49 protein-coding genes and 1 pseudogene (1 of these 50 only partly in view) are annotated in these 57024 nt (G+C 74.4%); 15 read left to right on the top strand and 35 right to left on the bottom strand.

Translation table 11 applies throughout. The features are described from left to right. Positions 1-200: 200 nt before the first annotated feature. The 9 genes from AB0F62_RS22765 to infC all read right to left on the bottom strand — a co-directional run bounded on the left by AB0F62_RS22765 (position 201) and on the right by infC (position 9343). Positions 201-494: a hypothetical protein gene (locus tag AB0F62_RS22765; protein WP_361801906.1), complete on the bottom strand. Its 294-nt coding sequence runs from the start codon at positions 492-494 to the stop codon at positions 201-203. Between the two features lie 88 nt (positions 495-582). Further along, positions 583-1758: a PP2C family protein-serine/threonine phosphatase gene (locus tag AB0F62_RS22770; protein ID WP_361801909.1), complete on the bottom strand. Its 1176-nt coding sequence runs from the start codon at positions 1756-1758 to the stop codon at positions 583-585. A gap of 217 nt (positions 1759-1975) precedes the next feature. After that, complete coding sequence (gene pheT / locus AB0F62_RS22775) at positions 1976-4480, bottom strand: phenylalanine--tRNA ligase subunit beta (protein ID WP_361801911.1); 2505 nt, start codon at positions 4478-4480, stop codon at positions 1976-1978. Next, positions 4480-5613 carry a phenylalanine--tRNA ligase subunit alpha gene (gene pheS / locus AB0F62_RS22780; protein ID WP_361801914.1) on the bottom strand — a complete coding sequence of 378 codons (1134 nt, stop codon included), beginning with the start codon at positions 5611-5613 and terminating at the stop codon, positions 4480-4482. Before pheS ends, pheT begins: the two co-directional genes overlap by 1 nt. Positions 5614-5748: 135 nt before the next feature. Continuing rightward, entirely contained in the window at positions 5749-6885 is a 1137-nt protein-coding gene (locus AB0F62_RS22785) for an ATP-binding protein (RefSeq protein ID WP_361801917.1), read from the bottom strand. 44 nt (positions 6886-6929) lie between these two features. Then, positions 6930-7763: an RNA methyltransferase gene (locus tag AB0F62_RS22790; RefSeq protein ID WP_361801920.1), complete on the bottom strand. Its 834-nt coding sequence runs from the start codon at positions 7761-7763 to the stop codon at positions 6930-6932. A 107-nt stretch (positions 7764-7870) separates the two neighbouring features. Beyond that, positions 7871-8254 carry a 50S ribosomal protein L20 gene (gene rplT / locus AB0F62_RS22795; protein ID WP_018564305.1) on the bottom strand — a complete coding sequence of 128 codons (384 nt, stop codon included), beginning with the start codon at positions 8252-8254 and terminating at the stop codon, positions 7871-7873. 100 nt (positions 8255-8354) lie between these two features. After that, positions 8355-8549 (bottom strand): 50S ribosomal protein L35, encoded by a 195-nt coding sequence (gene rpmI, locus AB0F62_RS22800; protein ID WP_018564306.1) that lies wholly within the window; start codon positions 8547-8549, stop codon positions 8355-8357. Positions 8550-8668: 119 nt separating this feature from the next. After that, entirely contained in the window at positions 8669-9343 is a 675-nt protein-coding gene (gene infC, locus AB0F62_RS22805; protein ID WP_361802123.1) for a translation initiation factor IF-3, read from the bottom strand. 333 nt (positions 9344-9676) lie between these two features. Between infC and AB0F62_RS22810 the strand changes: the two genes are divergently transcribed. Next, positions 9677-10054: a DUF1844 domain-containing protein gene (locus tag AB0F62_RS22810; RefSeq protein ID WP_361801925.1), complete on the top strand. Its 378-nt coding sequence runs from the start codon at positions 9677-9679 to the stop codon at positions 10052-10054. Between the two features lie 71 nt (positions 10055-10125). On the opposite strand, the gene AB0F62_RS22815 is transcribed toward AB0F62_RS22810, so the two are convergent. Further along, complete coding sequence (locus AB0F62_RS22815; protein ID WP_361801928.1) at positions 10126-10860, bottom strand: SseB family protein; 735 nt, start codon at positions 10858-10860, stop codon at positions 10126-10128. 97 nt (positions 10861-10957) lie between these two features. On the opposite strand from AB0F62_RS22815, the gene AB0F62_RS22820 reads away from it, so the two are divergent. After that, positions 10958-11974: a serine hydrolase gene (locus tag AB0F62_RS22820; protein WP_361801931.1), complete on the top strand. Its 1017-nt coding sequence runs from the start codon at positions 10958-10960 to the stop codon at positions 11972-11974. Here AB0F62_RS22820 and mycP read toward each other — a convergent pair. Together mycP and AB0F62_RS22830 are read right to left on the bottom strand one after the other, a co-directional pair. Next, positions 11940-13133, bottom strand: a complete 1194-nt coding sequence (gene mycP, locus AB0F62_RS22825) for a type VII secretion-associated serine protease mycosin (RefSeq protein WP_361801934.1) — start codon at positions 13131-13133, stop codon at positions 11940-11942. The genes AB0F62_RS22820 and mycP overlap by 35 nt on opposite strands. Then, entirely contained in the window at positions 13130-14362 is a 1233-nt protein-coding gene (locus AB0F62_RS22830; protein WP_361801937.1) for a hypothetical protein, read from the bottom strand. Before AB0F62_RS22830 ends, mycP begins: the two co-directional genes overlap by 4 nt. 147 nt (positions 14363-14509) lie before the next feature. Between AB0F62_RS22830 and AB0F62_RS22835 the strand changes: the two genes are divergently transcribed. Next, positions 14510-15712 carry an amino acid deaminase/aldolase gene (locus AB0F62_RS22835; protein WP_361801940.1) on the top strand — a complete coding sequence of 401 codons (1203 nt, stop codon included), beginning with the start codon at positions 14510-14512 and terminating at the stop codon, positions 15710-15712. 87 nt (positions 15713-15799) lie between these two features. On the opposite strand, the gene AB0F62_RS22840 is transcribed toward AB0F62_RS22835, so the two are convergent. Genes AB0F62_RS22840 through AB0F62_RS22855 form a run of 4 tightly spaced genes read right to left on the bottom strand, consistent with a single transcriptional unit; the run spans position 15800 to position 20356 of the window. Next, positions 15800-16735: a DUF2510 domain-containing protein gene (locus AB0F62_RS22840; RefSeq protein ID WP_361802126.1), complete on the bottom strand. Its 936-nt coding sequence runs from the start codon at positions 16733-16735 to the stop codon at positions 15800-15802. 53 nt (positions 16736-16788) lie between these two features. Further along, complete coding sequence (locus tag AB0F62_RS22845; RefSeq protein ID WP_361801943.1) at positions 16789-17577, bottom strand: 3-oxoacyl-ACP reductase; 789 nt, start codon at positions 17575-17577, stop codon at positions 16789-16791. 8 nt (positions 17578-17585) lie between these two features. After that, entirely contained in the window at positions 17586-18971 is a 1386-nt protein-coding gene (locus AB0F62_RS22850; RefSeq protein ID WP_361801946.1) for an aldehyde dehydrogenase family protein, read from the bottom strand. A gap of 8 nt (positions 18972-18979) precedes the next feature. Beyond that, positions 18980-20356, bottom strand: a complete 1377-nt coding sequence (locus AB0F62_RS22855) for a glutamine synthetase family protein (RefSeq protein WP_361801949.1) — start codon at positions 20354-20356, stop codon at positions 18980-18982. A gap of 105 nt (positions 20357-20461) precedes the next feature. Between AB0F62_RS22855 and AB0F62_RS22860 the strand changes: the two genes are divergently transcribed. Then, positions 20462-21145 (top strand): gamma-glutamyl-gamma-aminobutyrate hydrolase family protein, encoded by a 684-nt coding sequence (locus AB0F62_RS22860; protein ID WP_361801952.1) that lies wholly within the window; start codon positions 20462-20464, stop codon positions 21143-21145. Here the strand turns inward: AB0F62_RS22860 and AB0F62_RS22865 are convergent. From AB0F62_RS22865 to AB0F62_RS22885, 5 genes are all read right to left on the bottom strand, one after another. Further along, positions 21129-21581, bottom strand: a complete 453-nt coding sequence (locus tag AB0F62_RS22865; protein WP_361801955.1) for a GNAT family N-acetyltransferase — start codon at positions 21579-21581, stop codon at positions 21129-21131. The genes AB0F62_RS22860 and AB0F62_RS22865 overlap by 17 nt on opposite strands. Next, positions 21578-22528 carry an aminoglycoside phosphotransferase family protein gene (locus tag AB0F62_RS22870; RefSeq protein ID WP_361801958.1) on the bottom strand — a complete coding sequence of 317 codons (951 nt, stop codon included), beginning with the start codon at positions 22526-22528 and terminating at the stop codon, positions 21578-21580. The genes AB0F62_RS22865 and AB0F62_RS22870 overlap by 4 nt, the downstream gene beginning before the upstream one ends. Before the next feature lie 941 nt (positions 22529-23469). Then, positions 23470-24228, bottom strand: a complete 759-nt coding sequence (locus AB0F62_RS22875; RefSeq protein ID WP_361801961.1) for a helical backbone metal receptor — start codon at positions 24226-24228, stop codon at positions 23470-23472. Between the two features lie 121 nt (positions 24229-24349). Then, positions 24350-26155, bottom strand: a complete 1806-nt coding sequence (locus AB0F62_RS22880; RefSeq protein WP_361801964.1) for an ABC transporter permease/substrate binding protein — start codon at positions 26153-26155, stop codon at positions 24350-24352. Continuing rightward, positions 26148-27281: a glycine betaine/L-proline ABC transporter ATP-binding protein gene (locus AB0F62_RS22885; protein WP_361802129.1), complete on the bottom strand. Its 1134-nt coding sequence runs from the start codon at positions 27279-27281 to the stop codon at positions 26148-26150. Before AB0F62_RS22885 ends, AB0F62_RS22880 begins: the two co-directional genes overlap by 8 nt. Before the next feature lie 175 nt (positions 27282-27456). Between AB0F62_RS22885 and AB0F62_RS22890 the strand changes: the two genes are divergently transcribed. Then, complete coding sequence (locus tag AB0F62_RS22890) at positions 27457-28374, top strand: 5'-3' exonuclease (protein ID WP_361802132.1); 918 nt, start codon at positions 27457-27459, stop codon at positions 28372-28374. Here AB0F62_RS22890 and AB0F62_RS22895 read toward each other — a convergent pair. Next, entirely contained in the window at positions 28343-29701 is a 1359-nt protein-coding gene (locus AB0F62_RS22895) for a cytochrome P450 (protein WP_361801967.1), read from the bottom strand. The two genes, AB0F62_RS22890 and AB0F62_RS22895, sit on opposite strands and share 32 nt — an antisense overlap. Positions 29702-29866: 165 nt before the next feature. Between AB0F62_RS22895 and AB0F62_RS22900 the strand changes: the two genes are divergently transcribed. Beyond that, positions 29867-30721: a siderophore-interacting protein gene (locus AB0F62_RS22900; protein ID WP_361801970.1), complete on the top strand. Its 855-nt coding sequence runs from the start codon at positions 29867-29869 to the stop codon at positions 30719-30721. Positions 30722-30907: 186 nt separating this feature from the next. Here the strand turns inward: AB0F62_RS22900 and AB0F62_RS22905 are convergent. Further along, positions 30908-31111, bottom strand: a pseudogene (locus AB0F62_RS22905) (ABC transporter); the annotation flags it as partial. 108 nt (positions 31112-31219) lie between these two features. Here AB0F62_RS22905 and AB0F62_RS22910 point away from each other — a divergent pair. From AB0F62_RS22910 to AB0F62_RS22920, 3 genes are all read left to right on the top strand, one after another. Beyond that, a complete protein-coding gene (locus AB0F62_RS22910; protein WP_361801973.1) occupies positions 31220-32788 on the top strand; it encodes an amino acid permease in 1569 nt (522 codons plus the stop codon). Between the two features lie 150 nt (positions 32789-32938). Continuing rightward, the gene (locus AB0F62_RS22915) at positions 32939-33172 is read left to right on the top strand and encodes a DUF6011 domain-containing protein (RefSeq protein ID WP_361801976.1); all 234 of its coding nucleotides are present in this window, start codon (positions 32939-32941) and stop codon (positions 33170-33172) included. A gap of 254 nt (positions 33173-33426) precedes the next feature. After that, on the top strand, positions 33427-34368 hold the full coding sequence (locus tag AB0F62_RS22920; RefSeq protein ID WP_361801979.1) for an ADP-ribosylglycohydrolase family protein: 942 nt from the start codon (positions 33427-33429) through the stop codon (positions 34366-34368). A 12-nt stretch (positions 34369-34380) separates the two neighbouring features. Here AB0F62_RS22920 and AB0F62_RS22925 read toward each other — a convergent pair whose 3' ends face one another. Further along, complete coding sequence (locus AB0F62_RS22925; protein WP_361801982.1) at positions 34381-35058, bottom strand: helix-turn-helix domain-containing protein; 678 nt, start codon at positions 35056-35058, stop codon at positions 34381-34383. A 425-nt stretch (positions 35059-35483) separates the two neighbouring features. Here AB0F62_RS22925 and AB0F62_RS22930 point away from each other — a divergent pair, with 425 nt between their 5' ends. The 4 genes from AB0F62_RS22930 to atzF all read left to right on the top strand — a co-directional run bounded on the left by AB0F62_RS22930 (position 35484) and on the right by atzF (position 42306). Further along, positions 35484-36317, top strand: coding sequence for an urea amidolyase associated protein UAAP1 (locus AB0F62_RS22930; protein ID WP_361801985.1), 834 nt, complete (start codon positions 35484-35486; stop codon positions 36315-36317). After that, positions 36314-36922, top strand: coding sequence for an urea amidolyase associated protein UAAP2 (locus AB0F62_RS22935; RefSeq protein ID WP_361801988.1), 609 nt, complete (start codon positions 36314-36316; stop codon positions 36920-36922). Before AB0F62_RS22930 ends, AB0F62_RS22935 begins: the two co-directional genes overlap by 4 nt. Next, a complete protein-coding gene (gene uca, locus AB0F62_RS22940) occupies positions 36919-40488 on the top strand; it encodes an urea carboxylase (RefSeq protein ID WP_361801991.1) in 3570 nt (1189 codons plus the stop codon). Before AB0F62_RS22935 ends, uca begins: the two co-directional genes overlap by 4 nt. Positions 40489-40653: 165 nt before the next feature. Continuing rightward, entirely contained in the window at positions 40654-42306 is a 1653-nt protein-coding gene (gene atzF / locus AB0F62_RS22945; protein ID WP_361801994.1) for an allophanate hydrolase, read from the top strand. Positions 42307-42327: 21 nt separating this feature from the next. Here atzF and AB0F62_RS22950 read toward each other — a convergent pair whose 3' ends face one another. From AB0F62_RS22950 to AB0F62_RS22965, 4 genes are all read right to left on the bottom strand, one after another. Beyond that, positions 42328-43305, bottom strand: a complete 978-nt coding sequence (locus tag AB0F62_RS22950; RefSeq protein ID WP_361801997.1) for a hypothetical protein — start codon at positions 43303-43305, stop codon at positions 42328-42330. Next, positions 43302-44768 carry a M48 family metalloprotease gene (locus AB0F62_RS22955; RefSeq protein ID WP_361802000.1) on the bottom strand — a complete coding sequence of 489 codons (1467 nt, stop codon included), beginning with the start codon at positions 44766-44768 and terminating at the stop codon, positions 43302-43304. Before AB0F62_RS22955 ends, AB0F62_RS22950 begins: the two co-directional genes overlap by 4 nt. Positions 44769-44930: 162 nt before the next feature. Then, positions 44931-47759, bottom strand: a complete 2829-nt coding sequence (locus AB0F62_RS22960; protein ID WP_361802003.1) for a DEAD/DEAH box helicase — start codon at positions 47757-47759, stop codon at positions 44931-44933. Between the two features lie 135 nt (positions 47760-47894). Next, positions 47895-49163, bottom strand: coding sequence for an ABC transporter substrate-binding protein (locus tag AB0F62_RS22965; protein WP_361802006.1), 1269 nt, complete (start codon positions 49161-49163; stop codon positions 47895-47897). Positions 49164-49572: 409 nt separating this feature from the next. Here AB0F62_RS22965 and AB0F62_RS22970 point away from each other — a divergent pair, with 409 nt between their 5' ends. Both AB0F62_RS22970 and AB0F62_RS22975 read left to right on the top strand, forming a co-directional pair. After that, complete coding sequence (locus AB0F62_RS22970) at positions 49573-50832, top strand: helix-turn-helix domain-containing protein (protein ID WP_361802009.1); 1260 nt, start codon at positions 49573-49575, stop codon at positions 50830-50832. Then, on the top strand, positions 50829-52055 hold the full coding sequence (locus AB0F62_RS22975; protein ID WP_361802012.1) for a helix-turn-helix domain-containing protein: 1227 nt from the start codon (positions 50829-50831) through the stop codon (positions 52053-52055). The genes AB0F62_RS22970 and AB0F62_RS22975 overlap by 4 nt, the downstream gene beginning before the upstream one ends. Before the next feature lie 325 nt (positions 52056-52380). Here the strand turns inward: AB0F62_RS22975 and AB0F62_RS22980 are convergent, their stop codons facing one another. From AB0F62_RS22980 to AB0F62_RS23010, 7 genes are all read right to left on the bottom strand, one after another. Beyond that, on the bottom strand, positions 52381-53274 hold the full coding sequence (locus AB0F62_RS22980; protein ID WP_361802015.1) for a diacylglycerol kinase: 894 nt from the start codon (positions 53272-53274) through the stop codon (positions 52381-52383). Positions 53275-53466: 192 nt separating this feature from the next. Next, on the bottom strand, positions 53467-54354 hold the full coding sequence (gene tatC / locus AB0F62_RS22985; RefSeq protein ID WP_361802018.1) for a twin-arginine translocase subunit TatC: 888 nt from the start codon (positions 54352-54354) through the stop codon (positions 53467-53469). 112 nt (positions 54355-54466) lie between these two features. Continuing rightward, the gene (gene tatA / locus AB0F62_RS22990; protein ID WP_361802021.1) at positions 54467-54751 is read right to left on the bottom strand and encodes a Sec-independent protein translocase subunit TatA; all 285 of its coding nucleotides are present in this window, start codon (positions 54749-54751) and stop codon (positions 54467-54469) included. 241 nt (positions 54752-54992) lie between these two features. Continuing rightward, a complete protein-coding gene (locus AB0F62_RS22995) occupies positions 54993-55193 on the bottom strand; it encodes a hypothetical protein (protein WP_361802023.1) in 201 nt (66 codons plus the stop codon). Positions 55194-55212: 19 nt separating this feature from the next. Next, on the bottom strand, positions 55213-55482 hold the full coding sequence (locus AB0F62_RS23000; RefSeq protein WP_361802026.1) for a hypothetical protein: 270 nt from the start codon (positions 55480-55482) through the stop codon (positions 55213-55215). Positions 55483-55495: 13 nt separating this feature from the next. Beyond that, on the bottom strand, positions 55496-56443 hold the full coding sequence (locus tag AB0F62_RS23005; RefSeq protein ID WP_361802029.1) for a WYL domain-containing protein: 948 nt from the start codon (positions 56441-56443) through the stop codon (positions 55496-55498). 18 nt (positions 56444-56461) lie between these two features. Next, positions 56462-57024: the 3' portion of a WYL domain-containing protein gene (locus AB0F62_RS23010; RefSeq protein ID WP_361802032.1), read on the bottom strand. 412 nt of this gene lie beyond the right edge of the window; only the last 563 of its 975 coding nucleotides appear in the window; its start codon lies beyond the right edge, outside the window; its stop codon occupies positions 56462-56464.

Here is a 57024-nt window from a genome sequence, read left to right on the forward strand (position 1 = left end):
GACCAGAATGCCCAGCCCCGGAGGCCCCGCACCCGGCCCACCCCCACACGCGCGAGGCGGCACCTGACCGCGCCGGATGGGGGCACCCCCGGCCGAAGGCTGGGGGAGGGCGGGCGGGCGGGGAAACCCCCAACCGCAACCACAACGCACCCGCACACAAACGCCCGGGCGGCCCGGCGCAGCCGGACGGCGGCACGGGGTCAGGCCACCCCGTCGGGATGAGGCAACAACACCACCCGGTGCGCCTCCGCCCCCGCCGCCATCGAACTGTCGCACGCCGCGACGACCGTGATCCCCGCCGCCGCGACACGGCGCAGTTCGCTCCACGCACCGCGGCTGATGACGGTCGTGGTGACGGAGGGACCACGGCTCCAGGGCGCGCTGTTGAGGGCGAGCTGCAGTGCCGAGCGCTGCGGGCCGGGCGGGCCGACCACGGCGATCAGCTCTCCCGTCGGCGTGGACAGATGGGCTCCGGTGACGGTCGGGGTCGCCATGCCTGCCCCTCTCCTCGTTCTGGCCGGTATACGAGCAATGGGTCTTTTGCTCGGGGATCGACCCAGGTTTACCAAGGATCGGGCCGGATCAAGGGCGCGGCACTCCGGGAACTCCCTTTGCGGTACGGGCTCCGGCCGCCTGGGCGGGCACCCGGGGCGCGTCCCGGTGGAGCACCAGCAGCGCCATGTCGTCGGTCAGCCGCCCCCGCGTGTGGCGGAGGAAGGCGGCGCACACCGCGTCGACCAGGGCCCGCGCGGACAACGCGCCGCCGTGGCACGCCGACTGGGCGGCCCCCTCCAGCACCGGCAGCAGGGGGAAGAACTCCCCCGCCGCGTCGCGGGCGTCCACCGCGCCGTCGGTGTGCAGGAACAGCGCCTGGCCGGGGAGGAGTTCGCCGCAGGGCACGGCCTTCGCCACCGGCCCGGGGTCGAACAGTCCGAGCGGCGGGAACGGTTCGCCCGCCTCCAGCGCCCGGGCGCGGAAGCGTCCGGGGCGGTCGGGGCTCAGCCGGTACGGCTGCGGGTGGCCGCAGTTGATCACGTGGACGCCGCAGTCCTCGCCCAGTTCCAGCAGCATCAGGGTCACGAACTCCTCGGCGGCGTGCGTGCGCCCCCGCAGGTGGCGGTGGAGCGCCTTGTCCAGTCGGCGGAGCACGCCCCCGAGTTCCGGCTCGTCGTGCGCGGCCTCGCGGAAGCTGCCGAGCAGCGCGGCGACCGTGCCGATGGCCTCGAGGCCGTGGCCGCGTACGTCGCCGATGACCGCACGCACCCCGTAGGGCGTGGCGAGCACCTCGTACAGGTCGCCGCCGACCCGGGCGCCGCGGCTGGCCGAGAGGTAGTCGCCCGCCACCGCGAGGGCGTTCACCCGGTGCGGCAGCGGGGGCAGCAGCACCTGCTGGGCGGCGACGGCGATCTCCCGGGTACGGTCGAGCTCGGCGGCGAGCCGGGCCCTGCGGTCCACGAGCCAGAAGCAGACGGCCAGTACGGCCAGCACCGCGACCTCCGTGCCGAGCCGCTGTCCGCTGTCCGGCACCGCCACGGCCGCCACGGCGAGTCCTCCGCTGACCAGGACGCAGCGGCGCCGCCCCGTCCCCGCGCACGCGATCACGGGCGCGGCCGCCACCGCGGGCACCCACTGGACTCCCCCGGGGACGGCGTAGACCAGGCCCAGCACGGCGGCCACCCACAGCCCGGGCAACGACAGGACGGCCAGGCCCCGCGCTCCGCGCCTGGGTCCGCGGCTGACTGCCCTGGGTCGGATCATGCCTCGGGGCTCCCCCTGAAGCCGTTGACGCGGACGGCGACGACACAGCCCCCGCGTCGAGTGGGCCCTGGTTCCGATCGATTGTGGCGACTCGGTGCGACGAACCGGGTACCCAGGGGAACCATTTCACCCGATCGGACTACGTGTCCGGGGAGAACGCCGGTGGGGCGCCCCCGGCGGACCGGGGACGCCCCACAGAAACCCGAACGCGCGGGCGTCAGGCGCCGCGCAGGGTCGCTCCCGTGCGCTCCGCCGCCGCGGCGACCGCCGCGTCGCGGGCCGCGGAGGCCTCGTCGGCCGTGAGCGTACGGTCCGCGGCGCGGAAGCGCAGGCTGTACGCCAGCGACTTCTTGCCCCCGCCGATCTGCTCACCGGTGAAGATGTCGAACAGCCGCAGCGATTCGAGCAGTTCCCCGGCGCCGGAGCGCAGGGCGGTCTCCACCTCGGCGGCCGGGACGGAGGCGTCCACGACCAGGGCGACGTCCTGGGTGGCCACCGGGAAGGTGGACACGCGGGGCGCGACGACCGGGCCGCCCGAGGCACGCTCCAGGCGGTCGAGGTCGATCTCCATGGCGGAGGTGCGCTCCGGCAGGTGCAGGGCCTTGATCACCCGGGGGTGCAGCTCGCCGGCGTTGCCGACCAGCACCTCCTCGCCGTCGACGACCGCGAGGAGCGCGGCGCAGCGGCCCGGGTGGAAGGGCGCCTGCCGGTCCTGGCGGACGATCAGCTCGACCCCGGCCTCGCGGGCGACGACCCGCCCGGCCTCGATCGCGTCGGCCGCACCCGAGGGACGGCCCTGGCCCCACCAGCCGGCCTGCTCACGGGCACCGGTCAGGACGACAGCGACGCGCCGCGGCTGCCGCGGGAGGGCGGCGTCGAGCGCGGCGATCTCGGCGTCGGTCGGGCGCCGGTCGACCGGCAGCCGCGGCGGCGCGGGCTCCTCGCCGCTGGGGCGGAAGACCAGTCCGGTCTCGAAGAGCGCGAGGTCGTGCGCGCCGCGCCCGACATTGCGGCGCAGGGCGCCGAGCAGGCCGGGGAGCATGGTCGTGCGGAGCGCGGGCTCCTCGTCCGACAGCGGGTTGGCCAGCTTGACGGTGATGCGGCGCGGGTCGTCCGCGTCGAGGCCGAGCTGGTCGAAGACGGCCTCGCCGAGGAACGGGTAGTTCTGCACCTCGGTGTAGCCCGCCCCGGCCAGCGCCCGGCCGACCCGGCGGCGCAGCTTCTGCGACTCGGTCAGACCGCGGCCCGAGGGCAGGTTCGGCAGGGTGGAGGGCAGGTTCTCGTAGCCCTCCAGCCGGATGACCTCCTCGGCGAGGTCGTTGGGGTCGCGCAGGTCGGGCCGCCAGGACGGCACGGTGACGATCAGCTCGTCGGCGCCGTAGACGTCGCAGCCGACCTGCTGGAGGCGGCGCACCACGGTCTCGCGGCCGTACGCCATGCCCGCCACCCGGTCCGGGTGGTCGGCGGGGATGGTGATGGTGTGGGGCGCCGAGGGCGCGGTGATCTCGGTGACGCCCGACTCTGCGGTGCCACCCGCGAGCAGCACCAGCAGGTCGACGGTGCGCTGCGCGGCGGCGGCCGCGGCCTGCGGGTCCACGCCGCGCTCGAAGCGCTTGGAGGCCTCGGAGGACAGCTTGTGCCGGCGTGCGGTGCGGGCGATGGCGACCGGGTCGAAGTGGGCCGCCTCGATGACGACGTCGGTCGTCGAGGCCCCGGTCTCGTCGATCTCGGTGTTGGCGCCGCCCATGACGCCGGCCAGGCCGATCGGGCCGCGGTTGTCGGTGATCACGAGGTCCTCGGGGTCGAGGACGCGGACCTGGCCGTCGAGGGTCGTCAGCTTCTCGCCCGGCTGCGCCCGGCGCACGCCGATGGCGCCCTCGACGCGGTGCCGGTCGTACGCGTGCAGGGGCTGGCCCAGCTCCAGCATCACGTAGTTGGTGACGTCCACGGCGAGCGAGATCGGCCGCATGCCGGCCTTCTGCAGCCTGCGCTGCAGCCAGATCGGCGAGCCCGCCTCCGGGTCGAGCCCGGTGACGGTGCGCGCGGTGAAGCGGTCGCAGCCGACCGGGTCGGCGACCCGCACCTCGTAGCCGTAGGAGTTCGGGCCGGGCACGTCCAGCAGCGCCGGGTCGCGCAGCGGCAGCCCGTAGGCGATGGCGGCCTCGCGGGCGACGCCGCGCATCGACAGGCAGTAGCCGCGGTCCGGGGTGACCGCGATGTCCAGCACCTCGTCGACGAGCTCCAGCAGCTCGATGGCGTCGGTACCGGCCTCGTGCTCCGGCGGCAGCACGATGATGCCGTGCGAGCCGTCGTCGCCCATGCCCAGCTCGGCGCCCGAGCAGATCATGCCGTGCGAGGTGCGGCCGTAGGTCTTGCGCGCGGAGATCTCGAAGTTCCCGGGCAGCACGCCGCCGGGGAGGATGACGACGACCTTGTCGCCGACGGCGAAGTTGCTCGCGCCGCAGACGATCTCCTGCGGCTCGCCGGTGCCGTTCGCGGTGCCGACGTCGACCGTGCAGAAGCGGATCGGCTTCTTGAAGCCGGACAGCTCCTCGATGGTGAGCACCTTGCCGACGACCAGCGGGCCCTTGAGCCCGGCGCCGAGCTGCTCGACGGTCTCGACCTCGAGGCCGGCGGAAATGAGCTTGGCCTGGACGTCGCGACCGGACTCGCCGGCGGGCAGGTCGACGTACTCCCGCAGCCAAGAAAGCGGGACCCGCATCAGATCTCCATCCCGAACGGAAGGGTGAAGCGCACGTCACCCTCGACGATGTCTCGCATGTCCTCGACGTTGTGACGGAACATCAGCATGCGCTCGATGCCGAAGCCGAAGGCGAAACCGCTGTACTTCTCCGGGTCGACGCCGCAGGCCGTGAGCACCCGGGGGTTGACCATGCCGCAGCCGCCGAGCTCGATCCAGCCCTCGCTGCCGCAGGTCCGGCAGGGGCGGTCCGGGTTGCCGACGGACTCGCCGCGGCAGACGTAGCAGACCATGTCCATCTCGGCGGACGGCTCGGTGAACGGGAAGTAGTTCGGGCGGAGCCGGGTCGTGATGTCCTCACCGAAGAGCGACTGCACCATGTGGTCCAGGGTGCCCTTGAGGTCGGCCATGGTCAGGCCCTCGTCGACGGCGAGCAGCTCGACCTGGTTGAAGACCGGGGTGTGGGTGGCGTCCAGCTCGTCCGAGCGGTAGACCCGGCCGGGGCAGATCACGTAGACCGGCGGCTCGCGGTCGAGCAGGGAGCGGATCTGCACCGGGGAGGTGTGCGTGCGCAGCACGACGCCGCTCTCCTCGGGACCCGTGCCGGCGGGCTTGTCGCCCTCCACGAAGAACGTGTCCTGCATGGTGCGCGCCGGGTGGTCCGCCCAGATGTTCAGGGCGTCGAAGTTGAACCACTCGGCCTCGACCTCGGGGCCCTCGGCCACCTCGTAGCCCATGGCCACGAAGATGTCCTCGATGCGCTCGGAGAGCGTGGTCAGCGGGTGGCGGGCGCCGCGCGGGGCGCGGTCGTACGGCAGGGTGACGTCCACCGCCTCCTCGACCAGCACGCGCTCGTCGCGCTCGTTCTCCAGCACCTCCTGCCGGGCCTTGAGCGCCTGGTTGACCGTGCCGCGGGCCTGGCCGACGCGCTTGCCGGCGTCCGCCTTGGCGTGCGGCGGCAGCGCGCCGATCTCGCGGTTTGCCAGGGCCAGCGGAGAGCGGTCGCCGGTGTGCGCCACCTTGACCTCGCGCAGCGCGTCGAGGTCGGCGGCTTCGGCGATCGCGGCGAGCGCCTCGTCGCGCCGGCGCTCGATCTCTTCCGGTTTCAGTGCCTCGACCTCGACAGGGTCGTACGACTTGTTCGGTGCCGACATTTCTTCCCGTTCCGATGTGGGTGATGGCGTGGCCGACCTGCCTGCCCGACCGCTGAATGCCAAGGGTCGAGTCTATCGGGGCCACGGGGAAAGGCTGGTCACGCCCGTCGGGGGCGGTGGAGGACCACGCTTCGCTCAGGCCGTGAAGGCCGGCGCCCCGACGGGCAGGGTAAATCGGAACTGGGCGCCCTTTCCGGGCGCGCGACCCACGGTGATCGTACCGCCGTGGGCCTCGACGATGCCCTTGACGATGTACAGACCCAGGCCCGTGCCACCGCGTTTGCTGCCCCGCCAGAAGCGGGTGAAGACGCGGTTCATGGACTCCTCCGGGATGCCGGGGCCCTCGTCGCTCACGGTCACCGCCGTCCCGGACCATTCCGGCTCGCGGGGGGCGACCGCCGACGAGGGCGCAGCGCTTACGTCAATGGTGACAGTTCCCTCACCGTGGCGCACGGCGTTTTCCAGCAGGTTCCCCAGGATCTGGTCGACCTTGTCGGGGTCGGCCCACAGCGAGGGCAGCGCCTCGGCCACCCTTACGGTGAAGCGGTCCGCGGGCTGGCCGGCCGCGACGAGCGCGTCCACGTGCCGCCGCACCGCGGCGCCGATGTCGACCGGCTGGCGGCGGACCTCCAGGCGGCCGGAGTCGATGCGGGAGATGTCGAGGAGTTCGGCGATCAGCCGGGTGACCCGGTTGGCGTCGGCGTGCACCGTCTCCAGCATGAGCTTCTTCTGGTCCTCGGTGAAGCGTTCCCACTTCGCCAGCAGGGTGGCGGTGAAGCCCTTGACCGAGGTGAGCGGGGAGCGCAGCTCGTGCGCGACGGTGGCGATCAGCTCGGCGTGGCTGCGCTCGGTGCGCCGCCGCGCCTCGGTGCCGCGCACCGCGACGACCAGCCGGCGCACGGGCCCGGTGGGGTGGTCGCGGACGTACTTGGCGGAGACCAGCACCTCGCGGCCGCCAGGGAGCAGCAGATTGCGCTCGGGCTGCCCGGTGCGGGTGGCCAGGCCCGCGTAGGGGTCGGTGAGCTGCCACCAGCGGCGCCCGTCCAGGTCCTCCAGGGGCAGCGCCTGCTCGATGGGGCGGCCGATGACGTCGGCGGGGTCGAGCGCGGTGATCCGGGCGGCGGCGGCGTTGAAGCAGAGCACGAGGCCGTGCTCGTCGGCGACGACGAGACCGTCCGGGAGCTCGTCGGTCGTGACGCCGAGTTCGGTCAGGACGATCGGCCAGCCCTGCGGCGCGCTCGGCGGCGTGCCGTCGGTCGTCCTGACGTCCATCCCCGCAACCCCCTCTCCAGGGCGGCCCCCGGGGCGTCACACTACTAGCTCATTGTTACGGAGCGGCACCCTCCGGGAGCACGCTGCGCGCGGGCGGAGGCGTAAAGGCACACGGCGGCGGCCGTGGCGAGGTTGAGGCTCTCGGCGCGACCGTGGATGGGGACGCGCACCACCTCGTCCGCGAGTGCGCGGGTCTCCTCCGGCAGGCCCCAGGCCTCGTTGCCGAAGATCCAGGCCGTGGGGCCGCCCATGGTGCCCTCGTCGAGCTCGGCGTCCAGGTCGCGCTCCCCCGCGCCGTCGGCGGCGAGCAGCCGGACGCCGGCGCCGCGCAGCCCGTCGACCACGGTCCCCATGGGGACGCCGACGGCCACCGGCAGGTGGAAGAGGCTGCCGACGGAGGCGCGTACGGCCTTGGGGTTGTACAGGTCGACGGAGGCGTCCGTGAGGACGACCGCCTCGGCCCCGGCGGCGTCCGCGCAGCGCAGCACGGTGCCGGCGTTGCCGGGGTCGCGCACGTTCGCCAGGACGGCGACCAGCTTCGGGCGGGCGCGCAGGATCTCCTCGAACGGGGTGTCCAGGAAGCGGCACAGGCCGATGATCCCCTGCGGGGTGACGGTGTCCGACATCTCGGCGACGACCTCGTCGGTCGCGGTGAGCACCGGCACCCGTGCGGCGCGGGCCGCGGCGACGATGGCGGCGTGCCGTTCGGCGGCCTCGGGGGTGACGTACACCTCGACCAGATGCTCCATGGCCTCGCGCACGGCCTGCGGGCCCTCGGCGAGGAAGCGCCGCTCCTTGCCGCGGAAGCTGCGCTTGGCCAGCCGCCGCGCGGCGACGACGCGGGGGGATCGCAGGGAGGTCAGCTCGGGGCCGGGCATGGGGGTGCACTCACTTCGGTCGGGTCCGGCCGGACGCGCGGCACGGCGCTCCGGAACACAGCACGGACCCGCAGGCACACGGCCTGCGGGTCCGGAAGAGCAGTGGGTCAGGCCGCCTTGGGGGCGTTGACGTCGCTCGGCAGGGCCTTCTGGGCCACCTCGACCAGCGCGGCGAACGCGTTGGCGTCGTTGACGGCCAGCTCGGCGAGGATCTTGCGGTCCACCTCGACGTTGGCGGCCTTCAGACCCTGGATGAAGCGGTTGTAGGTGATGCCGTTGGCGCGGGCAGCGGCGTTGATGCGCTGGATCCACAGCTGACGGAAGTCGCCCTTGCGCTTCTTGCGGTCGTTGTAGTTGTAGACGAGGGAGTGGGTGACCTGCTCCTTCGCCTTGCGGTACAGGCGGGAACGCTGGCCGCGGTAACCGCTGGCCTGCTCGAGGATCGCCCGGCGCTTCTTCTGGGCGTTGACTGCCCGCTTGACGCGTGCCACTAGATAACTCCTTCAAAGGGACCGCGGGGGTGCTCACACGGCCCGAAAACGAATGGGTCCCGGTCCAACATCGCGCCCCCTGGTCGAAGGGGGCGTGCCGTCACTTGCCGAGAAGCTTCTTGATCTTCTTGGCGTCGGGCTTGGCCAGGACGACAGTGCCGGTGAGGGCACGGGTCTTCGTCGACGGCTTGTGCTCAAGCAGGTGGCGCTTGCCGGCGCGCTCGCGGATCACCTTGCCGGAGCCGGTGATCTTGAATCGCTTGCTCGCACCGCTGTGGGTCTTGTTCTTCGGCATGCGCCGTAGTCTCCTCGTCGCTGGCCCTCCCGTCCGCCCTGGAGCGGACGGAGAGCGTCAGTCCTTCATTGCGTTACCCGGAGCGGAACTCCGGGTCCTGGCAACGCCGTCAGACGGCGTCAGCTGGCGTCGGCGGGAGCGTCCTGCTCGTGCTCCTGCTCCTGCTCGTCGGGGTCCTTCGGCAGGCGACCGGCCTTGCGGGCGGCCTGCGCCTCGCGGGCCTCGGCCATCGCCTCGGTCTTCTTCTTGTGCGGACCGAGGACCATGATCATGTTGCGGCCGTCCTGCTTCGGCGAGGACTCCACGAAGCCCAGGTCCTGGACGTCGTCGGCGAGCCGCTGCAGCAGTCGGAAGCCCAGTTCCGGGCGCGACTGCTCACGACCGCGGAACATGATCGTGATCTTGACCTTGTCGCCCTGCTTGAGGAACCGGACGACATGACCCTTCTTGGTGTCATAGTCGTGCGGATCGATCTTCGGCCGGAGCTTCATCTCCTTGATGACCGTGTGCGCCTGGTTCTTGCGCGCCTCACGGGCCTTCATGGCCGACTCGTACTTGAACTTGCCGTAGTCCATGAGCTTGCAGACCGGCGGACGTGCGGTCGCCGCCACCTCGACCAGGTCGAGGTCGTACTCCTGCGCAAGCTCCAGTGCCTTGGCAAGCGGCACGATGCCGACCTGCTCGCCACTGGGACCGACGAGTCGCACCTCGGGGACGCGAATCCGGTCGTTGATGCGGGGCTCGGCGCTGATGGGGCCTCCTCGGTAGCACCACGCGTCTGACTGGATTGACAGCCGCGTAACGTCTGAAACTGGGTCCGGCCCGTGAGGAGACGTCAAAAAACGCCCCATACGGGTCACAGGCGGATGCTCCTCAACAACCGGGAGCACCGCCGCGGAATTCCCCGCGGGGCGCATCGGGCGCCTTGTCCTCGTCCGGGGACACGGCACCTGACCGGTGACCCGCCGCCCTCGAAGAGCCGGCAAGGTGGGAGATCGGAGCCTCCACTTGTGGGCTGGAGCGCTCCGCTTCCGTGAGTCCGCGGGGTGTCCAGCCGGTCGATCGTCAAGCATACCAGTGTCCGACCGCAGACCGTAATCGGCCGGTGTGGCCCTATCGTGTGAGGCATGAGTGACGCCAGCCCCCAGCACCAGTCCCCCTCCGCCGACCGTCCCGACTTCGACACGCTGACCCGCGACATCGCGGATGTCCCGGCGGTCGAGGTGATCACCACGGTCGCGGTGCACCTGATGAGCGCGGCGGCGGTGAACCTGGGCCTCGCGGAGGACGGCGAACAGCACAAGGACCTCGACGAGGCGCGCAAGCTGATCACCGCGCTGGCCGGCCTGGTCACCGCCGGCGCGACCGAGATCGGCTCCTACCACGCCGCGCCGCTGCGCGACGGCCTGAAGTCGCTGCAGCTCGCCTTCCGCGAGGAGTCCGTCGTCCCGGACGCGCCGGGCGAGGGCCCGGGCGAGAAGTTCACCGGCCCCGTCCACGGCTAGGCCCTGGGCCGGGCCCGGGCCCGGCCCGCCCGAGCGCTCGAGACGGCGTCGCCCCCGGTGGGGCGGCGCCGTCAGCGCGTGAAGAGGGGTTCGCCGGGCAGCTTCGTGTCCGCCGGGAGCAGCGCCAGCTCGATGCCGCGCACCAGCGCGCCGCGCAGCACCTCGTCGGCGGCCAGCGTCCGCGAGACGCGCTGCGCGACCTGACGCACGTCGGCGCCCGGGTCCAGGACCAGCCCCACCGTGCCGTCGGAGCCGGCGGACGGGACGAGGTGGGCGCGGACCACCTCCGGCGCCGCCGCCACCGCCGCCCGCAGGGCCTCGCGGACCACGGGGTCGGCCAGCGGGTCCGCCGTGGCCCGGCCCGAGGCGACGGCGCGCAGCGCGGCACCGGTCAGGGCGTACGGCACGGGCCCGGCCATGTCGATCAGCAGGGTGTCGGCCTTCTCGTGCGCCAGCGCCTGGAGCGCCTGGCCCAGCGGCACGGCCACCGGCCGCGCGTCCGGCCGCCAGCGCGCGAGGGCCTCGGTGGAGGTGAAGGCCGGCAGCGCCCGGCGGCCGTCGGCGGCCTGGATGGTGGGCACCGCCATGTCGCTGGTCTTCTCGCGGCGCAGCCCGTCGGGCCCCTCCTCGACCTCTCCCAGCAGCGCCACCACGGGCACCAGGACGCGTGCGCCCGGGAGAGCCGCGAGCACCTCGGGTTCGGCGGACCGGTCGGCGTCGTAGGCGGCGAGCGCCGCCACGAGCCGGGGGTCGCCGGAGCCGTCGTCGTCGGAGAAACCGGGGTCGGGGATGTTCTTGAGAGCCACGCACCGAGGGTAGCCGGGGTGCCCGGCGGCGATTTCTTACGGCCCCTTCATACGCCTCTCACGGACCGCGCAGTTTCCGTCCCTAGGTTCCCTGGGCATGGCTTCCGAGAACACCTCCGCACGGCCCCGCCGCCGCGTCCGTCTCCCCCGCGTCCCCTCCGGTGGGCGCCACGCGCCCCGCGGCACCGTGCGCGCCGTGGTGGCCGTCGCCGCGCTGGCGTGCGCGACGCTCGGCACGGTGACGTATGGGTCGGCTGTGTCGGCGTCGCCGCCGCGCACCGCGGCGGCGGCAGCGGCTCCGTCCGGCGGGGCGGCGGCGAACGTGGCGATCGTGAAGGCGAGCGGGGCGATCGTGAAGGCGAGCGGGGAGTCCCGGGTGATGTGGAGCGAGGTGCTGGAGGCGGCGCTGCGGGACGTGTCCGGGGACCCGGAGGCGCGCTACTCCGTGGCGGTCCTGGACACCGCCTCGGGCGCGCGGGCGGTGTACGGGGACGGCCTGTACGACACGGCGAGCATCGTCAAGGTCGACATCCTGGCGGCCCTGCTGCTCCAGGCCCAGGACGCGGGACGGGATCTGACGGCGCAGGAGAAGGCCTGGGCCGAGGTGATGATCGAGTACAGCGACAACGCGGCGGCCACCGCGCTGTGGCGGGCGATAGGCCGGGGTGCCGGGCTGGACGCCGCCAACCGCCGCCTCGGGCTCACCTCGACCACGCCGGGCAGCGGACTGCTGTGGGGGCTGACCCGGACCACGGCGGCCGACCAGCTCACCCTGCTGCAGCGGGTGTTCGGCACCGACGGCGCCCTCGACGCGGCGTCCCGCGGGTACGTGCGACGGCTGATGGGCCGGGTGTCGGCCGCGCAGGCCTGGGGCGTGCCGACCGCGGCGGACGGCTCCTACGAGGTCAAGAACGGCTGGCTGCAACGGAGTACGACCGGGCTGTGGGACATCAACAGCATCGGCCGGATCCGGGCCGGCGGCCGGACCTACCTGGTCGCCGTGGTGTCGCGCGGCAGCACGACCCAGGCCGCGGGCATCACGCTGGTGGAACGGGCCGCACGGGCGGCGGTGCGGGCCTTCAGCCGTGCCGCCGGCCGTTCCGGCGCGCCGTGAGCCGGGGCCGCAGCCACAACAGGGCGGCGGCGGCGACCAGTCCGGTGCCGGCGACCGCGAACGCCACGGCGATCCCGTCGCCCAGGGTGTCCCCGTCGGTGGCCGCGGCCGCCTTGGCGGCGGCGGGACCGGAGCCGAAGTACTTGCGTGTGTGGGGGACGGCGCTCGGCACGGTGCCCTCCGGCCTGAGCCCGGCCCCGGCCTTCAGCGCGGCCGCCGGGTCCACCAGCCCGTACCCGACGGCGTCGTTGCGGCCCCCGGGCGGGGTGTCGCGGGCGGTGTCCTCCAGCAGCCGCTTGACCTGGGCGGGGCTCAGCCGGGGGTAGGCGGAGCGGACCAGCGCGGCCGTGCCCGAGACATAGGCGGAGGCGGTGCTGGTGCCCCAGCCCTCGTAGTAGCGGCGGTTGGGGTCGGCGATCACGACGTCGACGCCGGGCGCGGCGACCGTCGCGTACCAGCGGCGGGTGGAGAACGACGCGCGGGAGCCGTAGCGGTCGACGGCGGCCACCGCGATGACCCCCGGGTACGCGGCCGGGTAGGAGGCGCGGTTGCCCTGTTCACCGCCGTTGCCCGCGGACGCGACGACGACCACGCCCTTGCGGAGCGCGTACTGGATCGCGTCGTCCTCCTGCGCCTCGGGGTGGGCAGTGCGGCTGTCGTCGCCGAGGGAGAGGTTGATGACGTCGGCGCCGTGGTCGGCGGCCCAGCGGATGCCGTCGGCGAGGGCGCTGCCGCGGGTGGTGCGGGCCTTCTTCCGCTGCGGGTCCTTGTCCTCCAGGATCACCCGCACCGGCAGGATCCTCGCCTCCGGCGCGATGCCCAGCACGCCGTCCGACCCGCCGGGGCCGTGGCCGTGACCGGCGATGATCCCGGCCATGCCGGTGCCGTGCCGGGCCCACGCGGTGTCCCCGCGGTTCGCGCCGAAGCCGACCATGTCCTTGCCTTCGAGGACCCGCCCGGACAGGTCCGGGTGGGTGCCGTCCACCCCCGTGTCGAGGACGGCGACGGTGACGCCGTCGCCCTTGGTGGTCCGCCACGCGTCCTGCGCGTGCAGCGCGTCCAGCGCCCAGTCGGCGTCCCGTACGGCGTCGGCGTGGGCCGGGACGATGGGCAGCAGGACGAGGGCCGCGGCGGCCAGACCGCCGGCCAGGCGCCTCATCCGGAGCCTCCCGTCGGAGCGGCGGTCAGCGAGCGCGCGGCGCGGCGGGCCCGGCTGTCGACGGCGTCGGCCAGGGCGTCCGCCTCGTGGCCCAGGCCGGCCTGGGCGGGCGCGGCCGTCGCGCCCGCGGTGACGGCCGAGGCGGCGGGCTGCGGGACGCCGATCTCGCGGCCGTCGGCGAAGCCGCTGACCGCGTACACCACGACGGGGAGGTCGGCGGCCACCGTGACCGTCCAGCTGGCGCGCTGCCGGTCGCCGAAACCGGCGGCGGCCGTATGCGGGAAGGCGACCGTACGGGGCATCAGATCGGCGCGGGAGCCGAGGCGTTCGGCGGTCCAGCGGTCGCGCAGCTTGCGCATCGTGGGGGCGTCGGCCTTGGTGACGAGCAGTCCGACCGTGGTGACGGCACTCGACGTGGCGTCGCTGTAGGTGGCGCGCAGCAGTTTGACGCAGCCCGCGGGGCGCAGCACCTTCGCGAGCAGCGGGTCGAACGCCTCCCGGCAGTCCCCGGCGGGCGCCACTCCGATCCGCGTCCAGGTGCGTTCGGCGCCGCCGGGGCCGAGGCCCTTGCCGTGCAGGGTGGGCGGGAAGAGCGTGTCGACGGGTGTGCTGTGCCACAGGCCGCGGGCGAGGGCGAAGTCGCGCCTGCTCGCCTCGGCCGCCGTGGGCGTGGGGGCGGCCGGGTCGTGGTTGATCCACACCCCGGCGCCCGCCCCGCCGAGCAGCCCGAGGCCCAGCACCAGGCAGAGGGCCGCCGCGGCCGTCCGGGGACGCGTCCGGGCGGCGTGCGCGGGGGCGTGCGGCGGCCGGGGCGGCGGCGCCGAGGGCGGTACGGGCGACGACCAGGCCGCGGCCGGCGGGTACGCGGGCGCGGGCGGCACCGGGGGCGGTGCCGAAGGGGCCGGTGGCACAGGGGCCGGTGCCGGTGCCGGTCCGGCCGGGTAGGCGACGCCGACGGGGCCGCGTCCGCCTGCGGGCCGATGGTGCGGGGGTGGTGGGGCGGGGGCCGTTCCGTACAGCTCCTGGGGCAGTACGCCCTCCGGTTCGCCGCCCGCGGCGGTGCCGGCGGCCGCCCAGGGCGCGGAGGGGGCCCGGCCGGGGGCCGAGGCGGCGGCCCAGTGGGCCGGGGCGGCGGTGTGCGGGGCGGTGCCGGGGGGCGGCGGTATCGGGCGCGGAGGGGACCAGCTCGGCCGGGGGGTCGCTCCCCCGCTGTCGAAACCGGCGCTCACCCGGTGCCCCCTCACGGCCGCACGGCGGACGGCCCGTTCACGCGATGGACTGCGGCGTCACTCTACTGGTCGCGGCGACGTCACGACGCGTCAGTACGGATCACTTGCCCCTACCGCTCGGTAGGGGCATTCTGGCAAGCTTCGCGCATGTCTGATCGCGGAGCAGCTCGCGCCCGGTACGACCGGGCCACCGCCCATCTCGACGCGCCGGTGGCGATCGTGGACCTGGAGGCGTTCGACGCCAACGCGGACGACCTGGTCCGCAGGGCGGGCGGCAAGCCGATCCGGGTGGCGTCCAAGTCGGTTCGCTGCCGCGCGCTCCTGGAGCGGGTCCTGGCCCGCGAGGGCTTCGCGGGGATCATGTCGTTCACCCTCGCCGAGTCGCTGTGGCTGGCGCGTTCGGGCTTCGACGACGTCCTGCTGGCCTACCCGTCGGCCGACCGGTCGGGGTACGCGGAGCTGGCCGCCGATCCGAAGCTGGCCGCCGCGGTGACCGTCATGGTCGACGACGTGGCGCAGCTCGACCTGATCGACTCCTCGCGCGCCGGCGGCTCCGAGATCGTCCGGGTCTGCCTGGAGCTGGACACCTCGCTGAAGATGCTCGGGGGGCGGTTGCGCATCGGGGCGCTGCGCTCCCCGCTGCACCAGCCGGAGCAGATGGCGGCGCTGGCCCGCGAGGTGTCCCGGCGCCCCGGCTTCAAGCTGGTGGGGATCATGGCGTACGAGGGCCATGTGGCCGGGGTCGGCGACTCGATCGCCGGGCGGCCGCTGCGCTCGCGCGCGGTGCGGCTGATGCAGGCGGCGGCGCGCCGGGAACTGGCGGCGCGGCGGGCGGAGGCCGTGCGGGCGGTGCGGGAGGTGGCGCCCGGGCTGGAGTTCGTGAACGGCGGCGGCACCGGCAGTGTGCAGAGCACGGCCGCCGAGGACGCGGTGACGGAGATCGCGGCCGGTTCGGGGCTGTACGTGCCCCGGCTGTTCGACAACTACACGTCCTTCCGGGGCCGTCCGGCGGCGCTGTTCGCGCAGCCCGTGGTGCGCCGCCCGGGCGTCGGCGTCGTCACCGTACTGGGCGGCGGCTACCCGGCCTCGGGGGCGGCGGGCCGGGACCGGCTGCCGGTGCCGTATCTGCCGGAGGGGCTGCGCTACGACCCCCAGGAGGGGCCGGGCGAGGTGCAGACGCCGCTGGTCGGGACGGCCGCCGACGATCTGCTGATCGGCGACAAGGTGTGGTTCCGCCACGCGAAGGCGGGTGAGCTGTGCGAGCGGTTCGACACGCTCCAGCTGGTCGAGGACGACCGGGTGGTGCGGGCGGTGCCGACGTACCGCGGCGAGGGCAGGACGTTCCTCTGACGCATCCGGCGCATCAGGCCCGGGCGTACCTGTGACGCGAGCGCCCCGGCCGGGTCCGCCCGGCGGGGCGCTGCGCGGGGACGGCGGTCAGACGCCCGTGCCGCCCGCCGCACCCGAGACCTTGATCCCCTTGGTGATCTCGTCCATCACGTCGAGGTCGGGCGCCTTGGGATTGATGTCGAAGCCGGAGCGGACCAGCACGAGCTTGTCGGGGTCCTTGGGCGACGGGAAGACCAGCGACTGCACATGGCCGTCGTCGCCGTTCTTCGTCACGACCTTCCAGCGGACGTAGTAGCCCTTCTGGCCGGCGACCGTGACCGCCCCGGAACCGGTCACCTCGTGCGAGGTGATGTCCCCGTAGATCTCGTCGCCGTAGGACTCCTCGGCGTTCTTCGCGATGTCCTCGGTCGCGGCGGCCTTCGGCGTGGTCGCCTTGACGCCCGCGGCGTAGGCGGGCTCCGAGGTGACGCCGCCGCGCACGCAGGTGCGCGAGGAGTCGCCGGGGCACGCGTAGCGGCCGACGGTCAGGGAGGCGCGGCCGTAGCGGTCCGTCGTGCCGTCCCATCCGTCCGGCACCGGGATGCTGATGCCGTCGAGCGCGTCCACGGCGAAGCCGGGCTCCCTGTCGGGGGCCGCCGAGGGCCCGTCGCCGCCGGGCCCGCCGTCCAGGCCGCCGTCGCCCGAGTCGGGGTGGGGCGCGGAGGCGGAGGGGCCGGGGGCCGCGGCCGGGGCGTCGCCGCCGCGGTTGAGCGCGACGACGCCTCCGATCACCGCGCCCACCACCACGAGGGCGGCGACGACGGCTATCGCGATCACACCGCCGCGCCTGCCGCCGCCCCCGCCCGACACGACGTCGGCGGGGTACGGCGGATGGCCCGGTACTCCGGGCGCACCGAAGGCCGGCGCGGGGGGCGGGGCGCTGCGGGTGTACTCGGTCCACTCGGTCCCGTCCCACCAGCGCTCCAGAGCGGGCCCGTTACCTGTCTGCCCGGGTTCTGGGTACCAGCCGGGCGGGGTCGTCATGGTCACGGCGTCACCCTAAGGCCCGGACCTTAAGATTCCCGTCAGTCGACCGGTTACAGAGGGGTCACGTACGCCCCCGCGATACCCCCGTCCACCAGGAACTCCGCTCCCGTGACGAAGGACGCGTCGTCGCTGGCGAGGAAGGCCACGGCGGCGGCGATCTCCTCGGCCTCCGCGAAGCGCCCCACCGGGATGTGCACCAGGCGGCGGGCGGCCCGCTCCGGGTCCTTGGCGAACAGCTCCCGCAGCAGCGGGGTGTTGACCGGGCCCGGGCACAGCGCGTTGACCCGGATGCCCTCCCGGGCGAACTGCACGCCCAGTTCGCGGGACATGGCCAGCACGCCGCCCTTGGAGGCGGTGTACGAGATCTGCGAGGTCGCCGCGCCCATCACCGCCACGAAGCTCGCGGTGTTGATGATGGATCCCTTGCCCTGGCGCTGCATGTACGGCAGCGCCGCCTTGCAGCACAGGTACACCGACGTCAGGTTGACCTCCTGGACACGGCGCCAGGCGTCGATGCCGGTGGTGAGGATCGAGTCGTCGTCGGGGGGCGAGATGCCCGCGTTGTTGAAGGCGACGTCGACCGAGCCGTAGGTGTCGTACGCGGCCTTGAACAGCGCCTCCACCTGCTCGGCGTCGGTCACGTCCACCTTGACGTACAGCCCGCCGACCTCCTCGGCGGCCGCCTTGCCCGCCGCCTCGTCGATGTCGCCGCACACGACGTGGGCGCCCTCGGAGGCGAGCCGGCGCGCCGCGGCGAGCCCGATGCCGCTGCCGGCCCCGGTGACCACCGCCGTCCGGCCCACCAGGCGGCGGCACACCACTGCTTCTGCTTGCGTCATTGCCGGGATCACTCCTCCGTGCTGATGAAGACGTTCTTGGTCTCGGTGAAGGCGGCCAGCGCGTCCGGGCCGAGCTCGCGCCCGAGCCCCGACTGCTTGAACCCGCCGAACGGTGTCCAGTAGCGCACCGAGCTGTGGGAGTTGACCGACAGATTGCCGGCGGCGGTGCCCCGGGCCAGCCGCAGGGCGCGGCCGACGTCCCGGGTCCAGATCGAGCCCGACAGGCCGTACGGGGTGGCGTTGGCCAGACGCAGCGCGTCGGCCTCGTCCTCGAAGGGCAGCACGACGGCGACCGGGCCGAAGACCTCCTCCACCGCGACGCGCTCCCCCGGGTCGGCGGGGGTCAGCACGGTCGGCGGATACCAGAAGCCCTTGCCCTCAGGGGCCGTGCCGCGGATCGCGACGGGCGCGTCGGGGGCCACGTACGAGCGGACGCGGTCGCGCTGCGCGGCGGAGATCAGCGGTCCCATGTCGGTGGCCGGATCGGCGGGGTCGCCGACGCCGACGGCCAGGACGGCGGGCTCCAGCAGCTCCATGAAGCGGTCGTACGCCTGCCGCTGGACCAGGATCCGGGTGCGGGCGCAGCAGTCCTGCCCGGCGTTGTCGAGGAAGGCCATCGGCGCCGTCGCCGCGGCCCTCTCCAGGTCCGCGTCGGCGAAGACGATGTTGGGCGACTTACCGCCGAGCTCCAGGGTGACCCGCTTGAGCGTGCCGGCGCAGGTGGCCATGATCTGCTTGCCGACGCGGGTCGACCCGGTGAAGACGATCTTCGCGACGCCCGGGTGCTCGACCAGGGCCGCCCCGGCGACCGGGCCCTCGCCGGGCAGCACCTGGAAGAGGTGCTCGGGCAGTCCCGCCTCCCGTGCCAGGTCGGCCAGGCGCAGCGCGGTCAGCGGGGTGGTCTCGGCGGGCTTGAGGATCACCGCGTTGCCCGCCGCGAGCGCCGGTGCGGTCCCCCAGGCGGCGATGGGCATGGGGAAGTTCCAGGGAGCGATGACGCCGACGACCCCGAGCGGTTCGAGGAAGGTGACGTCGATGCCGCCGGGCACCGGGATCTGCCGGCCGCTGAGCCGTTCGACGCCGCCCGCGGCGTAGTCGAGCAGGTCGCGGACGTTGCCGGCCTCCCAGCGGGCGTTGCCGGCGGTGTGGCCGGCCTCGCGTACCTCCAGGGCGGCCAGTTCCTCCACGTGCGCGTCGACCGCGGAGGCGAAGCGCCGCAGCAGCCGCGCGCGGTCGGCCGGGGCCAGCGCCGCCCAGGCGGTCTGGGCGCGGGCCGCGCGGGCGACGGCGGCGTCGACGTCCTCCCGGCCGGCCGCGGGGACGGTGGCGATCACCTCCTCGGTGGCCGGGTCGAGCACGTCCAGCGCTTGGAGCGGTTCGGGTGCTTCGGGCACTCGCTGCCTCACATGCGTTCGAAGGAGCGGTAGCGCTCCCAGTCGGTCACGGCGGTGTCGTACGCGTCCTGTTCGACGCGGGCCATGTTCAGGTAGTGCTCGACGACCTCGTCGCCGAAGGCGGCGCGGGCGATCGGGCTGGCCTCCCACAGCTCGGCGGCCTCGCGCAGCGTGGCCGGCACGTGCGCCACACCGTCGCTGACGTAGGCGTTGCCCGTGACGGGCTCGGGGAGGGTGAGCTTCTGCTCGACGCCGTACAGCCCGGCGGCGATCATCCCGGCGACGGCGAGATAGGGGTTCACGTCGCCCCCGGGCACCCGGTTCTCCAGGCGCAGCGCGGACGGGGAGTGCCCGACCACGCGCAGGGCGCAGGTGCGGTTGTCCGGGCCCCAGGCGACGGCGGTGGGGGCGAAGGAGCCGGGCCGGAAGCGCTTGTAGGAGTTGATGTTGGGCGCGTACAGCAGGGAGAAGTCGCGCAGCGCGGCGAGCTGCCCGGCCAGGAAGTGCCGCATCGTCTCCGACATGCCGCCCGGCTCGTCGCCCGCGAAGACCGGCTGCCCGTCCTCGTCGCGCAGCGAGAGGTGGATGTGGCAGGAGTTGCCCTCGCGTTCGTTGTACTTCGCCATGAAGGTCAGCGAGTAGCCCTCCTGCGCGGCGATCGACTTGGCGCCGGTCTTGTAGACGCTGTGCTGGTCGCAGGTGACCAGGGCCTCGTCGTAGCGGAAGGCGATCTCGTGCTGGCCGAGGTTGCACTCGCCCTTGGCGGACTCCACGCGCATGCCGGCGGCGCCCATCTCGTTGCGGATGCGGCGCAGCAGCGGCTCGATCCGGCCGGTGCCGAGCAGGGAGTAGTCGACGTTGTACTGGTTGGCGGGGGTCAGGCCGCGGTAGCCGTTCGTCCACGCCTGCTCGTAGGTGTCCTTGAAGACGATGAACTCCAGCTCGGTGCCCGCGTACGCCGACCAGCCGCGCTCGGCGAGCCGCTCTGTCTGGCGGCGCAGTATCTGCCGGGGCGAGGGGGCGACGGGGGCGGAACCGTGGTCCAGCAGCCGCAGGTCGGCGATGACCAGCGCGGTGGCGGCGTCCCAGGGGGTGATCCGCAGAGTGCCGAGGTCCGGGTGCATCGCGAAGTCGCCGTAACCGCGCTCCCAGGAGGACAGGGCGTAGCCGTCCACGGTGTTCATGTCGGCGTCCACGGCGAGCAGGTAGTTGCAGCCCTCGGTGCCGTGCTCCAGGACGTCGTCGAGGAAGTGCCGGGCGGCGAAGCGCTTGCCCTGGAGGCGCCCCTGCATGTCGGTGAAGGCGACGACCACGGTGTCGATCTCCCCGGAGTCGACATGTCGTCGCAGGTCGTCGGTGCTGAGCGGGGCTGTTGGGTGCACCACGGGTGATCACCTCTCCTACCGGCCGACAGGTGATCCAAAAGTACGGGCCCGGGGCCCAGTTGGGTACGGTGCAAGGAGAAATCCGCGCGTCGCAGGGAGGCTCCCGTGGCCCGTCCGCTGATCGGTGTCAGCACCTACTGGGTCGATTCGGCCCGCTGGGGCGGCTGGGACCTGCCCGCCGCCCTGCTGCCCGCCGGATATCCCCTGCTCGTACGGCGCTCCGGCGGCCTCGCGGCACTGCTGCCGCCCGACGACCCCGCACACGCCGCGGAGGCCGTGGCCCGGCTCGACGGCCTGGTGATCTCCGGCGGCCCGGATGTCGAGCCCGCCCGGTACGGCGCCGCGGCCGACCCCCGCACGGACCCGCCCGCGCGGGAGCGCGACGCCTGGGAACTCGCCCTCATCGACGCTGCCCTCACCTCCGGGGTGCCCCTGCTGGGCATCTGCCGGGGCATGCAGCTCCTCAACGTCGCCCTCGGCGGCACCCTCGCCCAGCACATCGACGGCCACCGCGGCCCCGCGACCGGGGTCTTCGGCGGCCACACCGTCAAGCCGGTCCCCGGTACGCGTTACGCCGAGGCGGTGCCGGAGGCCGTGACGGTGCCCACGTACCACCACCAGGCGGTCGACGTCCTCGGCCGCGGGCTGCTGGCGAGCGCCCACGCCGAGGACGGCACCGCCGAGGCGGTCGAACTGCCGGGCGACCGCTTCGTGCTGGGGGTGCAGTGGCACCCGGAGATGGACGAGGACGAACGGGTGATGCGGGCCCTGATCAGAGCTGCATCTTGAAGCCGACGTGCGAGGCGGTGAAGCCGAGGCGCTCGTAGAAGCGGTGCGCGTCGGTGCGCGCCCGGTCCGAGGTGAGCTGCACCAGCGTGCACCCCAGGCGGCGGGACTCCTCGACCGCCCACTCGATCAGCTGCGTCCCCAGGCCGTCGCCGCGGGCGTCGCGGTGCACCCGTACCGCCTCGATGACCGACCGCGTCGTGCCGCGCCGCGACAGCCCCGGGATCACGGACAGCTGCAGCACCCCGACGAGCGCGCCGTCCCGCTCCGCGACGACCACGTGCTGCCCCGGATCGGCGGCGACGCGCTCGTACGCCGCGTAGTAGGGCTCCAGGTCGTCCGGGGTCTCGCGGCCCCGCCCGAGGCCGTCGTCGGCGAACATCGCCACGACGCCGGGGATGTCGTCGCGGGTCACGGGCCGGAAGTGAAGATCGCTCATGCCCGCAGCCTAGAGCGCAGCCATGCCAGGGCCGCCTCCCCCTGCGCCCGCTGGAAGGCCCGCAGGGTCGGCAGCCCCGGCGGCGCCGGGTGGCGCGCCTGCGTCAGGAACATCCCGGTGAGCGCCGCCAGCGCCGCGTCCACCGCGGCCGGATCCGCGTCACGCGCCACGGGGTGGCCGGCGAAGAGCCCCTCCGGCTCGGGCCCGCCCTGCATCGTGACGCTGGGCAGCATGCACAGCAGGTCGAACCACGGGGTGGACGTACAGGCCCACGGCCAGTCCACGAAGACGACCCCGCCGTCGCCGGTGAGCAGGACGTTGTCGGCGCGCAGATCGCAGTGGGCCAGCGTGCCGCCGGTCAGCGCCTCGGGCCAGCGCGACTCCAGGGCGGCGAGTTCGTCCAGATGCTCCGCCGCCCACGGGTCGAGGCCGCGCAGGTCGTCCGTCCCGGCGTCCCGGTCGGCGGCCAGCCGCGCCCAGCAGCCGAAGCTCTCCGCGAGGCGCTCCGCCGCGGAGGGCGCCCGCACCGGACTCGGGGTCAGGCGGGCGGCGAGGCCGGTCATCGCGTCCAGCACCCGGCGCAGCTCTTCCGGGTCCCAGGGCTGCGCCGGGGTCCGGCCGGGCACGTCCTCGAAGGCCAGCACGACCCAGCCGTCCCGCTCGAAGGAGTGCAGGAGACGCGGCGCCGGAACGTCCTCGGGCAGCCCGGCGGCGATCCGGACCTCGGCCCGGTGGATGTGCGGGGAATCCGGGTTCTGCGCCGGGCTCACGGCCTTCACGAAGGCGCGGCGGCCGTCGGTGAGGGTGAGGCGGGCCGCCACGCCGGGGGAGAAGCCGCCCGACTGGTCGTCGGCGGCGGCCACGGGGGCGCCCAGGCGTGCCTCCACGGCGGCGGTGAGATCGCGGGGCAGCGCGGTCCAGGGCATCCGGGTGAGGGGCTCTGTCATCCCCCGATCGTTGCGGGCGGGGCCCGCGGGGGCCAAGCATTTTATGCGGGCGCGTCGTCGTGTGTGGCGCGTTTGTGGTGTGCGGGGTGCGTTGTCGTGTGCGGGTGCGTCGTGGTTGATGTGGGGGGTATCCCCGCCCGCCCGCCCTCCCCCAGCCTTCGGCCGGGGGGACCCCCATCCGGCGCGGTCGGTGCGGGCCTGCGCTGTGTTCGTCTGGGGTCGGTGCCGCGCCGGGGTACGCCCCCAGCCTCCGGCCGGGGGTACCCCCACCTCGGCGCTCGCGGCGCTGCCCCACATCATTCGGCACCGCGCGCACCGCTCGTCTCCCCCAGCCTTCGGCCGGGGGGACCCCCATGGGGGCACCCCGCCACACCCCCTCCGGTCGTATGGGCGCACGACGGCCGGAGGGGGTTCGGTTGGGCACTTGCGGCGACCCGGAACCGCTTCCTCACCCCCTGCATCCCCGAGCTACCGCTGGGGGTGCCCCCATGGGGCGCCCGACCCGGTGGGGTTCAGGAAGCATGCGCGGTGACCCCGGACCGCCTCCTCAGCCCCCTCCAGCCCGAGCTGCCACTGGGCGGTGCCCTCATGGGGCGCCTGACCCGGTCGGGGTGAGTAAGGCAACCGGCGCACCCCCGGACCGCCCAGTTACCCCCCTCCGGGGATCAGGCGCGCTACGAGAGGGAGGGGGCGGGGTCGGAGGGGTGGGCGTTCTGGACACTGGGCGTATTTGTGTGCGGCACCCGGGACGACAAAAGAAGGTGCCCGCCACGCACGTAAATATGCGTCCAGAATGGCCAGCCCCGGAGGCCCCGCACCCGGCCCACCCACACACGCGCGAGGCGGTACCTGACCGCGCCGGGCAATCGGGCGGGAGGGCGGGGAAAAACCCCACCGCAACCACAACGGCGCCGCAGACAAACACCGGGCCACACACCACCTCAGGGGGCCCTCCGAACCGGAACCGGCGCCAGCGCAGCGCCAAGCACGGCCGCCGCCTCCGCCAACGAGGGCCCGTACCAGGTGAGATGACGCCCGCTCACCAGGGCCGCGGGTATGCCCGGGAACGCCTCGGGGCCGTCGCCCGCCGCGAAGGCGTACGGCTCGTCGGGCAGCACGACAAGCTCGGCCCCGCTCGCGTTGAGCTCGTCGATCGGCACCCGCGGATACCGCTCCTCGTGGTCTCCGTAAACGTTCTCGACGCCGAGCCGCGCCAGCAGGTCCCCCGCGAAGGTGTCGCGGCCGAGCACCATCCAGGGGCGGCGCCAGACGGGCACGACGGCCTTGCGGGGGCGGGGGACGGGCCGCAGTGAGCCCCAGGTCTTCTCCGCGGCGTCGAGCCAGGCGGGTCGGGGCAGGCCGCAGGCCTCGACGACCACGCGGTGCAGCTCCCGGAAGGCCTGCGGGAGGCTGCGCACTTCCGTGACCAGGACCGTCAGCCCCGCGGCGCGCAGCGCCGCGAGGTCCGGCTCGCGGTTCTCCTCCTCGTTGGCGATCACCAGGTCCGGCGCGAGCCGGACGATCTCCGCGATGTCGGGGTTCTTCGTGCCCCGCACGCGCGTGACGCGCAGGTCGGCCGGCTGATTGCACCAGTCGGTCGCGCCCACGAGCAGGGCGGGCGCCGTGGTCGCCACCGCCTCGGTGAGCGAGGGGACGAGGGAGACCACACGCCGTGCGGGGCCGGAGTCGCGACGGGTCATCCCCCCACCGTATCCATCCCCGCGGGGCGGGGAGGGCCGGACGGCGCGGCTCCGGCTCCAGGGAGGGGGGAGAGCCGGTGCCGCGCCGTCCGGGGTCATGGGGACGGGGTGGGGGGTCAGCTCATCCGGTGCTCACCGGCGCGAGCCGGTCCGCGACGCCGGGGTGGGCGTCGAGCCAGTCGCGGACGCCGTCCTGCTCACGGCCCTGGCCGGCCTTGTGGACGGCGCCCTCCAGGCCGGTCAGCTCCTTCTCGCTCAGCCGGAAGTCCTTCAGCCACTTCGCGACCTCGGGCTCGTCGGCGGCGAAGCCGTCACGGGCGAGGGTGTGGATGCCGTCGCCCTTGCCCCAGGCGCCAAGCGGGTCCTTCAGCTTCTTCAGGCCGTGCTCGCTGTAGGCCCAGTGCGGGGACCACAGGGTGACGACGACGGGCTCCTTCGCCTTGATGGAGCGGTCGAGCTGGGCGAGCATGCTCGCGGTCGAGCCGGTGGTGACCTGGTACTCGCCCTGCAGCCCGTACTTCTTCAGGACCGTGTCGTTGAGCATCTTCATCATCCCGGCGCCGGGCTCGATGCCGATGATCCGGCCGCCGAACCGCTTGCCCTCGCCCTTGAGGTCGGCCAGGGAGTCGATGCCCTTGACGTAGGAGGGCACCGTCAGTTCGAGCGAGGTGGGGCCGTACCAGGAGCCGTAGTCGTCCAGCTCGTTCTTGTACTTCTCCCAGTACGACCGGTGGGTGACGGGCAGCCAGGAGTCGGTCTCGAAGTCGATCCGGCCGGCGGACATGCCCGTGTAGAGGGCGCCGACGTCGTACTGGGTGACCTTCGGCCGGTAGCCGCGCCGCTCGAGCAGTTCCTTCCACAGGTAGGTGGAGGCGATGCCCTCGTCCCAGGGGATGTAGCCGATGTCGACCTGGCGGCCCTTGCCGACGTTGTCGACGCCGGAGACGGCCGGTCCGTCGCCGGTGCCGCCGAGGACGTTCATCCCGCCCGCGACGAGCGCCAGGGCGGCGATGCCGACGACGGCGACGGAGGTCTGCGGACGGTACTTCCACAGCCGGAAGCCGCTCGGGGCGGCCGCCGCGGCCATCGCGCGCCGGCCGAGCGGGGAGACGCGGGTGCCGAGGGCGCCGGTGACGCGGTCGAGGTACATGGCGAGGATGACGACGGACAGGCCCGCCTCGAAGCCGAGGCCGATGTCGACCTGGCTGATGGCGGTGAAGACGGAGGCGCCGAGGCCGCCGCCGCCGACCATGCCGGAGATGACGACCATGGACAGCGCCAGCATGATGACCTGGTTGACGCCCGCCATGATCGTGGGCAGCGCGAGCGGCAGCTGCACCCGCAGCAGGGTGCTGCGCGGGGCGGTGCCGAAGGCCTCCGCGGCCTCCACCAGTTCGCCGTCGACCTGCCGGATGCCGAGCTCGGTCATGCGCACGCCCGGGGGCAGGGAGAAGACGATGGTGGCGATGATGCCGGGCACCTGGCCGACGCCGAAGAAGAAGATGCCGGGGATCAGATAGACGAAGGCGGGCATCGTCTGCATGAAGTCGAGCACCGGCCGCAGGGCGGCGGAGACGGTGCGGTTGCGCGCCGACCAGATGCCCAGCGGCACGGCGAGCACGATGGTGATCACGGTGGCGACCAGCACCAGGGACAGGGTGTCCATGGCCTCGTCCCACTGCTGGACGGAGACGACGACGGCCAGGCCCGCGAAGGCGAGCACGCCCGCGGTCAGGCCGCGCAGCCACAGTGCCAGGACCGCGAGGATGCCGGCGAGCAGCAGCGGCGCGGGGGCCCGCAGGACCGCGTCCAGGCCGTCGTACATGCCGGAGACGACGGCGCTGATGACGTCGAAGAGCGGGCCGAAGTGGTCGCGCAGGTAGGTGACGGCGCTGTCGGTCCAGTCGCCGAGGGGCAGCCTAGGCACGCGCCGCCTCCTTCCGCTGCCGGGCGGGCACCCCGGGGCGGGCCGCCTCCTCGGCCGCGGCGGTGCCCGTGCGGGCCGCCTCGTCGGTACAGGGCGCCGCCGGTCCGTCGTAGTCGCCGAGCGCGGCCAGCAGCCGCTCCCGGGCGATGACACCGACCACGTGGCCGGCCTCGTCGCGGACGGCGACGGGGTGCGGGACGCGGGCGCTGACCGGCAGGACGTCGGCGAGCGCGGTGACCGGGGTGACCGTCTCGCAGCGGCAGTCGCCCGCGTCGGGGCGCCGCGCCGGCTCCATGACGGTGCCGGCGGACAGCACGCGGGAGCGGTCGACGTCGTGGACGAAGGAGCTGACGTAGTCGTCGGCGGGACGCAGCAGGATGTCCTCGGGGGTCCCGGTCTGGACGATGCGCCCGTCGCGCATGACGGCGACGCGGTCGCCGAGGCGCATGGCCTCGTTGAGGTCGTGGGTGATGAAGACGATGGTCTTCTTCAGGGTGCGCTGGAGTTCCAGCAACTGGTCCTGCATGTCGCGGCGGATCAGCGGGTCGAGCGCGCTGAAGGACTCGTCCATGAGCAGCACGTCGGCGTCGGTGGCCAGGGCGCGGGCCAGGCCGACGCGCTGCTGCATGCCGCCGGAGAGCTCGTCGGGCCAGGAGTCGCCCCAGCCGGACAGTCCGGTGAGTTCCAGGGCCCGCGCGGCCCGTTCCTCGCGCTCCTTGCGGGCGACGCCCTGCACCTCCAGGCCGTAGGCGGCGTTCTGGAGGACGCTGCGGTGCGGGAAGAGCGCGAAGTGCTGGAAGACCATGCTGATGCCGTGCGAGCGCACCCGGCGCAGTTCGCGCGGGCTGAGTGCGGTGAGGTCGCGGCCGTCGAAGAGCACCCGCCCCGCGGTGGGGGGATTGAGCCCGTTGAGTGTGCGCAGCAGCGTGGACTTGCCCGATCCGGACAGGCCCATGACGACGAAGATCTCGCCCTCGCGGACGTCGAAACTCGCGTCGATCACCGCGGCGGTCGTACCGCTCTCGCGCAGCTCGTCGCGTCCGGCTCCGGCCTCCAGACGGCGGACGCCGTCCTCGGGGTCGGTACCGAACACCTTGTACAGATGCTCTGCCTGCAGCCTGTACACATACACCTCACGTGTCGTAGGGAGGACGACCGGCTGCCCCCGCAAGCAGGTCGTGGAGCGCTCCTGTCCCGCTCCGGGACGGCGGCTGCCCCGACCCAAGCGGAGCAAACCGTTCCGTGACGGAGGTCACGGTGTCGGCGGTGTGCGGCATCATCGGCTTGTGACTCGACGCCTGATGCTCCTGGACACCGCCAGCCTCTACTTCCGCGCGTACTTCGGGGTGCCCGACTCGGTGCGCGCTCCGGACGGCACGCCGGTCAACGCCGTACGCGGGCTGCTGGACTTCATCGCCCGGCTGGTCGCCGACCACTCCCCCGACGACCTGGTGGCCTGCATGGACGCGGACTGGCGGCCGCAGTGGCGGGTGGACCTGATCCCCTCGTACAAGGCCCACCGGGTCGCGGAGGAGGTCCCCGGCGGCTCGGACGTCGAGGAGGTCCCGGACACCCTGTCGCCGCAGGTCCCGGTGATCGAGGCGGTGCTGGACGCACTGGGCATCGCCCGGATCGGCGTCCCCGGGTACGAGGCGGACGACGTGATCGGCACCCTGACGGGCCGGGCGCCCGGTCCGGTGGACATCGTGACGGGCGACCGCGATCTGTTCCAGCTGGTGGACGACGCCCGCGGCGTGCGGGTGCTGTACCCGCTCAAGGGCGTCGGCTCGCTCGACGTGGTGGACGAGGCCTGGCTGCGCGCCAAGTACGGTGTGGACGGCCCCGGTTACGCGGATCTGGCGCTGCTGCGCGGCGATCCGAGCGACGGCCTGCCGGGCGTGCCCGGCATCGGCGAGAAGACCGCGGCCAAGCTGCTGGAGGCGTACGGCGACCTGGCCGGGATCATGGCCGCCGCCCACGACCCCGCCTCCAAGGTCACCCCGGCGCAGCGCAAGCGGCTGCAGGAGGCGGGGGACTACGTGGCGGTCGCGCCGAAGGTCGTGCGGGTGGCCTCCGACGTACCGCTGCCGGAGTTCACGCCGGAGCTGCCGGGCGAGCCGCGCCGGCCCGGGGAGCTGGCCGCGCTGGCCGAGCGCTGGGGGCTGGGCGGCTCGCTGCAGCGGCTGCTCAGCGTGCTGGGGCCGGAACGGGCCGGGTGACGGCGAGGACGTCCCGGTCGGGCTGGAGGGTGAGGCCGACGGTGGGGCGGATCTCCTCGTCGCCGGTGTCCAGGTGGAAGCGGCTGCCGAGGGTGGCCAGCACGATCACCGCCTCGACCATCGCGAAGCGCGCGCCGAGGCAGGCCCGGGTGCCCCCGCCGAAGGGGAACCAGGTGTGGTCGGTGACCGGGTCGGGCGCCCCGTCCAGCCAGCGCTCGGGCCGGAACTCCTCGGGCGAGGTCCACCAGCGCGGGTCGCGATGGGTGGCCCACGGGCTGATCCAGACCTGGGTGCCGGCCGGGACGGGCTCGCCGCCGAGCGTGGCGCCCTCCTCGGCGACGGCGAGGTTGAGCCAGACCGTGGGCCGCACGCGCAGGGTCTCCTTCACGACGGCCTCGGTCCAGCGCAGTTCCGCGTAGTCGTCGAAGCCGGGCGTGCGGCCGCCGAGCACCCGGTCCAGTTCCTCGGTGAGCGTCTCGCGCGCCTTCGGGTTGCGGGACAGCAGGTACCAGGCCCAGGTCAGGGTGGTGGCGGTGGTCTCGTGCCCGGCGTTGTAGAGGGTGACGGTCTCGTCCCGGATCTCCCTGTCGGTGAGCGCGACACCGTGCTCGTCGACGGCGGCCAGCAGCCGGCTCAGCAGGTCGTCGCGTTCGCCGCCGGCCTCGCGGCGGGCGGCGACGATCCGGGCGACCTCGGCGTCGAGGGTGTCGACGGCGGCCTTGAAGCGGATCCTCCCCGGGGTGCGCGCCCAGTCGGGCAGCATCGCGCCGAGTCCGCGGAACTCGGCGCCCATCTGCTGCTGCGCGATGTCCATGCAGCGGCCGATGACCTCCTCGCGGACGGCCGCGTCGGTGCCGAACACGGTGCGTACGGCGATGCGCTGGGTCAGGCCGGTCATCTCGCGGCGGACGTCGAGACGTTCGCCGGCCGTCCAGCGCTCGGCGAGCTCCCGAGCGCAGTCGGCCATCGTGGCCGCGTAGGCGCGGACCTGCCGGGGACGGACCGACGGCTGGACGAGCGACCTCTTGCGGCGCCAGTCGGCGCCCTTGGCCACCACGACGCCCTCGCCCATGAGGTAGCGGAAGGACCAGCCGAGATCGGGCAGCGAGAAGGTGGACTCGCGGGCGGAGAGCAGTTCCCCGATGAGGGCGGGATCATTGAGGAAGCGGGCGGGGGTGCGGCCCATGGCCCAGGTGACCTGCGCGGCCCCGCACTCGCGGAGCATGGTGAAGAAGGCGAGCGGGTCCCTGGCGAACTGCGGGAGGTTCCCCAGCAGCGGCAGCCCGCGCGGTCCTGCGGTGATCGCGGTGACGGTGTCGGAACCCATCTGCGCCGGCCTCCCGGGTAGCGTCTGATCGCATCGGTCCCATCAAAAACGGAGAACGGCGGATCGGAACCGGCGTTCGAAGATCTCGTGATCTTTCCGAGACCGGGCTCCACTTGACGGGGAAGATGGGTTAGGCTTGCCTAACTAAACGCGAGGAGTGTGCTCATGGCAGACCGTCCGGTGCGCAGGAAGCCGCAGCTCAACCGCGCGCGGGTGCAGCACGTGGAACGGCTGTCCCCGCACATGATCCGCGTGGTGCTCGGCGGTGACGGACTCGCGGGCTTCCCCGTCGGCGAGTACAGCGACCACTACATCAAGCTGCTCTTCCCGGCCGAGGGCGTGCGCTATCCGGAGCCCTTCGACATCCAGCGGATCCGCGCCGAGTTCCCCCGGGACCAGTGGCCCCGCACCCGGACGTACACCGTGCGCCGGTGGAACGCGCAGGCGCGCGAGCTGACCGTCGACTTCGTCTACCACGGCGACGAGGGCCTGGCGGGCCCGTGGGCCGCGCGCGTCCGGCCCGGCGAGGAGATCCTCTTCCTCGGTCCCGGCGGCGCCTATGCGCCCGCCACCGAGGCCGACTGGCATCTGCTCGTCGGCGACGAGAGCGCGCTGCCGGCGATCGCCGCGTCCCTGGAGCGGCTGCCCGAGGGCTCCCGCGCCCGGGTGTTCCTCGAGGTCTCGGGCCCCAGCGAGGAGCAGAAGCTCCCCACGCCCGGCGACGCCGAGGTCACCTGGCTGCACCGCGGCTCCGGCCGGGTGGGCGAGGCCCTGGTCCGCGCCGTGACCGAGATGGAGTTCCCGCCGGGCGACGTGCAGGCGTTCGTCCACGGAGAGGCGGGCTTCGTCAAGCAGCTCCGCCGCCTGCTGCGCGTCGAGCACGGCGTCCCGCGCGAGCGCCTGTCGATCTCCGGCTACTGGCGCGCCGGTCACGACGAGGACGGCTGGCAGGCCTCGAAGCCCGAGTGGAACCGCCGTATCGAGGAGGAGCAGGAGGCGCCGCGGGCGCTGGCCTCCTGAGTTCGCGTACGCACGAGGCGTGACCCCCGGCGGGGTCACGCCTCGTCGTCGTACCGGCGCCGTCGTGCCCTCGGGCCGGCTTCCGGTACGAGCGGAAGGTGCCGGTCGGCAGCCGGAGCGCGGCGACCGCGACCGCCGGCAGCGCACCGCCTCGCGTGCGCACATCACCCCGGTCCGGAGCGTTGCGGCGTCGGCCGGGCCGAACCTGGCGAGGAACTCCTCGACGCACCGGCCGAGCGTGGCGCCGCCCCACAGCCGTGCCCGCAGCCGGAGGTGCTCCGCACCGGTGGCCGCGGGGTCCGCGGCGGACGTCGGGGCGACGACGCCGATGGCGCGGCGCACCGGGTCGGGGTGGCACAGCGCGTGGTGGCCCGCGACGACGGCCGTGCCGCCCCGGTGAGCACTTCGGAGCACCGCCGACATGGACGCGACACGCTCGCGAAATCAACGGCCCCTAATTTCTGTCACCCGACAGGAATCCAGCGACAGGGGTCCGCCATGACCGCCACCGCACCGTCAGCGCCCTCAGCGCCCTCCCCGCCCCCTCCGGCCTCCGACGACGGCACCCTCGCGGGCTTCGGCTACCGCCAGGAACTGCACCGCAGCATGGGGCGCTACGCCTCGTTCGCCGCGGGCTTCTCCTTCATCTCCGTCCTGACGACGGTCTTCCAGTTCTTCGCCTTCGGCTTCTCCTTCGGCGGCGCCGCCTTCTTCTGGACCTGGCCCGCGGTGCTCGTCGGGCAGTTGCTGGTCGCCGCCTGTTTCGCCGAACTCGCCGCCCGATACCCGCTCTCCGGGGCGATCTACCAGTGGGCGACCCGGCTCAGCACACCGTCGTGGGGCTGGTTCGCCGGATGGATCATGGTGATCGGGCAGGTGGTGGTCGTGGCGGCCGCCGCGCTCGCGCTGCAGGTCGTCCTGCCCGCGATCTGGTCGGGCTTCCAGCTCGTCGGCGGCGACCCGGCGCCCACCACCGCGACGGGCGCGGCCAACGCGGCACTGCTCGGCGTGGTGCTGCTGGCGCTGACCACGGTGGTCAACACCCTCGACAACCGCGTCATGTCGGCCGTCAACCGCGTCGGCGTCACCGCGGAGATTATCGGCGCGGGCCTCATCGTCGTCCTGCTGTTCACGCACGCCGAGCGCGGCCCCGGCGTCACCCTCCACACCGGCGGCCAGGGCGGCGCCGTCGGCGCGCTCCTCGTCGGCTCCTTCACCGCCGCGTACGTCCTCATCGGCTTCGACAGCGCCGGCGAGATGAGCGAGGAGACCCGCTCGCCGCGGCGCACCGCGCCGCGCACCATCCTGACCGCCCTCGCCGCGGCCGGCGCCCTCGGCGGGCTGCTGCTCCTCGGCGGACTGCTCGCCGCCCCGAGCCTCACCGACGGGCGGCTCGCGACGGAGGGGCTGAGCTACGTCCTCACCAGCAGCCTCGGCCCGGGCGTCGGCAAGGCCCTGCTCGTCGACGTCGTCGTCGCCATCGCCGTCGCCACGCTCGCCATCCAGACCGCCGGCACCCGCATGCTCTTCTCCATGGCCCGCGACGGCGTCCTCCCCTGCTCCGCCCGCCTGTCCCGGGTCTCGGCCCGCAGCGGCATGCCCGCCGCCCCCGCCTTGGTCGTGGGCGTCGCCGCGGCGGCGCTCTGCCTGCTCAACCTGCTCTCCCCGGACGCCTTTCTGGCCATCGGCACCACGTGCATCGCCATGCTCTACCTCGCCTACGCCATGGTCACCGGCCCGATGCTGCTGCGCCGCCTGCGCGGGGAGCGCTTCGGCTCCGGCGGCACGGACGAGGAGGGCCGCCCGCTGTTCTCCCTGGGCCGCTGGGGGCTGCCCGTCAACGCGCTGGCCCTGCTCTACGGGCTGGCCATGACGGTCAACCTCGCCTGGCCGCGGGCCGCGGTCTACGACCCGGCGGGCGGCCACTGGTACTTCCAGTGGTTCACCGTGCTGTTCCTCCTGGTCAGCGTGGGGGCGGGCGCCGCTTGGCGGCTCCTGAGGGCGCGTCCCGGGCACCCGGCGCGAAACGCGCGCCCGGCGGAGGCGCTCCCGGAACCGACGCGTTAGCGTCCGCGGGCGGAAGGGCCCCGCCGCCCGCCCGGTACGCCCGCCCCTCCGCGTCCCGGCCTCGGGGAGGGGCGGACGTACCGGTACGGCCCCGGCCACCGGCAGCGGCCACCGGCCACGTCCGACGGTCCGCGCTGACACACTGACCGCATGGCCGAACCCGCACCCGCACCCGAGCCGTTCCCCCTGCCCGGTCTGTCGCCCGACGAGCAGCCGGCCGAGCGGCGTCCGCGGGTCCTCTGCGCCGACTGCCACCGGCCCCTCACCGCGCACGACGCGCGGCTGTGGGGCCGCGGGCCCGGCTGCCGGCGCAAACACGGGCTCGGGGCGGCGCCGCGGATCGGGCGCTTCGACGTCGAGCAGGACCGGCTGCCGGGGACGTAGACCCGCGCCGGACCGGGGCTCGTGCGGCGGCCGCTCCGGGCACAACGGGCGCCTGGCGCCCGGTCGTCGGCCACCCTGACGCCGTTCCGGAGGCCGGCGCCCGAGATCCGGGACCGCCGCCGCACCGCGGGCCGGGGGAACGCCTACGCTTCAGCCGTGGCGTCCCCGTACCGGAACCGGATCGCCGTCGCCGCGTCCTCGGGCTCGGCCTCGGTGCTCGCCACGCGGGGCGGAAGGGCCGGCGGAGGAGAGAAGTGACGGACCGTGGGGACCGCGCCGCGGGCGCGGTCGTCGGATCGGCGGTGGGCGACGCGCTCGGCGCGCCCTTCGAGTTCGGCCCGGAGGGCGCCTTCAGCGCCCGCTTCCCGCAGCCGGGCGCGGGCGGCGAGATGTGCGGGGGCGGCGGCTGGGACCCCGGCGAGGCCACCGACGACACGCAGATGGCGGTCCTGATCGCCGACTCCCTGCTGGAGCGGGGCGCGCTGGACCTGCCCGACGTCTTCGCGCGCTTCCTGCGCTGGGCGGCCTCGGAGCCCAAGGACATCGGCCTGCAGACCGAGGCCGTTCTCACCTCCGGAGACCCCTGGGACCTGGCCGCCGCGGTGCACTTCCAGACGCACCATCGGGCGGCCGGCAACGGTGCCCTGATGCGGGCCGCCCCCGCCGCGGTCCACTTCGCCGGGCGCGGCCGGGCGGCCTCCCTCGACGCCGCCCGGCGGATCGCCGCCCTCACCCATGGCGACCGCGCGGCCTGGGAGGGCAGCGCGATCTTCCACGACCTGATACGCGTCGCCCTCGACGGCGGCGATCCCGTCGCCCCCGGGGCGGTGGCCGACGCCCTGGCCCAGGTACCCGAACCCTTCCGTGAACGGTGGGCCGCCGTCCTCGCCCCCGGCTGGCACCCGGGCCTGGCCACGGAGTTCAACGGCGCGGTCTGGCCCTGCCTCGGCTCCGCGGTGTGGGCCGTGCGCACCACCGGCGGCTTCGAGGCCGCGCTGCGCGCCGCGGTCGACCTGGGCGGCGACACCGACACCGTCGCGGCGGTCACGGGCGCCCTCGCCGGCGCGGCGTACGGCCTCGCGGCCGTCCCCGCCCGCTGGACCGCTCCCCTGCACGTGCCCGTGCCCGGTTGGCCCGGCCGCGTCCTGCGCCTGCCGGAACTGACCGCGCTGGCGGCCCGGCTCACCGAGGTCTGAGGCGGCGGCGCGTCACGCCGCCAAAAGGGCCTCGCCCTCGCGGTGCAGGGCGGCGAGGCCGCCGTCCGGGCAGCCGGCGACGCGCAGGGCCGCGTCGGCGGTCGCGGAGGCGAAGGCGGCGGAGTCGGGGATGGGGCTGTCGCGTCGGATGAGGATGACGCCCTCGATGAGGCCGAAGACGAGGTCGGCGCGGACCGCGAGGTCGGCGGTCGGGAGCGCGGCGCCCGGCGTCGTGGCGGCCAGCAGCGCGGTGTACGCGGCCTTCAACTCGTCCCGGGCGGCGCGGAAACCCGCGAAACGGTCGGCGCGGACCTCGGGGAGCAGATAGAGCGCGCCCAGGTTGTACGGGCCCCCGCACAGCAGGGCGACGTCCGCCCGGCAGAGCGCCCACAGCCGGGCCTCGGCGGGGGCGTCGGCGCGGGTGACGAGCGCATGGGCGAGGTCCAGGGACGGCCGGACGGTGCCCTCCAGAAGGGCGGCGAGGAGATCCTCCTTGCCGCCGAAGTAGTGGTACATCGAGGCCTGGCGCATCCCGGCGCGCTCCGCGACGGCCCGGGTGGTCGTGGCCGCGTAGCCCCGCGTGCTGAACAGTTCGGCCGCGGCGGCGAGGAGTTCCTCCCGGGCGGTCAGACCGCTGTCCGGCCGTGCCTGCGCGCGCGGCCGGCCGACGCGGCGTCCCGTGGTGCTCACGCCTCGATCCTCGCACAGCCGCCCCGCCGAGGCGGCCGTGGCCCGAGCACGCCTGCCCCGCCGGCACGACTGCCCGGGAGCACCCACCCCGCCCCGCACGACTGCCCAAGCACACCTGCCCCGCCCCGCCGAGGCGGCCGTGGCCCGAGCACGCCTGCCCCGCCCCGCACGGGTACCCGGGAGCGCCTGCCCCGCACGGGAGCGCCTGCCCCGCACGGGAGCGCCTGCCCCGCACGGGAGCGCCTGCCCGCTGCTCGCCCCCGCACCAAGCCCCCGCGCCCAGCCCCCGTTACGGCCCGCGCCGCCGGGATCACGCGCCGCGCGGGCGTGAGCACCCGGTAACCGCCGGGAAACCCACGGGCAATGGCACCGAAGCCGCCGGGGCCTAATTTCTGTCACACGACAGAAATTGGAGGTGGAACGCCGTGCCGACAGGGACGCCTCACGGGGCCCGGGACCACGCCCGCGCACAGGAGGGCACGCGGGCGGACGCGATGCCCGTACTGCCCGCCGCCGACTGGCCGAAGCCGCCGCCGCCCGGAATCGCGCCGCGGGACCTGGTGTGGGCGGAGACCGTGGCGGGCGGCGGCTACACGCACAAGGTGCTGGCCCGCGGCACCGAGCTGCGGCTCACCGACCTGGCGGGGGACGCCTGCGCGCATCTGCTGCTGCACGTCGCCGACCGCCCCTGGGAACGCCTCAACACCGCCGACACGGTGAAGGTGCTCTGGAACGCCTACCTCGGCGCGGGCCATCTGCTCCTGTCCGACCAGGGCCGGGTGCTCGCCTCCGTCGTGGCCGACACCGGCGCCCGCCACGACGCGCTCTGCGGCACCTCGACCGCCGTCCGCAACACCGCCCTGTACGGGGACGGTTCGGCGCACGGCCCCTCCCCCGCCGGGCGTGAGCTGCTGAAGCTGGCCGCGCTGAAGAACGGCCTGGAGCCGCGCGACCTGCCGGCCTCGGTCTCCTTCTTCCAGGGCGTCCGCGTCGTCGCCGACGGGAAGCTGGAGTTCACCGGCTCCGCGGGCCCCGGCGCGTCCGTCACCCTGCGCGCCGAGCAGCCGCTGACCGTGCTGATCGCCAACGTGCCGCATCCGCTGGACCCGCGGCCGGGGTACGTCTGCACGCCCCTGGAGGTGCTGGCCTGGCGCGCCGCGCCGACCGCGCCCGGGGACCCGTTGTGGGACGCCACTCCCGAGGGCCGCCGCGCCTTCCTCAACACCGCCGACCACCTCGCCGCAAGGGGGCTGCAGTGACCACCCGGACCACCGTCGTCCCCGCCCGCGCGCCCTGGTCCGCGGTCGTCCACGCCGGGGAGCAGCTGACCGTCACCGATCTCGGCGGCAACCAGGCCGTGGACTTCCTCGTCTACGACGCGCACGACACGGCCGTCCGCTACAGCGCGCCCGACACCCTCCAGGCCCAGGGCGGCATCTTCCTCACCACGGGCAGTGTGCTGCTCTCCAACGAACACACCCCGCTGATGACCGTCGTCGAGGACACCTGCGGCCGGCACGACACCATCGGCGGCGCCTGTTCCAAGGAGTCCAACACCCTGCGCTACGGCCACCACACCTGGTCGCAGCACGCCTGCGTGGAGAACTTCCTCGCCGAGGGCGCCAGGTACGGCCTCGGCAAGCGCGACCTGGTGGGCAACGTCAACTGGTACATGAACGTGCCCGTCGAGCCCGACGGCACCCTCGGCATCGTCGACGGCATCTCCGCCCCCGGTCTGCGCGTCGTGCTGCGCGCGGAGACCGACGTCATCGTCCTGGTCTCCAACTGCCCGCAGATCAACAACCCCTGCAACGGCTTCGACCCGACCCCGGTCGAGATGACGATCTCCGGCGGCCGCGCATGACGCACACCGCCTTCGACACCCTGCTCATAGCCAACCGCGGCGAGATCGCCGCCCGCGTCATCCGCACCGCCCGCCGCATGGGCCTGCGCACGGTCGCCGTCTTCTCCGACCCCGACCGCTCCGCCCCGCACGTACGCCTGGCCGACCGGGCCGTACGGCTCGGACCGGCCCCCGCCAAGGCCAGCTACCTCGATGTCGACGCCGTCCTGGAGGCCGCCCGCGCCACCGGCGCGGGCGCGGTGCACCCCGGTTACGGATTCCTGTCCGAGGACGCGGACTTCGCGCGCCGCTGCGAGGCCGCCGGGCTGGTCTTCGTCGGCCCGACGCCCGAGCAGCTGGAGCTGTTCGGCGCCAAGCACACCGCGCGCGCCGCCGCCGAGGCGGCCGGGGTGCCGCTGCTGCCCGGCACCGGACTGCTGCCCGGTCTCGACGCGGCCCTCGGCGCGGCGGACGTCCTCGGCTACCCGGTGATGCTCAAGGCCACCGGTGGTGGCGGCGGCATCGGCATGCGGGCCTGCCACTCCCCCGGCGAACTGGCCGAGGCGTGGGAGAGCGTGCAGCGGGTCGCCGCCGCGTCCTTCTCCTCCGCAGGCGTGTTCCTGGAACGGCTGGTGGAGCGGGCGCGCCATGTCGAGGTGCAGGTCTTCGGCGACGGGCGGGGCCGGGTTGTCACCTTCGGCGACCGCGACTGCTCGCTGCAGCGCCGGAACCAGAAGGTGGTGGAGGAGGCCCCGGCCCCCGGCCTGCCGGACGCGCTGCGCCGCGATCTGGCCGACAGCGCCCGCGCCCTGTGTGCCTCGGTCGGCTACCGCTCGGCGGGGACGGTGGAGTACGTCTACGACGCCGCCCGCGGCGAGGCGTACTTCCTGGAGGTCAACACGCGCCTGCAGGTGGAGCACCCGGTGACCGAGGAGATCTACGGCGTCGACCTCGTCGAGTGGATGCTGCGCCTCGCGCAGGGCGACACCGCGGTGGTGACGGAGCCGGGCGCGCCGCGCGGCCACGCCGTGGAGGCCAGGGTCTACGCCGAGGACCCCGGCCGCGGGCACCGGCCGAGCGCGGGGGTGCTGACCGAGGTCGCGTTCCCCGGGGACGTCCGCGTGGACGCCTGGGTGGAGACCGGCACCGAGGTGACCACGGCGTACGACCCGATGCTCGCCAAGGTCATCGCCCACGGCGCGGACCGGCGAGACGCCCTCGACCGGCTCGCCCACGCGCTCGCGGCGACCCGGGTCGCCGGCATCGAGACCAACCTCGGCCTGCTGCGCGCCGCCGTCGCCGAGCCCGCGCTGCGCGCGGTGGCGCACACCACGGCGACCCTGGACGACGTCCCCGACCCGACGCCGCGCGTCGAGGTGCTGCGGCCCGGCACCCTGACCACCGTCCAGGACTGGCCGGGCCGCACCGGGCTGTGGCACGTCGGCGTACCGCCCTGCGGTCCGATGGACGACCTGTCCTTCCGGCTCGGCAACGAGGCACTGGGCAACGACGAGGGCGCCCCCGGCCTGGAGTGCACCCTGCTCGGTCCGCGGCTGCGCTTCACGCACCCCACCACCGTCTGCGTCACCGGCGCGCCGGTCGCCGTGACCGTGGACGGCCGGCCGGTGCCGCAGTGGGAGCCGGTCACCGTACCGGCGGGCGGCGAACTGGACGTCCCCGCGCCGGAGGGCCCGGGCCTGCGGACGTACGTGCTGTTCGGGGCCGGCGGCCTCGACGTGCCCGCGTACCTGGGCAGCGCGGCCACCTTCACCCTGGGGCGGTTCGGCGGGCACGGCGGCCGGGCGCTGCGTCCCGGCGACGTGCTGCACGGGGGCGGGGTCTGCGACGGCAGCGCCGTGATGGTGGAGCGGCGGCCGGAGTTCACCACCGGATGGCAGCTCGGAGCGGTCGAAGGGCCGCACGCCGCGCCCGAGTTCTTCACCGAGGACGACATCCGCGACTTCTACGCGGCCGAGTGGAAGGTGCACTTCAACTCGGCGCGGACCGGTGTCCGCCTGGTCGGTCCCAAGCCGCGCTGGGCCCGCACGGACGGCGGCGAGGCCGGGCTGCACCCCTCCAACATCCACGACACGCCGTACTCGGTGGGCGCCGTCGACTACACGGGCGACATGCCGGTCCTCCTCGGCCCGGACGGGCCCTCGCTGGGCGGCTTCGTGTGCCCGGCGACCGTCGTCACCGGCCAGCGCTGGAAGCTGGGGCAGCTCCGTCCCGGGGATTCCGTGCGCTTTGTGCCGGTCAGCGACGACGCGGCGGCCGCGCTGCGGCGCGGTCCCGCCGCCGCGCCGCGCGCCTGCCGGCCCGTGCTCGGCGACGGCGGTGTCCTCGGACGCCTTCCGGAGGGCGAGGGCCGTCCTTCGGTGACGTACCGACGCAGCGGCGACGACAACCTGCTGGTGGAGTACGGGCCGATGCAACTCGACCTCGCCCTGCGGATGCGCGTCCACGCCCTCGCGGAGCACCTGGCCGCCGCCGGACTGCCGGGGGTCGTCGACCTCACCCCGGGCATCCGCTCGCTCCAGGTGCACGTCGACCCGGATGTGCTGTCCACGGCCAAGCTGCTGGACTGCGTGCGCGAGGCGGAGGGCCAACTGCCGTCCACCGACCGGCTCGTGGTCCCCAGCCGCACCGTCCACCTGCCGCTGTCCTGGGACGACCCGGCCACGCGGGAGGCCATCTCCCGCTACATGGCCGGGGTCAGGGACGACGCGCCCTGGTGCCCCTGGAACATCGAGTTCATCCGCCGCGTCAACGGCCTGGACTCGGTGGACGACGTCCATCGCACCGTCTTCGACGCCGAGTACCTCGTGCTGGGGCTCGGCGACGTCTATCTGGGCGCGCCCGTCGCGACCCCGCTCGATCCGCGGCACCGGCTGGTGACCACGAAGTACAACCCGGCGCGGACCTGGACCGCCGAGAACTCCGTCGGCATCGGCGGCGCGTATCTGTGCGTCTACGGCATGGAGGGGCCCGGCGGCTACCAGTTCGTGGGCCGCACCGTCCAGGTCTGGGGACGGGGCGCGACGGCCGGGCCGCGGCCGTGGCTGCTGCGGTTCTTCGACCGGATCAAGTGGTATCCCGTCAGCGCCGGCGAACTGCTGGATCTGCGGGCCGACATGGCCGCAGGGCGGCTCGAACTACGGTTCGAGGAGGGCGAGTTCGCGCTCTCGGAGCACCAGCGCTTCCTCGACGCCAACGCCGCGTCCATCGCGGCGTTCCGGGACCGGCAGGCGGCCGCGTTCGCGGCCGAGCGGGACGCCTGGGAGGCGGCGGGCGAGTTCGCCCGCGCGGAGGCTGCCGCGTCCCCGGCGGCCGGCCCGGGCGCCGCGGGGGTCGCGGTGCCCGAGGGCGGGAGCGCGGTGGAGGCGGAGTTCGCGGCGTCGGTCTGGCAGGTGGCGGTCCGTCCCGGTGACCGGGTACGGGCGGGGCAGCGGCTGCTGGCGCTGGAGGCGATGAAGATGGAGTCCCCGGTCGAGGCCGCCGTGGACGGGGTGGTCGACGCGATCCTGGTCGCCCCGGGTGACCAGGTCGACGCCGGCACGGTGCTGCTCACGCTGCGCCCCGTGTAGCCCGCCCGGGCGGCGCCCGCCCGGGCGGTCCGGACACCGCCCCGCCGCCATCCGCCCCACCGCATCCGCCGCATCCGCCTCGCCCCGGACACCCGCCCCTGGTCGCGGCGCCACCCCGGGTAGCCGGTGGCCGGGCGGGAAGACACCCGTAAAGGAGAATCCGACATGCCGACTCCGACCTCCTCCGGCACTCCCGCCCTCGACCGGGTCCGGGCCGCCTACGCGCGCATCGCCGAGGTGGACCGCCCCGAGGTGTGGATCACGCTGCGGCCGCAGGCGGACGTGGAGGCGGAGGCCGCCGCCCTCGACGCCGCGGACCCGCTGCCGCTCGCCGGGACGGTGGTCGCCGTCAAGGGCAACATCGACGTCGCGGGGCTGCCCACCACCGCCGGCTGCCCGGCGTACGCGTACGAGCCGGACGCCGACGCGCCCGCAGTGGCGCGCCTGCGCGCCGCCGGGGCGGTGGTCATCGGGACGACGAACCTGGACCAGTTCGCCACGGGGCTGGTGGGCACCAGGAGTCCGTACGGGGCGGTGCGCAACGCGTACGACCCGGCGCGGGTCAGCGGCGGGTCCAGTTCGGGCTCGGCGGTCGCCGTGGCGCTCGGAATCGTGGACGTCGCCCTCGGCACGGACACCGCGGGCTCCGGACGCGTCCCGGCGGCGTTCAACGGGATCGTGGGGATCAAGCCGACCCGGGGGCTGGTGCCGACGCGGGGCGTGGTGCCCGCCTGCGCGAGCCTGGACTGCGTCACGGTGTTCGCCCGTACGCTCGCCGAGGCGGAGCGGGCGCTGGGCGTCATCGCGGACGAGCCGGACGCGCCGCCGCCCGCGCGCCGCCCGGGGGCGTGGCGGGTGGCGGTGCCGTCCGTGGAGCAGCTCGGCGAGCTCGACCCGGGCTGGGCGGAGGCGTTCTCGGGGGCGGCCCGGCGGCTGGCCGTCGCGGGTGTGGAGCTGCGGCCCGTCGATCTGGCGCCGTTCTCCGCCGTCGCCGCGCTGCTCTACGAGGGCGCGTTCGTGGCCGAGCGCTACACGGCCGTGGGTGGCTTTATCGACAAACACCGGGGCAGCCCCGCCCTGGACCCGACGGTGGCCGCCATCATCGCCGCCGCCCGCGACATCCCCGCCCACCGCCTCTTCGCGGACCGCGAGCGGCTGGCCGCGCTCACGACCCGCGCCATGGCCGCCCTCGGCGACGCCGACGCGCTGCTGCTGCCGACGGCTCCCGGGCATCCCACGCTCGAGGAGGTGGCCGCGGACCCGGTGGGGGCGAACGCGCGCCTCGGCCGGTTCACCAACTCCACCAACCTGCTGGACATGTGCGGGTTGGCGGTTCCCGCCGGAGACGTGGCCGGCCTGCCCTTCGGGGTGATGTTGCTGGGCCGCGCCCGCACCGAGGAGCGCCTGACCGCGATCGCGGGCCGACTGCGCCCCACGGTCTCCTTCGCGGTCGTCGGCGCGCATCTGTCGGGGCAGCCCCTGAACGGCGAACTACTCTCCCTCGGGGGGCACTTGCTCCGCCCGACCAGAACCGCCCCGGAGTACCGGCTGTACGCCCTGCCGACCACGCCGCCCAAGCCCGGCCTGGTACGCGTGCCGGAGGAGGGCGGCGGCGCGGCCGTCGAGGCCGAGGTGTGGGAGCTTCCCGCCGAGGGGCTGGGCAGGCTGCTGGCCGCGCTGCCCCGGCCGATGGCGCTGGGCGCGGTCCGGCTCGCGGACGGCACGACCGTACCGGGGTTCCTGTGCGAGCCGGCCGCGCTGGCGGGCGCCCGGGACATCACGGAGCACGGCGGCTGGCGCGCGTACCTCGCCTCCTGACCACCGCGCGGTGCCCGCCCCTCAGGGCTGCGGGGCGAACAGGGCCCAGGAGGCGAGGACGAGGGCCGCCCCGCTCAGCGCGAACCCGACCGCCGCGACGGGGGTGCCACCGGCCAGCGGAAGGCTCGCCGCGGCGCCCGCACCCGCGCCCACCAGCGCGGCCGCCGCGCCCGGCCGCCACCAGCGGCGGCCGGGCGGCGCCTCGGCACCTGGCGGGAGGACGAACGCGTCCCGCAGATCGGCGCGGACGGTCATGTGCTCGTCGAGGAGCACATGGCGCGGCGCCCGGCGGCGCGGCCGGCCCAGCGGCACAGGGCGCGTGCCGTCCGGCAGTTCGGCCACAGCCGGGCGGCGGCCGCCGCCGCGGAGGGTCACCCCGACGGGACCCGGCAGATCGCCGAGGGCCGGATGCCACATGACCCGCTGCCACAGCACCGCCGGTTCCGCGGAACCGGCGTCCGCCAGGGCGAGCCAGGTGGTGTCCGACTGCCAGGCCACGGCGCGCGACCGCGTGCCGTGGAGCACGGTGGCGGTCATCGGCCGGCCCGGAGACCGGGCCGCCCGGCGGAAGCGCAGCCCCCGTACGGCCCAGGCACCGCAGAAGAAGGCGGCGACCAGGCCCGCGAAGGCGACCGGTACCAGGAGGTCGTCCTCGGTCGCCGTCTCGTCCGGGTCGGCCGGGAAGCCGCGCGGGTCCGCCTGTCCGGGGGCGTACGCGACGGGAAAGCGGTGTCCGCGGGCGTAGCGACCGGTGGCGTAGACCTCGAAGCGCTGTACGTGCTCGCGCCCGTCGCGGTCGGTCCACCGCACGCGGATGTCCTCCGACTCGCCGATGCCGTCCTCGATCACAAGTCCGTCGGCGACGGCGGTGGCCCGGTCGCGGGCGTGGGTGTACGCACGGGCGTGGAGGCCGAGCCAGGCACCGAGCAGCAGGAACCCCACCACGGCGGCGGCCGTGCCCAGCAGGGCGACGCGCAGTGCGGGCCCGGGGCGCCTCACGCCGCCACCCCGGTGGGCACCGCGGACCGCAGCAGTACCCGTACGGCGCCGGGGTCGCCGCCGTCCACCGTGGCGGCCAGCACATCGTGGAGGTCCAGGACCGTTCCGTCCGGCGCGGTGACCACGGTGCCCATCCAGCGTCCCGCGGACCGCCAACCGGACCCGCGCAGGGCCGCGGACAGGGCCTCCGCCACGGATCCGACGAGCACGGCGCGCACGGCGGAGGGACGTTCGGCGCGCGGTACCCACCGCAGTCGCGGCTCGATGCGGCGGGCCAGGCGGGGCCCGTCGCCCTCGGCCACGGCGTCCAGCGCCACCAGGACCGCCTCGGCCGCCGAGCCGGCACCGGTCGCCTCGCGGAGCGCGCCGCCGTCACCCGCCGTACCGGGGACCCGGCGGCCATCGGGTCCGAGCAGGCGCACCGGGCGCGGCGCTCCCGGCGGATCGCCGGCGCCGTCGTGTCCCCGCAGCCCGGCCAGCTCGCGTACGCACCACCGCTCCAGCGCATCGGCACCGCGCAGCGTCACCGGCTCCGTCCCGTCCTGCCCCTCGTCGCCGGCGTCCGGCAGCGCGGCCAGCCGCCGCGCGATCGGGGGATGGCTCGCCAGGCCGTACGGGTCGGTGGTCTCGGCCGCCAGTTGGGCGGAGCGCCGCGCCACATACGGGTCGCGCAGGGCGGCATCGAAGGCGGCGTAGAAGTCCTCGGGGTAGGTGTCCTCCTCCGCGAGTTCCGCGAGCCACCGCTCGCCGAGCCCGTGGAACGCCTCGTCGAGCAGGCTCGTACGCTCCAGCGCACCGCGGACCGCCACCACACCCGCGACCCGGACGGATATGGCGTCGGCGGCGAGTTCCGTCTCCCAGGCCCGTTGCCCGGAGGCCCGCAGCAGGGGCGCCACCAGGGGGGTCAGCAGACCGAGCCGGCCGTCGAGCCGCTCCTGCAGGGCCGCCCGCGCCCGCGTCAGCCACACGGTGCGCCGGTCGCTCACCTCCCGCTCGTGCGCCAGCTCGTGGGCGACGACGGCCGCCAGCTGCGCGCTGGTCATCGTCCGCAGCAGGGGAAGCCCGAGCAGCAGCACGTGGCTGCGGACGCCGGAGACCCTCGCCGGTCCCAGCGCCGCGTTCGGCTCCGGGACGATCCTGACCAGAAGGGGCGCACGGAATCCGATCCGCTCGACGACCTCCTTGACGAGCGCCGTCAACTCGGGCTGATCGCCGGGCCGCACCGCACGGCCCGGCAGCGGCTCCCGCGCCCGGCCGACCGCTCGCATCAGGCCGGACAGCGCCCAGAGCGCCGGCAGCCCGACCCCCGTCCACAGGCCCCACGACAGGAACACCGCCACGGACCCCCACACGAGAGCCGCACCGATCGACGGCGACCACGCGACGGCCGTCATGGCGACGGCGAGCGACCACTCGGCCGCGGCGGAGGACCGCCGCCGGCCGGGAGACGTAGGGGGGTTCATCGCACTCCAGTCGCACCGCGGATACCGGGCGGATTCTGCCACGGCGCGGTGGCCGGGGAGCGCGGGCCCCCGGCATGCGAGGACGCCCGCACGCGAGGACGCCGGCACGCGAGGACGCCGGTCCGGCCGGGCGTGCCGCACCGAGGCGACCCGCCCGGACCGTCAGCCCACCGACGAGTAGGCCACGACGCCCCGCAGCAGCCCGTCGACGGCCTTGCGGGCGTTGCGCCGCACCGGGCTGCCCTCGGGGGCCGCGTCGGCGATCTGCCCGAGGACGTCGATGAGCTGCTTCGTCCAGCGCACGAAGTCGCCCGCCGGCATGTCGGCGTCGCGCAGCACCGCGTCGAGGCCCTGCCCGGAGGCCCAGCCGTGGGCGGCCCAGGCGAAGCCGAGGTCGGGTTCGCGCTGGCCGACGCCCTCGGCCTGGTTGATGCGGTGCTCCTCCTCCAGGGCGTCGAGGCGGCCCCAGATGCGGACCATCTCGCCCAGGGCCTGCTTGGCGTTGCCGGAGGGCAGCCGCGGCGGCAGTGCGTCGTCCGCGGAGCGGGACTCGTAGACCAGGGCGGAGGCACAGGCGGCGAGATCCGCCGGGCCGAGGCCGTCCCACACGCCGTCGCGCAGGCACTCGCTGGCCAGCAGGTCGAGTTCGCCGTAGAGCCGGGCCAGCCGGCGGCCGTCCGCGGTGACCCTGTCGCCCTCGAGGTAGCCGAGGTCGGTGAGCAGGGCACAGATGCGGTCGAAGGTGCGGGCGATGGTGTTGGTGCGGCCTTCGATCCGGCGCTCGAGCTGCTTGGTGTCGCGCTGCAGCCGCTGGTAGCGCTCGGCCCAGCGGGCGTGGTCCTCGCGCTCGTCGCAGCCGTGGCAGGGGTGCGCGCGGATCTCGGTGCGCAGCCGGGCGATCTCGGTGTCGTCCGCGGCGGCCGAGCGCGGGCGGCGCTGCCGCTGCGGTGCTATGCCCGCCGTGCCGGCCTTGGAGCGCATGGCGGAGGCCAGGTCGCGCCGGGACTGCGGGCTGCGCGGGTTGAAGGACTTGGGGATGCGCATCCGGTCCAGCGCCTCGACCGGCACCGGGAAGTCGATCTGCGCGAGCCGCTTGACCTGCCGCTCCGCGGTGAGCACCAGCGGGCGGGGGCCGTCGTGGTGGAACTGGTCGTGCCGGTTGTGGTGGCCTGGGCTGCGGCCGGCGGGCACACCCGGGTCGAGGACCAGGGCCAGGCCCGCGAACTTGCCGGCCGGGACGTGGATGATGTCGCCCGGGCGGAGCTTCTCCAGCGCGTCGGCGGCGGCCGCCCGGCGCTGGTTGGCGCCCTGCCGGGAGAGGTCGGCCTCGCGGTCCTTGAGCTGCCGGCGCAGCGACATGTACTCGTCGAAGTCACCGAGGTGGCAGGTCATGGAGGACCGGTAGCCCTCCAGGCCCTCCTCGTTGCGCTGCACCTGGCGCGAGATGCCGACCACCGAGCGGTCGGCCTGGAACTGGGCGAACGAGGTCTCCAGCAGCTCCCGGGAGCGGTGCCGCCCGAACTGGCCGACCAGGTTGACCGCCATGTTGTACGAGGGCTTGAACGAGGACCGCAGCGGATAGGTGCGCGTGCCGGCGAGCCCCGCCAGGTGGACCGGGTCGAAGGCGCGCTGCCAGAGCACGACGGCGTGGCCCTCGACATCGATGCCCCGGCGCCCGGCACGGCCGGTGAGCTGGGTGTACTCGCCCGGTGTGACGTCGGCGTGGGTCTCGCCGTTCCACTTGACGAGCTTCTCCAGGACCACGGAGCGAGCGGGCATGTTGATGCCCAGCGCCAGCGTCTCGGTGGCGAAGACCGCCTTGACCAGGCCCTTCACGAAGAGCTCCTCGACGACCTCCTTGAAGGTCGGCAGCATGCCGGCGTGGTGCGCGGCGATGCCCCGCTCCAGGCCCTCCAGCCACTCGAAGTAGCCGAGCACGTTCAGGTCCTCGTCGGGGATGGACCTGGTGCGCTCCTCGACGATGGCGCGGACCTTGGCCCGGTTCTCGTCGCTGTTCAGCCGCAGGCCCGCGTAGAGGCACTGCTGGACGGCGGACTCGCAGCCGGCGCGGCTGAAGATGAACGTGATGGCGGGCAGCAGCCCTTCCGCGTCCAGCCGCTCGATGACCTCGGCGCGGCTGGGCGTCCAGATCCTGCGCTGCTGGCGGCGGTCCCGCTCGCGGTCGGCCTCGCGGACCTTCCCGCGGCGGTCGCGGCCGTTGAAGGAGCGCTGGTTCTCCATGCGGGCCAGCCGTACGAGGTCGGGGTTGACCGCGCGCTGCGCGCCGGGCCCCGCTCCCCGCTTCTCCTCGAAGAGGTCGTACATCCGGCGGCCGGCCAGGACGTGCTGCCACAGCGGCACGGGGCGGTGCTCGGAGACGATGACCTCGGTGTCGCCGCGTACGGTGTCGAGCCAGTCGCCGAACTCCTCGGCGTTGGACACCGTCGCGGACAGCGACACCAGCGTGACGGACTGCGGGAGGTGGATGATGACCTCCTCCCAGACCGCGCCGCGGAAGCGGTCGGAGAGGTAGTGCACCTCGTCCATGACCACGTAGCCGAGGCCGTCGAGGGCCTGGGAGCCCGCGTACAGCATGTTGCGGAGCACCTCTGTGGTCATGACCACGATGGGCGCGTCCCCGTTGACGCTGTTGTCGCCGGTCAGCAGACCGACCCGCTCGGCGCCGTAGCGCTTGACGAGATCGGTGAACTTCTGGTTCGACAGGGCCTTGATGGGCGTGGTGTAGAAGCACTTGCGGCCCTCGCCCAGGGCCAGGTGGACCGCGAACTCGCCCACGATGGTCTTGCCGGATCCGGTGGGCGCGGCCACCAGCACGCCCTTGCCGGCCTCGAGGGCCTTGCAGGACTCGATCTGGAAGGGGTCCAGATCGAAGTCGTACAGCTCGCGGAAGCCCGCGAGTGCGGTGGCCTGCTCTGCGGCGCGGAGCCTGGACGCGGCATAGCGCTCGGCGGGAGACATCTCGTCGTTCATCTTGAAAACGAGACTACCGGGCGGCACTGACAGCCGACATGATCTTTTTACCGAAGCAAGACCCATGGCATGGAGGCCGGGCGCGTCGCGCCCCTCCCGGCGGCTTTCGCGCCCGGCCTCCGCGGCCGTTCCGGGTCAGATCATGGTGGAGAGGTACTCCTCGACGGCGGGGACCTTGAAGGCGTCCTTCACACCGGCCAGACCGCCGGGCACGCCCTTCTTCGGTTTGACGATGTAGCTCTGGGTGGCGCTGGGCCGCCACGGGTTGGAGAAGTCCAGGACCGGGCCGAGCCCGGGGTCGAACGCCTTCTGTGTGCGGTGCGCCGCGATGATGCCCACCCGGCTGAGGTCCTTGGCGGCACAGGCCGCCTTCAGGTCCTGGACGGCGACGGCCATGGTGTTGTGGCCGGTCTCCAGGCCCTGGTCCAGCGGGTCCCCCGGGTAGCGGCGCTGGTAGTCCGCGACCAGCTTGCGCACCTCGGGGGTGTCGCTGGTCATCGCCGGGGTGGGGGCGACGAGCTGCAGCATCTGGACCAGGGCCGGGGCGGCGGGGGTCTTGAGCAGCTGCGGGTCGTAGCCGACGGCGCTGCCGAGGAAGGGCACGTCGAGGCCGATCGCCGCGGCGGCACCGACCGCCGAGGCGGTCTGCGCGGGGCTGGTGCTGATCAGGACGGCCTTCACACCGGCCTGGCCGAGCTCGCGCACCTGCTCGGACAGGTCCTTGCGGGCCGGGCCGACCTTCTTCTCGACGAGGGTGATGCCGCGCTCGCCGGCGAGGAACCCGGCACCGCGCCGCGCGTTGTTCCCGTAGTCGCCGTCGAGGTAGATGTAGCCGACCTTGTCGCCCGGTCCGAGGCCCTGGGTGTCGGCCAGGTACTCGAAGCCGTTGATCATGTCGATGTCGTAGGTGGCGTTGATCGTCGTCAGGGTGGGCTGGCCGAGCAGCGTCGAGGAGTAGCCCAGGGACGTCGTCATCACGTCGTCGATCTCGATGCGGTCGAGCAAGGCGTTGATGATCGTCGAGCCGAGGAGCCCGGGCATCGCGGCGATCTTCGGCTCCATCTCGCGGTACTGCACGACAGCCGTCTCCACGTCGTAGCCGTGGTCGCGGACGACCAGCTTGAGCTTGCGGCCGCAGACGCCTCCCTTGGCGTTGACCTGGTCCACGTAGAGCTTCTCGGCCTGCAGCACGGAGCGGCCCAGGGGGCCGTAGGGCCCGGACAGGTCCGTGAGGACGCCCAGGCTGATGGTGGTGTCGGTCACGCCGGGCCCGGTCTTCACGCCCTTCGCGTCGACCGGACCGTCGTTCGCGTCGGTGCCCGCGTCCGCGCCGCAGCCCGTGAGGACGCAGGCGAGGACGGAGGTGAGGACGGCGGTGGACCTGAGGCGGTGTTTCCGGGTCACGGTGTGCTCGCTCCTGGAGGGATGGGACCGCGGGAGCCGCCGCGGGCGCGGCTGTGAGGCCCGGCGCCCGGGGCCGGTGGTGCGGGAGCTCCATGGGAAGAGATCAGGGGCGGTTCGGCGAGGGGTGGGCGCGTTTCTGGTCGGCCTTCCCAACGGCCGCCGCCCCCGGCTGTGCAGCGGCACCGCCCGCCCCGGCCCGTACGGGCAGGTGTTCGGTGGTGTGTGGGTTCTGTCCGGATGTCGGTCACGTTTGCGTCACCCGTCTTCCGGGCCCGTACTACCAGCGGGTAGGAATGCCCGTACCGGTGCCCGGCCTGTGCCGGCGGCCGGTCCCGCACCGCCGCCGGGCGCACATGCCGACGGCGACGCACCCCGGGCTCCGCACCCGGAGACCCGAGAGGAGGATCGGATGGCCACCCCTGTCACCACGCGCCGCGCGTGCGCCGCGGACGCCTCCGTGGAAGCCGCCGCGGACGCCGGGCGGGAGCACACCGAGGTGCTGCGGGCCGCGGCGCTGCAGGTGCGCGGGCAGGTCGGGCCGGTGGCGGCGCACATCGTCGAGCGGATCCGGGACCGGCACCCGGCCTACCGGGAGTCCGCGCTGGCGCCGTCCGGCCTGCTGGAGGAGACCGAGGGCTCGGTCGCCGCCGTCCTGGACTCGCTCGCCGACCCCGGCCGCTCGGCGGTCTCCGCCGAGTACCTGTCGTGGGTGGGGGAACGCCGGGCGTGGCAGGGGTTCCCGCTGGAGCCGATGATGGGCGCCTGCCGGACGGCGGGCGACGCCCTGTGGCTGTCGCTGGTCCGGGCCGGGGAGAGCCAGGGGCCCGCGGGGACCCGGCTGATCGCCCGTGCCGCAGCGGAGGTCTGGGACCTGTTCGAGCGGGACAGCCGGCTGATGGCGGACGCCTATCTGCGGGCCCGCGGCGAGGTGACGTTCCACCGGCAGCGCGACCGGAGGGCGCTGGAGGGGCTGCTGGCCGGCCGGGTGGACGGGCCCGGCCTGGCGGAGGCGGCCGACGCGCTCGCCCTGCCCGAGTCGGGCCGCTTCGCGGTCGCCGTCCTCCGGGGCCCCGCGGGGGTCCCGCACCGGGCACGGCAGCGGGCCGGGGTGCCGGACGGGGCGCGGGTGCACCGGGCGTTCCCGGTCGGCGGGGAGGTGCTCCTCGCCGAGCTGGGCGGCCTGGCGCTGGACGACTTCGCGGCGGCGCTGGAGATGCCGGCCGGGTCGCGGGCGGGGCTGAGCCCCGAGGTGGACCGGCTCGCGGCGGTCGGCCACGCCCGGGAGCTGGCCGAACTCGCGCTGCGCACCTGCACCCGGGACGGCGAGGTGGCCCTCCTCGAGCGCCGCTACCCGGCTGGGCTGCTCGCCCGTCGTCCGGAGGTCGCCACCGAGATCGCCGCCGGTGTGCTGGGCGGGCTGCGGGACGCGGAGGCCGCCGAGGCAGCGGTGCTGCTGGAGACCCTGGCGGCGTGGCTGGACGCGGACGGCTCCGTCGAACGGGCTTCCGCCACCCTGTTCTGCCACGCCAACACCGTCCGCAGGCGCCTGCGGCGGCTGGAGGAGCTCACGGGCCGCTCGGTGTCCCGGCCCCGGGACGTGGTCCATCTGGCGCTCGCCCTGGACGCCGAGCGGATCACCGCGGCGCGGGGCCGCGGGGTGTCCCGGTGACGGCGCGTACCGGCGGTCCGGGAGGGCCGGACGAGGCCGCCCGCGAACTGCTGCGCACGGCGGCGCTGCGGATGAGGGAGCGGGTGGGCGAACTCTCGGAGCGGGTCATGTCCCGGCTGCACACCGAGGTGCCCGGCTTTGTGGACCACGTCGACGACCCGGACTGCTCCCTCGAGGGCTTCGCGACGATGATCACCATGCATCTGGACCGGCTGGCCGACCCGGAGCGCGACGCGGACGCCGCCCGCTCCATGAGGGAGGCCGGTCGCCGCCAGGCCGGTCGGGGCATGCCGCTGGAACTGCTGACGCACGTCTTCGCGGTGGGCGGCGCCGTGGTGTGGCAGGAACTCGTCGACACCGTCGCCGCCCACCACCCCGGCGACATCGCGCACATGGTGCGCATCGCCCCGCGGATGTGGGGGTTCCGGGAGCGCACGGCGGCGATCCTGGCCGACGCCTACCGCGAGACCCTGGGCGAGGGAGAGGGCGAGGGCGTGGCCGGTGACGGCAGGCGGGCCGCGCGCGTGCTCGGGGCACTGCTCGACGGGCGCACCGACACCCTGGGCGTGCGCGCCGCCGCGCAGGCGCTGGGGGTGCCGGGCGACGGCCGCTTCGTGGTCGCCGTGACGAGCGTGCGGGCCTCGGCGTCCGGTACGCCCGGTGACGACGCCTTCCCGGTGGGCGCCGGCGGCCGGGTGCTGAGGCTGCCGCGGGGCGCGGGCGAGGTCCTGGTCGTGCTGCTGGGCGGCGACCGGTCGCCGGAGGCGCTCGCCACGCTGCTGGTCGCGGTTCCCGGGCTGCGCGCCGGGGTCAGCCCGGTGGTGCGCGGCCTCGCCGGACTGCGCCGGGCGCTGACGCTCGCCGAACTCGCGCTGCCCACCTGCGCCTCGGACGGCGAGGTGGCGCTGTGGGAGGAGCGGATGCCGACGGTCGTGGCCGCCTCCGACCGGCGCCTCGCCGGGGAACTGGCCGACCGGGTCCTCGGCCCGCTGCGGGAACTGCCCGACGAGGAAAGGCAGTCCCTGCTCGGGACCTTCGCGACGTGGATGGAGTGCGACGGCTCCCCCCGGGCGGTCGCCGAGCGCATGGACTGCCACCGCAACACGGTGCTGAACCGGTTGCGCCGGCTCGAGGTGCTCACCGGCCGGCGGCTCGGCCATCCCCGTGAACTGGTCGACCTCACGCTGGCCCTGGACGTGCTGCGGACGGCCGACGCCGCCTGAGCGGCCCCGCCGCGTCCCCGCGTCCCGTTGCCCGCCGTCTCGGGGACGCCCGCCGCGGCGGGCGCGCGGCGATGCCGGCGGACCCTGGAGCCTGTCGTCACATTCCCTCCCCCAACCTTCGGCCGGGGGTGCCCCCACCCCGCGACGCTCCCCCAGCATCGCTGGGAGGTACCCCCAGGCACGGCGCTCCTCCGGCCTTCGGCCCGGGGGAGTTGTCGAATCGTCCGAGTAGCCCGCTACGAGGACGACTCTCCGCCGTGTGCGATGCACCGCACCTGGGGGCACCTCCCAGCGCCGGCTGGGGGAGCCAATGTGACGACCGGCTCTAGCGCGGCGAAAGCAGCCGCAGCGCCCGCCGCTCGGTACGGGCCGTCAGCGGCAGCGGGCCGAGGGGCTCGCCGTCGGCGTAGCCGGTGATGCCGTCGGCGGCCAGCGTGATCGAGGCGGCGCGGTGCACCGTCACCACGGGGTGGCCGGTGTGGCTGCCGCGGTAGACCCGCGGGAAGACCCGCAGCAGCGTGGTGCGGCTGCACGGGCCGACCACGCAGACGTCGAAGCGCCCGTCGTCGAGGTCGGCGTCGGCGCAGATCCGCATGCCGCCCCCGTACGAGGTGCCGTTGCCGACGGCGACCAGGGTCGCCTCGATCTCCGTCTCGGGGCCCCCGTCGAGGCTGATCCGGTACGGGATGGGCCGCAGGGCGGCGAGTTCCGCCAGCATCGCCACGTCGTAGCGGAGCCGCCCGGTGGGCCACCTCAGGCGGTTGCCGCGGTCGTTGACCCGGGAGTCGAACCCGGAGGCGAGGACGGTGCCGAACCACCGGTCGCCGACCCGGCCCAGATCGATCTCGCGGACCGAGTCCTCCGTGAGCGCCCGCGCGATCGCCTCCCCGGCCGCGGCGGGCTCGCGTATCGGCAGTCCCGTCGCCCGGGCGAAGTCGTTGCCGGTGCCGACGGCGACGACGCCGAGCGGTGTCCCGGTCCCGGCGACGGCCTGCAGGGCCAGCGACACCATGCCGTCGCCGCCCACCGCGACCAGCGCCCCGGTCCCTTCGGCGACGGCCTTCCGGGCCTGCCCGAGGGCGTCGGCCGCGTCGGCGCCGACGACACTGCGCACGCCGAAGCCCGCCCGGCGCAGCGCGTCCGCGGCCGGCTCGGCGGCACGGGCGCCCCGTCCGCGGCCCGCGGTGGGGTTGGCGATGAGGGTGATCTCGCTGGTCACGCGCGGACCCTACCGCGCGGTAGCGGGCACGTCGAGATCACCGGCACCCCCATCGCCCGCCGTGCGTCGCCCGGTGCGCCGCCCGGTGCGCCGTCACGGCCGCCGACGGAGGCCGCCACCACGAGGGCCGTACCACGACGACGGGGCCCCGCCCGGAGGATCCGGACGAGGCCCCGTCGGGGGACCGCGGTGTCAGGTCGCGTCGTCGAAGTCGTCGGAGCGGCGCCCGTCCTCGACGGATCCGGCCTGCTCGGGCACGGAGGCCGTGACGCGCTCGCCGGGGCCGATCGGCTCCGGGGTGAGGTCGAGCTCGGAGGCCTCGTCGTCGGAGAGGTCGGCGTCGGGGTTGCGCCAGCGCCGGCGCCGGTCGTTGATCAGCGAGAAGGCGACCGCGCCGAAGTAGAGGACGACGATCGGACCGGACAGGGCGATCATGCTCACGGGGTCGGTGGTCGGCGTCGCGACGGCACCGAAGACGAACACGCCCATGACCACGCCCCGCCACCAGCCGGCCATGCGGCGGCCGGTCACCATGCCGACCATGTTCAGCATGACCAGGAGCAGGGGAAGTTCGAAGGCGAGACCGAAGACCAGCACCATGCGGATGGTGAAGTCCAGCACGCCATCCAGCTTCAGGAGGTTGGACGAGCCCTCGGGCGTGAAGCTGATCAGCACCTTGATGCTGACCGGCATGATCTTGTACGCGAGGAGGGCGCCGCCGAGGAAGAGCGGGAGCGCCGCGCCCACGAACATGTAGGTGTACTTGCGCTCGTGCCGGTGCAGGCCCGGGGCGATGAACGCCCAGAGCTGGTACAGCCAGATCGGGCTGGCGCCGATGACGCCGGCCATGAGGCAGACCTGCATCGTCAGCGCGAACGGCGCCGTCAGCGAGTCGAAGGTGACGATGGCGCAGTTGCCACCGCTGCTGACGACCCCGGGGCCGCACTTGGGTACCGGAGAGGCCAGGAACTCCAGGAGCTGCTGGCTGTAGAAGGCGGCGACGACCGCCACGGCGACGATCGCGAGCACGCTCTTGGTGAGCCGGTTGCGCAGCTCGCGCAGGTGCTCCACGAGAGGCATGCGCCCCTCGGGGTCCTTCACCGGCTTACTGCGGGCAGACTTCAGCAACCCAGGTCCTCATCTCACGCGGTGGCCGGCGTCCCCGCCGGCTTCCCGTACCTGTGCCGTCGTGTCAGCTCTGCGTCTGGCGGGGCTGCTGGGTCTCGGAGACCGGGCGGGCGCTGGTGACGTCACCGGGCGCGGCCTGGATGGTCTTCGGCGCGGCGGGGGCGTCGGCGGGCGCGTCGGCCTGCGGGGCCGCCGTGTCGTCCGTCTTCATCGCCTTCGCCTCGCTCTTGAGGATGCGCATCGACTTCCCCAGGCCGCGGGCCATGTCCGGGAGACGCTTGGCCCCGAACAGCAGCAGAACGACGACAAGGATGAGGATGATCTCAGGGGCGCCGAGCCTGCCGAACATAAGCTTTACCTTCTCACCGAGGCGGCATGGGTTCTTGAGCAGCGGCCCCCGCGTCCGTGGACACGGTGTCCGCTCTGCCAGCGATCGTAACGTGCGGGGGTAAACGTCTGGCAATCCCCCGGCATCCGTGCGGTTGCCGCCCCCGCCGCGCTCTCCCGGGGCCGCTCCAGAAGCCTACCTTCCCCGGTCAGGGAGGACGAGAGTGCGTCAGAGAGCGCTTTCCGCGTCGCTTCCGGCTCCGTCAGCGGGACAGTTCGCCGGCACCGCGCGCCAGCGGTTCGGCGGCGCGCCGCAGGTCCTCGGACGCCTGCCGCAGCCGGTCGCCGCTGCGCCCCACCTGCCGGGCGAGGCCGCGCACCTCGGCGTACACGCGGAGGGCGAGGACACCGAGCACGAGCAGACCGGCGGTCGCCAGGCCGACATAGAGGTAGAGCCACCACATGGCAGCCGAGCGTAGCGGTTCAGCCGGTGTGCAGCCGCATCGTGCGGACGCCGCCGTCGGTGAGGAGTTCCACGATGCGGTCGCCCGCCGGCTTGCGGACGGAGGAACCGCAGTCCGGGCAGGTGAAGGAGTAGAAGGTGGTGCGGTGGCTGCCGCCGATGGCCAGCCGCAGGGCGTCGGCCGAGAGCTCGAAGCTGGTGCGGCACTCGGGGCAGGAGGCCCGGTAGATCACCTCGGGAAGGGTGATCGCGGGGTCGCCGACGGTGTCCAGGGCGTCGAGGTCGTCCATGGAGCGGTTCCCCTCAGTCGCCGTAGGCCGCGAGGGCCCGGGCGGCGGCGTCGCGGGCGCTGCCGGCCAGGTCGGCCGGGGAGACGATCCGCCCGTCGCGGCCCAGCCGCAGCGCGAGGCGGCGCAGCGAGCCGGGGTCGGGGGTGCGCAGGGTGATCCGCAGGCCGCCGTCGGGGAGCTCCTCGGCGAGGTCGTGCGGGTAGTACTCGGCGACCCAGCGGCCGCCGGGGCCGACCTCGATCACCACTTCCGGGTCGTCGCCGGCCGGTTGCACCAGCCCCTGGGACAGGTCGCGCGGCTCGATGCGGGGCGGGTCGCTGGGCTGGTCCAGCAGCCGGATCTCGGCGACCCGGTCGAGCCGGAAGGTGCGCCGGTCCTCCGACAGGTAGCACCAGCCCTCGAAGTAGGTGTGCCCGACCGCGAACAGCCGGATCGGGTCGACCTCGCGCTCGGTGAGCTCGTCCCGGGAGGGCGAGTAGTAGCGGATCCACAGCCGGCGCCGCTCGGCGATGGCGCGGTCGACGTCGGCGAAGACGCTGCCCTCGGACTCGAAGGTGACCGACAGCCGCGAGGACGCGCCGGCGGCCTCGCCCGCCGCGCCCTCGATCTTGGCGGTGGCGCGCAGCAGCGCCTGCCGGTCGCTCTCCCGCAGCCCCGGCAGGTTGGCGACGGCACGGGCGGCGACCAGCAGCGCGGCCGCCTCGTCGGCGGCCAGCCGGAGCGGCTGCGCGACGTCGTCGACGTTGTGCCACCAGATCCGCTCGCCGTCGGTGTCGATGTCGAGCAGGTCGCCGCCCCGGAAGCTCGTGCCGCACAGCGGCAGCACGTTCAGGTCGCCGATCAGCTCGGCCTCGGTCACCCCGAACGCGCGGGCCACGTCGCTCACCCGGGCGCCGGGGCGCTCGCGCAGATAGGTGACCAGGGACAGCATCCTGCGCGTCTGGTCGATCGCGTTCGCCATCTCGTCCTACTCCCCCGCTCAGCCCTTGGCGACGGCGCGCAGCCGGTCCACCACGTCGGCCCGCAGCTCGTCGGGCCCCAGTACGACCACGTCCGGGCCGAACTCCACCAGCCAGGCGTCGAGTCCGTGCCCGTACGGGATCTCCAGCTCGTCCCAGTCGGCGTCGACCGGCAGCGTCTCCACCGCGCGGGCCCGCAGCGGGTACCCGGAGTCGCGGCGCAGCCGGATCCGCGCGGTCGCGGTCGCGCCCTCCCCGGCCCAGCTGGCGACGGCGGCGCGTACGTCGACGTGGTCGGGCACCTCGGCGGTGAAGGCGCCGCCGCGGGTGCGGACCCGGCCGGTGATCCGGGAGAGCCGGAAGACGCGCACCGCGCCCCGGTCGCGGTCCCAGCCGGCCAGGTACCAGTGGCCGCGCCAGCACTCCAGTGCCCAGGGCTCGACCTGGCGGGGTTCGGGGCGAACGGCGTTGGCCTTGCGGTAGTCGAAGGCGACCGGGCGGCGCTCGCGGGTGGCGACCATGAGCGGCTCGAACGCCGGCTCGGGCGTGGGGATCCGCGGCTCGAGGGCGCTGTGTCCCGCCG

Origin of the sequence: Streptomyces sp. NPDC026673 (assembly GCF_040638135.1) — a bacterium.
In the GTDB taxonomy this organism is placed as follows: Bacteria; Actinomycetota; Actinomycetes; order Streptomycetales; family Streptomycetaceae; genus Actinacidiphila.

Bases quoted from the DNA above. Each gene is read 5' to 3' on its own strand.
- AB0F62_RS22765 (WP_361801906.1), bottom strand. From the start codon at position 494: ATGGCGACCCCGACCGTCACCGGAGCCCATCTGTCCACGCCGACGGGA.
- AB0F62_RS22770 (WP_361801909.1), bottom strand. From the start codon at position 1,758: ATGATCCGACCCAGGGCAGTCAGCCGCGGACCCAGGCGCGGAGCGCGG.
- pheT (WP_361801911.1), bottom strand. From the start codon at position 4,480: ATGCGGGTCCCGCTTTCTTGGCTGCGGGAGTACGTCGACCTGCCCGCC.
- pheS (WP_361801914.1), bottom strand. From the start codon at position 5,613: ATGTCGGCACCGAACAAGTCGTACGACCCTGTCGAGGTCGAGGCACTG.
- AB0F62_RS22785 (WP_361801917.1), bottom strand. From the start codon at position 6,885: ATGGACGTCAGGACGACCGACGGCACGCCGCCGAGCGCGCCGCAGGGC.
- AB0F62_RS22790 (WP_361801920.1), bottom strand. From the start codon at position 7,763: ATGCCCGGCCCCGAGCTGACCTCCCTGCGATCCCCCCGCGTCGTCGCC.
- rpmI (WP_018564306.1), bottom strand. From the start codon at position 8,549: ATGCCGAAGAACAAGACCCACAGCGGTGCGAGCAAGCGATTCAAGATC.
- AB0F62_RS22810 (WP_361801925.1), top strand. From the start codon at position 9,677: ATGAGTGACGCCAGCCCCCAGCACCAGTCCCCCTCCGCCGACCGTCCC.
- AB0F62_RS22820 (WP_361801931.1), top strand. From the start codon at position 10,958: ATGGCTTCCGAGAACACCTCCGCACGGCCCCGCCGCCGCGTCCGTCTC.
- mycP (WP_361801934.1), bottom strand. From the start codon at position 13,133: ATGAGGCGCCTGGCCGGCGGTCTGGCCGCCGCGGCCCTCGTCCTGCTG.
- AB0F62_RS22835 (WP_361801940.1), top strand. From the start codon at position 14,510: ATGTCTGATCGCGGAGCAGCTCGCGCCCGGTACGACCGGGCCACCGCC.
- AB0F62_RS22840 (WP_361802126.1), bottom strand. From the start codon at position 16,735: ATGACGACCCCGCCCGGCTGGTACCCAGAACCCGGGCAGACAGGTAAC.
- AB0F62_RS22845 (WP_361801943.1), bottom strand. From the start codon at position 17,577: ATGACGCAAGCAGAAGCAGTGGTGTGCCGCCGCCTGGTGGGCCGGACG.
- AB0F62_RS22865 (WP_361801955.1), bottom strand. From the start codon at position 21,581: ATGAGCGATCTTCACTTCCGGCCCGTGACCCGCGACGACATCCCCGGC.
- AB0F62_RS22870 (WP_361801958.1), bottom strand. From the start codon at position 22,528: ATGACAGAGCCCCTCACCCGGATGCCCTGGACCGCGCTGCCCCGCGAT.
- AB0F62_RS22875 (WP_361801961.1), bottom strand. From the start codon at position 24,228: ATGACCCGTCGCGACTCCGGCCCCGCACGGCGTGTGGTCTCCCTCGTC.
- AB0F62_RS22890 (WP_361802132.1), top strand. From the start codon at position 27,457: ATGCTCCTGGACACCGCCAGCCTCTACTTCCGCGCGTACTTCGGGGTG.
- AB0F62_RS22895 (WP_361801967.1), bottom strand. From the start codon at position 29,701: ATGGGTTCCGACACCGTCACCGCGATCACCGCAGGACCGCGCGGGCTG.
- AB0F62_RS22900 (WP_361801970.1), top strand. From the start codon at position 29,867: ATGGCAGACCGTCCGGTGCGCAGGAAGCCGCAGCTCAACCGCGCGCGG.
- AB0F62_RS22910 (WP_361801973.1), top strand. From the start codon at position 31,220: ATGACCGCCACCGCACCGTCAGCGCCCTCAGCGCCCTCCCCGCCCCCT.
- AB0F62_RS22915 (WP_361801976.1), top strand. From the start codon at position 32,939: ATGGCCGAACCCGCACCCGCACCCGAGCCGTTCCCCCTGCCCGGTCTG.
- uca (WP_361801991.1), top strand. From the start codon at position 36,919: ATGACGCACACCGCCTTCGACACCCTGCTCATAGCCAACCGCGGCGAG.
- atzF (WP_361801994.1), top strand. From the start codon at position 40,654: ATGCCGACTCCGACCTCCTCCGGCACTCCCGCCCTCGACCGGGTCCGG.
- AB0F62_RS22955 (WP_361802000.1), bottom strand. From the start codon at position 44,768: ATGAACCCCCCTACGTCTCCCGGCCGGCGGCGGTCCTCCGCCGCGGCC.
- AB0F62_RS22960 (WP_361802003.1), bottom strand. From the start codon at position 47,759: ATGAACGACGAGATGTCTCCCGCCGAGCGCTATGCCGCGTCCAGGCTC.
- AB0F62_RS22970 (WP_361802009.1), top strand. From the start codon at position 49,573: ATGGCCACCCCTGTCACCACGCGCCGCGCGTGCGCCGCGGACGCCTCC.
- tatC (WP_361802018.1), bottom strand. From the start codon at position 54,354: ATGCCTCTCGTGGAGCACCTGCGCGAGCTGCGCAACCGGCTCACCAAG.
- tatA (WP_361802021.1), bottom strand. From the start codon at position 54,751: ATGTTCGGCAGGCTCGGCGCCCCTGAGATCATCCTCATCCTTGTCGTC.
- AB0F62_RS22995 (WP_361802023.1), bottom strand. From the start codon at position 55,193: ATGTGGTGGCTCTACCTCTATGTCGGCCTGGCGACCGCCGGTCTGCTC.
- AB0F62_RS23000 (WP_361802026.1), bottom strand. From the start codon at position 55,482: ATGGACGACCTCGACGCCCTGGACACCGTCGGCGACCCCGCGATCACC.
- AB0F62_RS23005 (WP_361802029.1), bottom strand. From the start codon at position 56,443: ATGGCGAACGCGATCGACCAGACGCGCAGGATGCTGTCCCTGGTCACC.